The organism is Hyphomicrobium sp. (assembly GCF_003987855.1).
Taxonomy (GTDB): Bacteria; Pseudomonadota; Alphaproteobacteria; order Rhizobiales; family Hyphomicrobiaceae; genus Hyphomicrobium_B.
Genome location: NZ_RXIZ01000022.1, coordinates 3567 through 61065 on the forward strand (window position 1 = coordinate 3567; position 57499 = coordinate 61065).

The 57499-nt window shown below is 61.1% G+C and carries 50 protein-coding genes and 1 tRNA gene; 21 read left to right on the forward strand and 30 right to left on the reverse strand.

Annotation, left to right across the window (positions count from 1 at the left end; genetic code table 11):
* Positions 1-45: 45 nt before the first annotated feature.
* Both EKK30_RS17370 and EKK30_RS17375 read left to right on the forward strand, forming a co-directional pair.
* Complete coding sequence (locus EKK30_RS17370; protein WP_290986908.1) at positions 46-495, forward strand: cupin domain-containing protein; 450 nt, start codon at positions 46-48, stop codon at positions 493-495.
* Between the two features lie 208 nt (positions 496-703).
* The gene (locus tag EKK30_RS17375) at positions 704-2749 is read left to right on the forward strand and encodes an NYN domain-containing protein (RefSeq protein WP_290986910.1); all 2046 of its coding nucleotides are present in this window, start codon (positions 704-706) and stop codon (positions 2747-2749) included.
* Between the two features lie 90 nt (positions 2750-2839).
* On the opposite strand, the gene phbB is transcribed toward EKK30_RS17375, so the two are convergent.
* Both phbB and EKK30_RS17385 read right to left on the reverse strand, forming a co-directional pair.
* The gene (gene phbB, locus EKK30_RS17380) at positions 2840-3568 is read right to left on the reverse strand and encodes an acetoacetyl-CoA reductase (protein ID WP_290986912.1); all 729 of its coding nucleotides are present in this window, start codon (positions 3566-3568) and stop codon (positions 2840-2842) included.
* Between the two features lie 95 nt (positions 3569-3663).
* Entirely contained in the window at positions 3664-4854 is a 1191-nt protein-coding gene (locus EKK30_RS17385) for an acetyl-CoA C-acetyltransferase (protein WP_290986914.1), read from the reverse strand.
* Positions 4855-5132: 278 nt separating this feature from the next.
* Here EKK30_RS17385 and phaR point away from each other — a divergent pair, with 278 nt between their 5' ends.
* Entirely contained in the window at positions 5133-5774 is a 642-nt protein-coding gene (phaR, locus tag EKK30_RS17390) for a polyhydroxyalkanoate synthesis repressor PhaR (protein ID WP_290986917.1), read from the forward strand.
* 22 nt (positions 5775-5796) lie between these two features.
* On the opposite strand, the gene EKK30_RS17395 is transcribed toward phaR, so the two are convergent.
* The 4 genes from EKK30_RS17395 to mtgA all read right to left on the reverse strand — a co-directional run bounded on the left by EKK30_RS17395 (position 5797) and on the right by mtgA (position 10018).
* Positions 5797-7575, reverse strand: coding sequence for a bifunctional diguanylate cyclase/phosphodiesterase (locus tag EKK30_RS17395; protein ID WP_290986919.1), 1779 nt, complete (start codon positions 7573-7575; stop codon positions 5797-5799).
* A gap of 189 nt (positions 7576-7764) precedes the next feature.
* Positions 7765-8169, reverse strand: coding sequence for a hypothetical protein (locus tag EKK30_RS17400; RefSeq protein ID WP_290986921.1), 405 nt, complete (start codon positions 8167-8169; stop codon positions 7765-7767).
* A gap of 210 nt (positions 8170-8379) precedes the next feature.
* Positions 8380-8565: a 50S ribosomal protein L32 gene (gene rpmF, locus EKK30_RS17405; RefSeq protein WP_290986923.1), complete on the reverse strand. Its 186-nt coding sequence runs from the start codon at positions 8563-8565 to the stop codon at positions 8380-8382.
* Positions 8566-8743: 178 nt separating this feature from the next.
* Positions 8744-10018: a monofunctional biosynthetic peptidoglycan transglycosylase gene (gene mtgA, locus EKK30_RS17410; protein WP_290986925.1), complete on the reverse strand. Its 1275-nt coding sequence runs from the start codon at positions 10016-10018 to the stop codon at positions 8744-8746.
* Between the two features lie 61 nt (positions 10019-10079).
* Between mtgA and EKK30_RS17415 the strand changes: the two genes are divergently transcribed.
* Entirely contained in the window at positions 10080-10985 is a 906-nt protein-coding gene (locus tag EKK30_RS17415) for a polyprenyl synthetase family protein (protein ID WP_290986928.1), read from the forward strand.
* Between the two features lie 16 nt (positions 10986-11001).
* Here EKK30_RS17415 and EKK30_RS17420 read toward each other — a convergent pair whose 3' ends face one another.
* The 6 genes from EKK30_RS17420 to EKK30_RS17445 all read right to left on the reverse strand — a co-directional run bounded on the left by EKK30_RS17420 (position 11002) and on the right by EKK30_RS17445 (position 16897).
* On the reverse strand, positions 11002-11667 hold the full coding sequence (locus EKK30_RS17420; RefSeq protein WP_290986930.1) for an outer membrane protein: 666 nt from the start codon (positions 11665-11667) through the stop codon (positions 11002-11004).
* A gap of 193 nt (positions 11668-11860) precedes the next feature.
* On the reverse strand, positions 11861-13183 hold the full coding sequence (locus EKK30_RS17425) for an NAD(P)-binding domain-containing protein (protein ID WP_290986932.1): 1323 nt from the start codon (positions 13181-13183) through the stop codon (positions 11861-11863).
* A gap of 212 nt (positions 13184-13395) precedes the next feature.
* Entirely contained in the window at positions 13396-14661 is a 1266-nt protein-coding gene (gene ispG, locus EKK30_RS17430) for a flavodoxin-dependent (E)-4-hydroxy-3-methylbut-2-enyl-diphosphate synthase (RefSeq protein ID WP_290986935.1), read from the reverse strand.
* Between the two features lie 33 nt (positions 14662-14694).
* Positions 14695-15498, reverse strand: a complete 804-nt coding sequence (locus EKK30_RS17435; protein WP_290986936.1) for a metal ABC transporter permease — start codon at positions 15496-15498, stop codon at positions 14695-14697.
* Positions 15499-16392 carry a zinc ABC transporter ATP-binding protein ZnuC gene (gene znuC, locus EKK30_RS17440; RefSeq protein WP_290986937.1) on the reverse strand — a complete coding sequence of 298 codons (894 nt, stop codon included), beginning with the start codon at positions 16390-16392 and terminating at the stop codon, positions 15499-15501.
* Positions 16393-16405: 13 nt separating this feature from the next.
* The gene (locus EKK30_RS17445; RefSeq protein ID WP_290986938.1) at positions 16406-16897 is read right to left on the reverse strand and encodes a transcriptional repressor; all 492 of its coding nucleotides are present in this window, start codon (positions 16895-16897) and stop codon (positions 16406-16408) included.
* Between the two features lie 311 nt (positions 16898-17208).
* Between EKK30_RS17445 and EKK30_RS17450 the strand changes: the two genes are divergently transcribed.
* Positions 17209-20553 (forward strand): hypothetical protein, encoded by a 3345-nt coding sequence (locus EKK30_RS17450; protein WP_290986939.1) that lies wholly within the window; start codon positions 17209-17211, stop codon positions 20551-20553.
* On the opposite strand, the gene EKK30_RS17455 is transcribed toward EKK30_RS17450, so the two are convergent.
* Positions 20550-21398: a fumarylacetoacetate hydrolase family protein gene (locus tag EKK30_RS17455; protein WP_290986940.1), complete on the reverse strand. Its 849-nt coding sequence runs from the start codon at positions 21396-21398 to the stop codon at positions 20550-20552. The two genes, EKK30_RS17450 and EKK30_RS17455, sit on opposite strands and share 4 nt — an antisense overlap.
* Before the next feature lie 366 nt (positions 21399-21764).
* Here EKK30_RS17455 and EKK30_RS17460 point away from each other — a divergent pair, with 366 nt between their 5' ends.
* Entirely contained in the window at positions 21765-22679 is a 915-nt protein-coding gene (locus EKK30_RS17460) for a MipA/OmpV family protein (protein ID WP_290986942.1), read from the forward strand.
* A gap of 7 nt (positions 22680-22686) precedes the next feature.
* Here EKK30_RS17460 and EKK30_RS17465 read toward each other — a convergent pair whose 3' ends face one another.
* Together EKK30_RS17465 and EKK30_RS17470 are read right to left on the reverse strand one after the other, a co-directional pair.
* Positions 22687-24111 carry a hypothetical protein gene (locus EKK30_RS17465; protein ID WP_290986944.1) on the reverse strand — a complete coding sequence of 475 codons (1425 nt, stop codon included), beginning with the start codon at positions 24109-24111 and terminating at the stop codon, positions 22687-22689.
* A 160-nt stretch (positions 24112-24271) separates the two neighbouring features.
* Positions 24272-24862, reverse strand: coding sequence for an HXXEE domain-containing protein (locus EKK30_RS17470; RefSeq protein WP_290986945.1), 591 nt, complete (start codon positions 24860-24862; stop codon positions 24272-24274).
* Between the two features lie 445 nt (positions 24863-25307).
* Here EKK30_RS17470 and EKK30_RS17475 point away from each other — a divergent pair, with 445 nt between their 5' ends.
* The 6 genes from EKK30_RS17475 to EKK30_RS17500 all read left to right on the forward strand — a co-directional run bounded on the left by EKK30_RS17475 (position 25308) and on the right by EKK30_RS17500 (position 32498).
* On the forward strand, positions 25308-25508 hold the full coding sequence (locus EKK30_RS17475; protein ID WP_290986946.1) for a hypothetical protein: 201 nt from the start codon (positions 25308-25310) through the stop codon (positions 25506-25508).
* Positions 25509-25851: 343 nt separating this feature from the next.
* The gene (locus tag EKK30_RS17480) at positions 25852-26436 is read left to right on the forward strand and encodes a TetR/AcrR family transcriptional regulator (RefSeq protein WP_290986948.1); all 585 of its coding nucleotides are present in this window, start codon (positions 25852-25854) and stop codon (positions 26434-26436) included.
* A 285-nt stretch (positions 26437-26721) separates the two neighbouring features.
* A complete protein-coding gene (locus tag EKK30_RS17485; RefSeq protein ID WP_290986949.1) occupies positions 26722-27858 on the forward strand; it encodes an efflux RND transporter periplasmic adaptor subunit in 1137 nt (378 codons plus the stop codon).
* On the forward strand, positions 27855-30947 hold the full coding sequence (locus EKK30_RS17490) for an efflux RND transporter permease subunit (protein WP_290986951.1): 3093 nt from the start codon (positions 27855-27857) through the stop codon (positions 30945-30947). Before EKK30_RS17485 ends, EKK30_RS17490 begins: the two co-directional genes overlap by 4 nt.
* A 31-nt stretch (positions 30948-30978) precedes the next feature.
* On the forward strand, positions 30979-31563 hold the full coding sequence (locus EKK30_RS17495) for a TetR/AcrR family transcriptional regulator (protein WP_290986954.1): 585 nt from the start codon (positions 30979-30981) through the stop codon (positions 31561-31563).
* A gap of 74 nt (positions 31564-31637) precedes the next feature.
* Positions 31638-32498, forward strand: a complete 861-nt coding sequence (locus EKK30_RS17500; protein ID WP_290986956.1) for an alpha/beta hydrolase — start codon at positions 31638-31640, stop codon at positions 32496-32498.
* Positions 32499-32758: 260 nt separating this feature from the next.
* On the opposite strand, the gene EKK30_RS17505 is transcribed toward EKK30_RS17500, so the two are convergent.
* The 3 genes from EKK30_RS17505 to panE form a co-directional block, all read right to left on the reverse strand.
* Positions 32759-32845, reverse strand: a tRNA-Leu gene (locus EKK30_RS17505).
* Between the two features lie 65 nt (positions 32846-32910).
* Entirely contained in the window at positions 32911-33423 is a 513-nt protein-coding gene (locus EKK30_RS17510; protein WP_290986959.1) for a thioredoxin family protein, read from the reverse strand.
* Positions 33424-33529: 106 nt separating this feature from the next.
* Positions 33530-34468: a 2-dehydropantoate 2-reductase gene (gene panE, locus EKK30_RS17515; RefSeq protein WP_290986960.1), complete on the reverse strand. Its 939-nt coding sequence runs from the start codon at positions 34466-34468 to the stop codon at positions 33530-33532.
* A gap of 196 nt (positions 34469-34664) precedes the next feature.
* Here panE and EKK30_RS17520 point away from each other — a divergent pair, with 196 nt between their 5' ends.
* Together EKK30_RS17520 and EKK30_RS17525 are read left to right on the forward strand one after the other, a co-directional pair.
* Positions 34665-34940, forward strand: coding sequence for a hypothetical protein (locus EKK30_RS17520; RefSeq protein WP_290986961.1), 276 nt, complete (start codon positions 34665-34667; stop codon positions 34938-34940).
* Between the two features lie 147 nt (positions 34941-35087).
* Positions 35088-35249 (forward strand): hypothetical protein, encoded by a 162-nt coding sequence (locus tag EKK30_RS17525; RefSeq protein ID WP_290986962.1) that lies wholly within the window; start codon positions 35088-35090, stop codon positions 35247-35249.
* 39 nt (positions 35250-35288) lie between these two features.
* Here EKK30_RS17525 and aspS read toward each other — a convergent pair whose 3' ends face one another.
* Positions 35289-37091 carry an aspartate--tRNA ligase gene (aspS, locus tag EKK30_RS17530; RefSeq protein WP_290987126.1) on the reverse strand — a complete coding sequence of 601 codons (1803 nt, stop codon included), beginning with the start codon at positions 37089-37091 and terminating at the stop codon, positions 35289-35291.
* A gap of 263 nt (positions 37092-37354) precedes the next feature.
* On the opposite strand from aspS, the gene rnd reads away from it, so the two are divergent.
* Positions 37355-38509 carry a ribonuclease D gene (gene rnd / locus EKK30_RS17535; RefSeq protein ID WP_290986963.1) on the forward strand — a complete coding sequence of 385 codons (1155 nt, stop codon included), beginning with the start codon at positions 37355-37357 and terminating at the stop codon, positions 38507-38509.
* Between the two features lie 46 nt (positions 38510-38555).
* Here the strand turns inward: rnd and EKK30_RS17540 are convergent, their stop codons facing one another.
* The 7 genes from EKK30_RS17540 to EKK30_RS17570 form a co-directional block, all read right to left on the reverse strand.
* Positions 38556-39497 carry a J domain-containing protein gene (locus tag EKK30_RS17540; RefSeq protein WP_290986966.1) on the reverse strand — a complete coding sequence of 314 codons (942 nt, stop codon included), beginning with the start codon at positions 39495-39497 and terminating at the stop codon, positions 38556-38558.
* Between the two features lie 76 nt (positions 39498-39573).
* Complete coding sequence (locus tag EKK30_RS17545; protein ID WP_290986968.1) at positions 39574-41061, reverse strand: Ppx/GppA phosphatase family protein; 1488 nt, start codon at positions 41059-41061, stop codon at positions 39574-39576.
* Between the two features lie 62 nt (positions 41062-41123).
* Entirely contained in the window at positions 41124-43292 is a 2169-nt protein-coding gene (locus EKK30_RS17550; protein WP_290986970.1) for an RNA degradosome polyphosphate kinase, read from the reverse strand.
* Between the two features lie 96 nt (positions 43293-43388).
* Positions 43389-44063, reverse strand: coding sequence for a DnaA/Hda family protein (locus EKK30_RS17555; RefSeq protein ID WP_290986971.1), 675 nt, complete (start codon positions 44061-44063; stop codon positions 43389-43391).
* On the reverse strand, positions 44060-45157 hold the full coding sequence (locus EKK30_RS17560) for an AI-2E family transporter (protein WP_290986973.1): 1098 nt from the start codon (positions 45155-45157) through the stop codon (positions 44060-44062). Before EKK30_RS17560 ends, EKK30_RS17555 begins: the two co-directional genes overlap by 4 nt.
* A gap of 54 nt (positions 45158-45211) precedes the next feature.
* Entirely contained in the window at positions 45212-45766 is a 555-nt protein-coding gene (locus EKK30_RS17565; RefSeq protein WP_290986975.1) for a CDP-alcohol phosphatidyltransferase family protein, read from the reverse strand.
* Between the two features lie 201 nt (positions 45767-45967).
* A complete protein-coding gene (locus EKK30_RS17570) occupies positions 45968-47113 on the reverse strand; it encodes a DUF2066 domain-containing protein (RefSeq protein ID WP_290986976.1) in 1146 nt (381 codons plus the stop codon).
* Positions 47114-47344: 231 nt separating this feature from the next.
* Between EKK30_RS17570 and purM the strand changes: the two genes are divergently transcribed.
* The gene (purM, locus tag EKK30_RS17575; RefSeq protein WP_290986979.1) at positions 47345-48481 is read left to right on the forward strand and encodes a phosphoribosylformylglycinamidine cyclo-ligase; all 1137 of its coding nucleotides are present in this window, start codon (positions 47345-47347) and stop codon (positions 48479-48481) included.
* A 23-nt stretch (positions 48482-48504) separates the two neighbouring features.
* Here the strand turns inward: purM and EKK30_RS17580 are convergent, their stop codons facing one another.
* Positions 48505-50322 carry a methanol/ethanol family PQQ-dependent dehydrogenase gene (locus EKK30_RS17580; protein WP_290986981.1) on the reverse strand — a complete coding sequence of 606 codons (1818 nt, stop codon included), beginning with the start codon at positions 50320-50322 and terminating at the stop codon, positions 48505-48507.
* A 249-nt stretch (positions 50323-50571) separates the two neighbouring features.
* Here EKK30_RS17580 and EKK30_RS17585 point away from each other — a divergent pair, with 249 nt between their 5' ends.
* A complete protein-coding gene (locus EKK30_RS17585) occupies positions 50572-50817 on the forward strand; it encodes a hypothetical protein (protein WP_290986983.1) in 246 nt (81 codons plus the stop codon).
* A gap of 203 nt (positions 50818-51020) precedes the next feature.
* Entirely contained in the window at positions 51021-52109 is a 1089-nt protein-coding gene (locus tag EKK30_RS17590; RefSeq protein ID WP_366927368.1) for a glycosyltransferase family 1 protein, read from the forward strand.
* A gap of 2 nt (positions 52110-52111) precedes the next feature.
* On the opposite strand, the gene EKK30_RS17595 is transcribed toward EKK30_RS17590, so the two are convergent.
* Positions 52112-53413 carry a glycosyltransferase gene (locus tag EKK30_RS17595; RefSeq protein WP_290986984.1) on the reverse strand — a complete coding sequence of 434 codons (1302 nt, stop codon included), beginning with the start codon at positions 53411-53413 and terminating at the stop codon, positions 52112-52114.
* Between the two features lie 225 nt (positions 53414-53638).
* Here EKK30_RS17595 and purN point away from each other — a divergent pair, with 225 nt between their 5' ends.
* The 3 genes from purN to EKK30_RS17610 all read left to right on the forward strand — a co-directional run bounded on the left by purN (position 53639) and on the right by EKK30_RS17610 (position 56358).
* Positions 53639-54292 (forward strand): phosphoribosylglycinamide formyltransferase, encoded by a 654-nt coding sequence (gene purN, locus EKK30_RS17600; RefSeq protein ID WP_290986985.1) that lies wholly within the window; start codon positions 53639-53641, stop codon positions 54290-54292.
* 192 nt (positions 54293-54484) lie between these two features.
* Complete coding sequence (locus EKK30_RS17605; RefSeq protein ID WP_290986986.1) at positions 54485-55846, forward strand: cytochrome P450; 1362 nt, start codon at positions 54485-54487, stop codon at positions 55844-55846.
* 317 nt (positions 55847-56163) lie between these two features.
* Positions 56164-56358, forward strand: coding sequence for a hypothetical protein (locus tag EKK30_RS17610; RefSeq protein ID WP_290986988.1), 195 nt, complete (start codon positions 56164-56166; stop codon positions 56356-56358).
* 105 nt (positions 56359-56463) lie between these two features.
* On the opposite strand, the gene EKK30_RS17615 is transcribed toward EKK30_RS17610, so the two are convergent.
* Both EKK30_RS17615 and ndk read right to left on the reverse strand, forming a co-directional pair.
* A complete protein-coding gene (locus EKK30_RS17615; RefSeq protein WP_290986989.1) occupies positions 56464-56973 on the reverse strand; it encodes a DinB family protein in 510 nt (169 codons plus the stop codon).
* 52 nt (positions 56974-57025) lie between these two features.
* Positions 57026-57448, reverse strand: a complete 423-nt coding sequence (gene ndk / locus EKK30_RS17620; RefSeq protein ID WP_290986990.1) for a nucleoside-diphosphate kinase — start codon at positions 57446-57448, stop codon at positions 57026-57028.
* Positions 57449-57499 lie beyond the last annotated feature (51 nt).

Below are 57499 nucleotides of genomic sequence, written 5' to 3' on the forward strand. Positions count from 1 at the left end.
AGGCAATTGAAGAACAAATCCTAACTCGCTGCCTTTGGAGAGACCATGAGCGACGATCTCTCGGGCGACGATGTGATCGCGATGCTGGAACTGCTGCCCCATCCTGAGGGCGGACATTATCGCGAAACTTTTCGCGACAAAGCGGACCGGGGGCAGCGCGCGGCTTCGACTGCGATCTATTTTCTCTTGAAGGCGGGTGAGCATTCAAACTGGCACGCCGTCGATGCCGCCGAGGGCTGGCACCATTACGCAGGCGCTCCACTTCTGCTCGAAATGTCGCCGTCGGGGGGCCCTATCACGCAGGTCCGTCTCGGCAAGGATCTTGCGAACGGCGAGCGGCCCCAGGCGATCGTTCCAGCCGGGCATTGGCAGCAGGCGAAAAGCCTCGGCAAATGGACACTCGTCGGCTGCACCGTCGCGCCGGCGTTCACATTCGAAGGCTTCACGCTAACGGCGCCGGATTTCTCGCCGGTGTCGCGGCCGTCCGTCGATTGAGGGGCGAGCCCGCAACAGCACAAAGCGATTCAACGCTCATCCACACGCCGTCCCCAGCCGATTTTGTTGCTCACGTGGCGCGGGCGGGCTCCATCCACCGGTTAATTGTCCCTATCCCGTAAGAGCCCTCTGGCGCTCCTTGCTGGCGGCCTTCGACTCGTCAAAAGTGATTGCGAATCAAAGTTCCGATTCACGGGGGTTGCAGTCCATGAAACGCGAGTCCTTAGGACCCGTCCTTACTACGGTGTTCGTCGATTACGACAACATCTACCTGTCGCTGAAGCGCAAGAATGAAGATGCTGCAAAGCGCTTCGCCAAAGACAGCGGCGTATGGCTGCAAGGCATTGCCTCGGGTGAACTCATCACGGCCACGAATGCGTTTTCCCTCCCCGGCGAGCGTCGCATCGTGATGAACCGCTGCTATGGCAACCCAGTTCCAAGGCGGAACACGCACGACAACTCTACCGACATGAACTCCTTCCCGTTCGTGCGTCACCACTTCCTGCGCTCCGGCTTCGAAGTGATCGATTGCCCGCCGCTCACCGCGCAACTCAAGAATTCCGCGGATATCCGCATCGTCATGGACATCCGTGACATCCTCAATCACGACACGCATTTCGACGAGTTCATCATTCTGTCGGGCGACGCCGACTTCACCCCTTTGCTGCATCGTCTGCGGGCACATGCGCGGCGCACCGTCGTGTTCGCGAACGACCATACGGCGCAGCCCTATACCGCGATCAGCGATGGCGAGATCCGCGAGTCGAGCCTGCTAACGCTGCTGACGACCAATCGCGCGATTTCGGGCGAGAGCCCGCGCGAAATTGCAGCGCCTCAGCCGACGATCGACGTTGAAGCCGCGCGCAAGGCCATACTGGCTGAAGTCGTCGACAATGTTCGCAACGCGCCGCAGGCGGTGCCGCTCGAAACGCTTGCGGATCGGGCCGTGCGCGTCATCGGCCGCGACAAGACCATCGGGACGAACTGGGGTGGGTACGGATCATTTCGCGACCTGCTGCTCGCCGATCTTCCCGACGACATCCACCTGAGCGATACGGCTCCCTACACGGTGTTCGACGCGACCCGGCATATCTCGGCGACGGGCCTCATCGCGCCGCAGCTCGCCCCGCCGGCAGCAGAAGCACCCGCCCCGCGGCGGGAATACGCGCCTGAGCCGGCTCGGATCGAGGCGCAGCCTGCCCAGCGCGCCTATGCCCCGGAACCCGTTCGCGCTGAGCCACGGCTGCAGCCGCAGGTCAGCATGCCCCCCGCCCGGCCCGTCGCACCGCAGGCGCCTGTCGCTCCCGCCGCGGCGCAAATCCCCTACCAGCAATCGGCAATTCCCCAGGCGCGGTATGTCGACCGGACTTCAGCACCCCCTGCGCCTCCGGTGCATAGCGCGCCGCTGCAGCCGGCTCCGATGCCATCGCAGAGCATGCCGCTCGGGCCAGCAGCCTCGGCGCCGCAATCGGGGGCGTTGATGCCTCGGCGCCAGCCTTCGATGCCGCAGACGCATGCCGCAGCTTATCCGTCCGAGCCGCGTCGCGAACTGCCTCGCGCGCCGGCGCAGCCCGCTCCGCCACCGCCCGTCGCGCCGACGCAGAGGAACGCCGATCACGCGACGCAAATCCAGCAGTCGATCGCGCGCATCCACGAGGCCTGCCAGGCTCCGGCGCTGGCGCCCGCGGAATATCGCGTGCTGTTCGATGTCATGTCCCAGGAAATCACGACGAACGGCCTGCAAGGTGCGCAGACCCTCGTCAACATCACGCAGCGAGCTCGCGAGTTCGGGCTCGACGTGAAGCGCGATGATCTGCGCTTCATCTACGATGTCGTGAGCGAAAGCGATCCGTGGTTCGAGCACGGCACATCGGCGGGCTTGTTCGCCAGCCGCTTCCGCAACTTCGTCGTTGCGCGCTGCCGCAGCCAGGGGCTCAGCCTCTCGGCCGATGAGCTCGATCTGGTTGAAGCCTGGTTTTCCGCGCCGCAACAGGCGCAGCAGCAGCCTCCTCAGCAGTCGCTGAGACAGCAGCCACAAGCCTACGCGGGCCGCCCCTCGGCGCCGACGCAGACTGCGCCTCAGCCTGGCGTGCCGGCACAGGCCAGCGACCGCTGGTGGGGCGCGGAGGAGACGCGTCAAAGCCCTGCCGACCCTCGCAGCATGGATCCGCGCGGCGCGAACGCCTACGGCCAGCAGCAGAGCGAGGGCGAAGACGAGTTCCCGCGCATCGTGCGGTCGCGGTTCCGCGGCTAATCACGATCCGAGGCCCATCGGAAAATCAAAAGGCTCTGCCGGTGATCCGGCAGAGCCTTTTTCACATTCGAATGAGTAGATTTTTGCAGATCAGCCGGCGAGGTACTGCCCGCCGTTCGCCGTCAGCGTTGAGCCGGTGATGAAGCCCGCATCATCGGAAGCCAAGAAGACCACGCAGCGCGCGATCTCGTTCGGCTCGCCGAGACGGCCGACCGGAATCTGCGGAAGGATGTTCTTCTCGAGCACGTCCTGCGGCACGGCCTTGACCATCTCGGTCGCGATGTAGCCTGGGCAGATGACGTTGACGGTGATGCCGGCGCGTGCGCCTTCCTGCGCCAGGGCCTTCGTGAAGCCGATATCGCCGGCTTTCGAGGCCGAATAGTTCACCTGGCCCATCTGGCCCTTCTGGCCGTTGATCGACGAGATGTTGATGACACGGCCGAACTTGCGCGCGCGCATGCCTTCCCAGACCTGGCGCGTGACGTTGAAGAGGCCGTTCAAATTGGTGCCGATCACTTCATCCCACTGCTGCTTCGTCATCTTGTGAAACATGACGTCGCGCGTGATGCCGGCGTTGTTAACGAGAACATCGATGGGGCCAACGTCCTTGGCGATCTGTGCGACGGCTTTCTCTGTCGCTTCGTAGCTGCCCACGTCGAACTTATAGACGGGAATGCCCGTCTCGATCTGGAATGCCTGCGCGGCTGCATCGTTGCCGGCATAGCTCGCGGCTACGCGATAACCGTTGCTCTTGAGAGCGATCGAAATCGCGTGGCCGATACCGCGCGTGCCTCCCGTGACGAGGGCAACCCGTGCCATAGCAGTCTCTCCCTGGATTTTTTGTTTGGGTCTCTGGGTGGGGTGAAGAACGCAGCCGCTCTAACACGGGCGGCTGCGCGGTGATTTGATCAAGCTCAGTCGCGGGCGACGCACATGGCGACGCCCATCCCGCCGCCGATGCACAGCGTGGCAAGGCCCTTTTTCGCGTCGCGGCGCTGCATCTCATAGACGAGCGTGTTGAGGATGCGCGCGCCGGAAGCGCCGATCGGATGGCCGATCGCGATGGCGCCGCCGTTGACGTTGACCTTGTCGGTGTTCCAGCCAAGGCCCTTGTTGACGGCAATCGCCTGCGCGGCAAAGGCTTCGTTCGCCTCGATCAGATCGAGGTCGTTGACGGACCAGCCGGCCTTCTCCAGCGCCTTTTTCGAAGCGGAAATCGGGCCGGTTCCCATGATCGAAGGATCAACGCCTGTCGTCGCCCACGAGACGATACGGGCGAGAGGCTTGATCCCGCGCTTCTTGGCTTCAGCGGCGGTCATCAGCACGACGACAGCGGCGCCGTCGTTGATGCCCGAGGCATTGGCGGCCGTGACGGTGCCTTCCTTGGGATCGAAGGCGGGACGAAGCTTGGCGATGCCGTCGTAGGTCACGCCATCCTTGATGTACTCGTCCTGCTCGACGACGGTATCGCCCTTCTTGCCCTTGATCGTGACGGGCACGATCTCGTCCTTGAACTTGCCGGCCTTGCGCGCGGCTTCAGCCTTGTTCTGGGACGCGACGGCAAACTTATCCTGCTCTTCGCGTGTGATCTGCCATTGACGGGCGACGTTCTCGGCGGTCGTGCCCATGTGGTAATTGTTGAAGGCATCCCACAGGCCATCCTTCACCATGGTGTCGGTGAACTTGATGTCGCCCATTTTCGTGCCGTCGCGCATGTGTGCAGCGTGCGTCGACTGGCTCATGCTTTCCTGACCGCCGGCAACCACGATGGATGCGGCGCCCGTCTGGATCTGCTGCATGCCGATGGCGACGGCGCGGAGGCCCGAGCCGCAAATCTGATTGATGCTCCAGGCGGGTGAATCGACCGGAATGCCGGCGCCGACGGAAGCTTGGCGCGCGGGGCCTTGTCCCTGGGCAGCGGTCAGGACCTGGCCGAGGATGACCTCCGACACGTCGCCCGCCGGCACATTGGCACGCTGAAGCGCGGCCTTAATAGCGATTTCGCCGAGCTTTGATGCCGGCAGCGAGCCAAGCGCCCCATTGAACGAACCTACCGGCGTGCGCGCGGCACTGGCGATGACAATTGTCGAAGCGTCGTCACTCATTGGGGCCCCTCCCTGGGCATGGAAATCTTTTTTGAGAAGATTTATCGGATGGCTTGCCGAAACGCCAGTTTTTGCGGCGTCAATCGGATGACCCAAACACTTTGCAGTCCGGGGCTATTTTCAGCAATTGCGACCTCTTGGCTAGACTGCCCGATTGCACTGGGTTAGCCCCGCCCAAAAGAGTGACAGAAACGTCTGGCGGGGGACCCCGAGGGTGTGGTACGCTGCCGCAGTGCAGCAACCCGTCTGATAGCCGTCGATAAGAGAACGCGAACGCGATGTTGACCAATCCAGATCCACAAACGCAGGCGCCCAAAAAAGAAGCGGTCGTTATCAAGAAGTACGCCAATAGGCGGCTCTATAACACCGAGACGAGCACCTACGTTACCCTCGAAGATCTCGCCAAGATGGTCCGCGGCGACCGCGATTTCGTGGTTTACGACGCCAAGAACGGCGACGACCTCACGCATGCGGTTCTGACCCAGATTATCGTCGAACAGGAAAGCCGCGAAGGCGGCCAGGCCCTGCTTCCTATTCCGTTCCTTCGCCAGCTCATTCGCTTCTACGACGACAGCATCGCGCGGATGGTCCCGAGCTACCTGCAGTTCAGCCTTGAGCATCTTGTGAAAGAACAATCGCGGTTCCGCGAGCAGTTCGCTTCGGCTTTTTCCAACCCAGCCGCAGCCTTCGATTTCTACCAGCAGCAGGCCCGGCAGAACATGGCGATGTTCGAACAAGCCATTTCAATGTGGGCGTCGTTCGGAGCATCGGGCAACAAGCCCGGCGAAGGTCAGCCCGCGGGATCTCCCGCGGCGTCTTCCGACACATCGTCCGGCGACCGAAACGAACTCAACGAACTGAAGTCGCAACTGTCGGCGATGCAGCAGAAGATCGAGAAGCTGTCGCAGTCGCGGACCTGACCTCGCCAAGCCGCAGATCGGTTCAGGCAGCGTTCGAGTAATCGGCGCTGTCGAACGGGCGACCGAAGTAGAATCCCTGCATGTAGGTAATGCCGGCGTTCCGCAGGAATTGGGCGGTGCGCTCATCGCCCACCCATTCGGCGACCGTCTCCATTCCGAACTGGTTGGCGAGCTCGATCATCGTCTTCACGAAGATCTGGTCACTGGTATCGTCCGCAAGATTTTTGATGAAGGCTCCATCGATCTTGACCATGTCGACGTTGAGCCGCTTCAGATTCTTGAAGGACGTGTAGCCCGCGCCGAAATCGTCGATGGCGACGCGGCAACCCAGCTCATTGAGGGTGTCGACGAAATTCGCGGATTGATCGAGTTCTTCGAGCGCGACGGTCTCCGTGATCTCGACGATCATGCGTTTCAGAACGTCGGGCCGGTCTTTCGTCAGGCGCTGCAACGTCGTCAGCCACTCGCGGTCCGAGCACGTCAGCGCAGAGACGTTGACCGACAGCACGAGCTCGCGGTGCCGCTTTAAAAGTTCAACGGTGAGTTCGAGCGTTCGGCGATCGATCAGGCGCGAAAGGCCGAGCTGCTCGACGATAGGGACGAATTCGCCGGCTGACGCCAGGCTGCCGTCCGGCCTCTCCATGCGCAGAAGGGCTTCGTAAATTTCGGCTTGGTCCGTCTTCGTGGAAACCATGGGCTGAAGAACGAGGCGCATGCGATTGTCGTCGAGCGCCGCGATCACGCTCTCGGCGATCGATTTATTGCGCAGGCGGGCCATGTCGGCGATCGGCGAGGCTTCATAGGCGACGAAGCAATCGAAGCGCTTCGACTTCGCGACATCCAGGGCACGCAGGGCGCAGTTGATGGTCTCCTGGACCGATTTTGCCTGGTCGGGGACGATGACGCCGCCAAGGGAGATCGTCGCCGCCAGCTGTGCTGCCGGCGTGGCGATGGTTTCTTCGGTCACTGCCTTGATAAATCGCTCGGCGGCGGCGCGAAGCGCGCCCTTTCCGCATCCAACCAGGATCAATCCAAACTTGTTGGAGGAGTATCGCCCGATGATGTCACCGGTACGGAGTTTGCCGCGGAGGCGGCGGCCGACCTCAGCGATTACTTTGTCGCCGATCTCGATCCCGAACGTTTCATTGATGACGGCAAGGTTATTGACCGAGATCATGAGAAACGCGTTGGCGCTGTATTCGCGGTCGGCACGGGCGAGCACGGTGCCCAGCGCATCGGTCAAACGGATGCGGTTCAGCTGGCCGGTGAGTTCGTCGAGATCGGTGCCGAGCAGACGTTGCTGCTGCTCAAGATAACGCTCGTCGAGAATGCGGATGACGCCACGGGCGCGCGCCGGATGGCCATCTGCACCCTGCCACCAGCGCCCCTGATCCTCGACGCGTACCTCGCCACCGCCGCGCTCGTCACCGGTGCGCAAGCGGTATTGAATGCGATAGGGAACGCCGTGCTCGCGATCGGCGCCAATGCTGCACGAAAACGCTTGCAGGCGCGCGTTCAGATGTTCCGGGGCGATGCGGGCGTGATAGGCAGAGCCCGTCGCGATCTCGTCGATATCTCTGACGCCGAGAATGGTCGGGGCGTTTGTCTCCCAGTCGATCCGGCCGGATCGAAGATCCCAGACGTATGCCGTCGCATCGACGGACGAAAGGATGCCCACGAGATCGAGGTTCTCGGTCTCGTTCAAACGATCAGACGCGCTTTTCTGCGCTGACGGGGGCCGCAACCGGTTTTTAGGGACGGGCACAGCGGTCACGTCGTCAGCAATCGGCGTGGAAACCACGTTGTCCTCGAGCTGGATCGACTACTGCGCAAAACTCATTGAAGCGCACAATGTGCCGACGCCTGCCGCGAAACTAGTTCGCTAAGCTTAACAAGACTTAAACAATTGTCCCTCGCGCGGCCACGCGCGACGTTGCAGGCGGGGCCAAGCCCCGCCACGCCAATTTTCCGAGAGCGGATTGCGCCGTGCTTACTGATCGGCGCCGATGTTGAGATCGCGACGGGCGACGCGAATGCCGATCGTGTAACCGCCGATGACGTCGATGAGGCTCGCAACCATGATGAGGAAGAAGATCGACGAGGCCGCCTGCGGGACAATCAGGAACTCCGCGCCGATGGCCATGAAGACAACCATCGATAAGGCGTGATCGATCAAGGTCGACGTGGTCGTGAAGGTCGATTTCACGATCTCAACGAAGAGCAGGATGAGGGTAACGAGAAGAATGAAATCGCCCCAGGTGAAAATCCAATCACCGCCGCTCAGGAGATGCAGCTTGAAAATCTCCTTCTGCAGAGCGTCGAGCCCCATCGTCAGCACGACCGCATTGTAGAGAAGGAAGGCAAAAACCAAGAGCGGCAGGGCTCTAATGGACATGAAGCTCTCCTGACATTTCGATCACCCCCGTCGATCGCGCAGTCCGCTAGACCTGATCTTTGCGGCACTGTGGTTAATCACGGAGGCGCGGACCGGGTTTTGGCACGCTCCACCCTATTTGCCAAGCGAGGATGGCTGGCACATGGCAACGGCCGCCGGAACAGACCGTTCCGGCGTTCGAAATGCCAAGAAACTCTACTTAGAGCAGGCTTACTCTTCGACGGTCGGCGGCAGGATCTGACGGCCGCGATACTTGCCCGACTTCAGGTCGATGTGGTGGGGACGGCGACGCTCGCCGCTTTCCTTGTCCTCGACGTAGGCGCGAGCCGTGAGTGCGTCGTGAGACCGGCGCTGTCCCCGCTTCATTGGGGAGGTTTTTTTGCGCGGAACTGCCATCAGTCTTGCTCCAAATGTGACATCCATCCCGACCAATACGGGCGGGCCGCCGAACATGCGGCGGGAATGCCGAACGTCTTAATTGCTGGATGAACCGGCGGCCAATGTCGGCGCTCGGTACCTCGGGCCGGGCTTATACGCAAGTTGGACGAGAAAAGCCAGTCCCCCCGGGCGAGGCTCAATACGGGCTTTTCGAAAGCACACAAGCAAACTGGCTGCTCGGTGCGAGGCGCATCCGGACCTGAATTGCATTGGCAAGCCGCTGAAGCCCCGGACCGGGCCTGCCAGCGTTGCGGACCAACGGGTTAGGCAGCGAAACGGCCAGGCGGGCGGCCTCGCGCGACGAGAGCTCGCGGGCGGATTTGGCGAAATGGTATTCGGCGGCCGCGCCGACGCCGAAGATCCCCGGCCCCCACTCGGCGATGTTGAGGTAGACCTCCATGATCCGTCGTTTTGGCCAGACGAGTTCCATAAAGTATGTGAGCGGCAGCTCGATGGCTTTGCGCACATAGCTCTTGGATGGCCAGAGAAAGAGGTTCTTGACGACCTGCATGGAGATCGTGCTGCCGCCGCGCGTGCGCCCATCGGTATTCTCGATGGCCTCTTCAATGGCGTCGAGATCGATGCCAGCGTGCTGGCAGAAGCGGCCGTCCTCACTGACGAGTACGGCACGGACGACGTTGGGCGATATCTCTTCAATCGGCACCCACGTCTGCGTCATACCCTCGCCCGTGATCCAGTTCTGCAGCATCAGCATCGAGGCGGGCGGATTGACGAAGCGATAGGCGACGATCAACGCCAGCACGACAGCGAGCCACGCGATCACGAGCCAGACAGCAAGCTTTAGGACGCGCTTGGCAATTGATCCCCAATTGCGCGACGGCAGTGGCGGCGGCTGAGCGGGTGAGGCATCCGGCCTCAGCGCGCGTTCAATCTGCATGCCGTCGAAGTCGGGCTGAGATGCCGTTTCGAAGCGCGGCTCGAACATGCGTTGCGGAATGGTATGCCCGAGGTCGCGGGGTGCCGCAGCGGTCGGCACCGGCAGGACAAGTTCGCGGATATCGACGGGGCCGGCCGGCCTGATTTCGGTTGGGGCGCGGGGCGGTTCGGCATCGGAAGATTTTGAACGGGACGATGCTTCCGCATCGATCGCGGCGAACACGTCGTCGGGATTGGAAACCTCGGCGGCAGGCGCTCCAAGCGGCGCGGGCGGCGATAGGTCTGGAGAACTAGGCCGATCGTCTGTGCTCGCGCCATCTGACTGCTGAACGAAGGCGCGGGCGGGCAGGGGTCGCGGCGGCGGGTGATCGAAGCCCCAAAGCAGGGGGGCCCGCCCGAGAGCCGTACTCTCGACCGATTGGGGTGCTGGCGGCGCGGCAGATAACCCAGATGTCTCTTCCGGCCGATCCATGCTTTGCTTCAGTTGCTGGCGTTGTGATACCGCGTCGGCCATACCGCCAAACCATGGCCATGTTGAGCGGCGGTTAGTCACCCTCGGGGGAGAGCATAAGGCAGTGTCACAGTTTCTTGTCCAGCTTGGCAACGCGGCAACAGTCGTCGAAGCCTATTTGACCACCGTTCTGGCCAAGCAGGAGAGCGAAGGAACGCCGCCCCGTCTGGCCGAAGCGATACGCCACGCCGTTCTGGGCGGCGGGAAGCGTTTCCGGCCGTTCCTCGTGTTGCATAGCGCCGCCTTGTTCGGCGCCTCGCCGGAAGCTGCCCTGCCGGCAGCAGCGGCGATCGAATGCATCCATTGCTATTCTCTTGTCCATGACGATCTGCCGTCGATGGACAATGATGAGCTGCGGCGCGGACGGCCGACCGTATGGAAGGCCTACGACGAGTGGACGGCAATCCTCGTCGGCGACGCGCTACAGGCCTTCGCATTCGAACTGGTGGGAGCCCCGGACACCAACAGCGACGCGCGCGTGCGGGCGGATCTGGTTCATGTGCTGGCGGTCGCGTCGGGTGCCGTCGGCATGGTCGGCGGCCAGCAGCTCGATCTTGAAGCTGGCAAGCTTGCCGGTCAGCCGGCGCCGACGATCGCGAGCATCATGCGGCTGCAGGCCATGAAGACAGGCGCGCTCATCCGGGCCGCGTGCGAGATGGGCGCCATCGTTGGCGGCGGCACGCCGGATGAACGGGCAGCGCTCCGGACATACGGCGAGCACCTCGGCGCGGCGTTCCAGATCAGCGACGATTTGTTGGATGCTGAAGGGTCAAGCGCCGAGACCGGCAAGGCGACCGGAAAGGACGCGGCCGCAGGCAAAGCAACGCTGATCGGGATGCTTGGCATCAAAGAGGCGCGTAGCCACCTCGACCATTCGATCGCGGCGGCTATCGCAGCCCTCAACGTGTTCGGTGATAAGGCCGAACCTCTCGCCGATGCCGCGAAGCTCATGGGCCGTCGCGACAGCTAGCGAGAGGCGAAGAGGCTTACCAAAATTTGTAGTTCAGACCGACGCGGACGGTCTGGAAGTCGTCGTTGATGCGATAGCCGCTGGACAGCTTCTCATCGCCGAAGCCCAGATACAGGTATTCGGCCTTCATGCTCCAGTTCGGTGCGAACGCCCATTCGACGCCGCCGCCAGCTGCGTAGCCGACCTTGGTATCGTTGTCGCGGAAGGTCAGCCCGCCGACATCAACCTTGTTGTCGAAGTCGGCCACCGCGAGACCGCCGGTGCCGTAAATGAGGAGCGATCCGGCGGTGAAGCCGAGACGGCCGCGAACGGTCGAGAACCAGTTGACGTTCGAATGCGCCGTCGCATCATCGAAGGGATTGTAAGCGCGGCCGCTGATGTCTGCAGCCTGGATGTCGCCTTCCAAACCGAAGACGAAGCGATCACGCTGCCAGTTGTAGCCGAGCTGACCGCCGCCGAAGCCGCCCTCTGGCTCGGTGAAGGTCGAGTTGGACCAGCCATAGCCGCCGTTGATACCGATGTAGGCGCCCTGCCAAATCGAAGGCGTCCCGTACACGACTTCCGCTGACGGCGGCGGCGAATACGGCTGATACGGACCGAGATCCGCGGCCCAAGCGCTCCCGCTTGCAGTCAACGCGAGCACAGCTCCGCCCAGAAGGGACTTCGTGAATTGAGATGTCATTTTGTGAACCCCGTAACTCTAGGCCAGCGGCCCAATCGTACGCCCTAACGCCAACAACCCAATTGGGGTTCCAGTTGGACAATTTCGATGCGCAAACCGATACGCTGGTATGCATGACAGCCGAACGTGGCTGAGTGGTTTCTGAAATGCCCTAATAAGGGGTGGATACTAATAACGCGTTGATTGAACGCAATCAGACGCGTGCCGCTAATCCACTTTTATCTGAATTGAACTTTAGTTTTCGCGCGATGCGCCGATCACGAAGTTTAAGAAGCGGTAATATCCAGTGCGCGAGTTTAATCTCGCGGCGCGCTTTTTCCGGATCGACGAGATGCGATGTCGGCAGTTTTTGCGTGAACGAGCTTTCCATCAGCGTGCCGAGCGGAAGCTCCAACTCGTCCTGCAACAGGATCATGCGCGCGTAGAGGTCGGACAACGGTGTGATCAGACGGCCGAAGCCATTGCGCGCTTGCGCCCAGCCAACGAGATACAAGCCGCGTGCGCCGGGAGGAAATGCACCGCCATAAACTTGCACGACGTTGTTCTTCACCGACACCAGCCCTTCGGGCAGGAACGGGAATGTCGTTTTGAAGCCCGTTGCCGCGACGATCATTTCGTAGGTGCCGGTGGTGCCGTCCACGAACGTCACTGTTTGACCATCGACGTGATCGATGCCGGGGCGCGGCTTCACGCGGCCTAGCCGAATGGCATTCAACAGCTCGGTTCCGAATGCCGGGTGGCGCTCGAAGATTTTATGATTGGGACGTTGCAAACCGTAGCGGCGGTAATCGCCAATGGTCAGCGCGATGATGGATTTCAAAAGTGCGCGCTGCATGAAGATCGGCAAACGCCACAACGGAATATCGGTCAACGGCCGGCCGAGAAACGTCTTGGGCAAATACCAATAGCCCGATTGCAGGCTGATATCGCAGGAATTGCCGAAGCGTCCCGCATCGCATGCCATGTCGACACCGGAGTTGCCGCCGCCGATGACGAGCACACGCTTGCCTTGGATCTGTTCGGGACCGACGTAATCCTTCGAGTGTAGGATCTCACCGCTGAACGTGCCCTGGAAAGTCGGATAGTTCTTGTCCCAGTGATGGCCGTTGCAGACGACGACCCCTTTGTACGTGCGCTCCTCACCGTCCTCGAATTTCACTGCCCAACGGCCTTGGGCATCCGGCGCGGCAGACACGACCTTCTTGTTGAACTCCGCGGACGCGTAGAGACCGCGGTCGTTGGCGTAGGCGGTCAGATAACTCAACATCTGATCGGCGGACGGGAAATCAGGAAAGTCGTCGGGCATCGGGTAGTCGGTGTATTCCGTCGCCTTCTTCGACGAGACGATATGGGCCGACCGATAGACGCCGTGCAGCCAGTTGCCGCCGACGCCCGGCGCCGAGTCCACGAGATCGAAGGGAATGCCGCGCCGCTTCATCGCTGCGGCCATCGCCAATCCGACCGGACCTGCGCCGATGACGATGTGGCGCTCGAGCGTGCTAATACCTTCGCTCATTCTCAGAAATTCCTTGGTGGCGGATGCTATTGCACCCATCAGCAACGCTTCCCGACTGAGGGGGTTCATCGGGAGCGTATTGGTCAGCCGCTTCGATACATCATTGACGGACCGCAATGCGAGCGCTGGAACGTCGCAAACGCCGCATCGGAACGGCGTGCTTCCATCAAATGCTTAAGAAATATGGTATTCTGCGGCAGCGCGCGGATCAATTATTCCGCCGCTTCCCCGCCAGCCAAAGCGTTCGCGCCGAAACGCCGGGCAATGTAATCCTCGACGATCGCCTTGAAGTCGCCGGCGATGTTGGGCCCACGCAGCGTCATGGCTTTTTTCCCGTCGATGAAAACGGGCGCGGCCGGCGACTCTCCGGTGCCCGGCAGCGAAATGCCGACGTCGGCGTGCTTGCTTTCGCCGGGGCCGTTCACGATGCAGCCCATGACGGCAAAGTTCAGCGTCTCGACGCCAGGATACTGCGTTTTCCAGTCGGGCATGCGATCGCGGATCATGTCCTGGATGTCGCGCGCGAGTTCCTGGAAAACAGTCGATGTCGTGCGTCCGCAGCCGGGGCAGGCGGCGACAACGGGCACGAACGAGCGCAGGCCCATGGTCTGCAAAAGTTCCTGCGCGGCGCGGACTTCCTGCGTGCGGTCGCCGCCCGGTTCCGGCGTCAGCGAATAACGGATCGTGTCACCGATACCTTGCTGCAGCAGAATGCCAAGCGCGGCAGAGGATGCGACAATACCTTTGGAGCCCATGCCCGCTTCGGTCAGGCCCAGGTGGAGCGCGTAGCGGCTGCGATCGGCGAGCATGGCATACACGGCAAGCAGGTCCTGAATCGATGAGACCTTGCCAGAGACGATGATCTTGTTGGCTGGAAGGCCCATCTCTTCGGCACGCTGCGCCGACATCAGGGCCGACTGCACCATCGTCTCGTGCATGACGCTGCGTGCGGGCTTGGGCTCGGCGGCCTTGGCGTTTTCGTCCATCAGGTGCGTGAGGAGTTCGGCGTCGAGCGAGCCCCAGTTCACACCGATGCGGACCGGCTTGTCGTGCTTCATCGCCATGTCGATGATGGCGCCGAACTGCTTGTCCTTCTTGTCCTTGAAGCCGACGTTGCCCGGGTTGATGCGATATTTGTCGAGGGCTTCGGCGCAATCGGGATTTTCGCCGAGCAACTTGTGGCCGATGTAATGAAAGTCACCGATAAGGGGAACGTCGACGCCGCGCTTGCGCAGCTGGTCGCGAATGTGGGGAACGGCTTTGGCCGCTTCATCGCGATCAACCGTGATGCGCACGAGTTCGGACCCTGCGCGCGCGAGATCAGCGACCTGTTTGACGGTAGCGGCGATGTCGGCCGTGTCCGTGTTGGTCATCGATTGAACGACCACCGGCGCGCCGCCGCCAACCTGCACGCTTCCGACGCTCACCGCGATGGTCTGGTGGCGTGGTTTCATCGTGATGCTGTCGCTGTGCAACATCGTATAGCCTTTCCGATCCCAGTGGCCCGAGTTCTAGCGCGCTGTGCGGCTTGCCGCCAGCAGCGATATGGCGGCGATTGTGCACAGCGCTATGACGATGCTGGGGCCGCCGGGCACGTCCGTCGACAAAGACAGCCAAAGGCCGAGAATAACGCCCAGAATGGCCACTGCCGCGGCAAGGACAGCCATCCGCTCGGGGGTTGTGGATAGTGGCCGTGCGGCAACGGCGGGGACGACGAGGAACGCCATCACGAGCAGCACGCCGACGATTTTCATGGCAACCGCGATGACGACCGCGAGCAGGAGATCGAACAGCGCACGCGGGAGACGTGGGTTTATGCCCTCGGCCGTTGCAAGATCCTCGTGCAGCGAAAGGCGGACGAGCGGTTTCCACAGGAAGACCATGGCTGCGAGCACAGCAACGCCGCCGGTATAGATCCAAACGAGGTCGGTGCGCGTCACCGCGAAAACGTCGCCGAAGAGATAGCTCATCAGGTCTATGCCCGGGCCCTTCACGAGCGAGATGGCGGCGATGCCCAGCGCGAGGGTGGCGTGGTGCATCAGGCCCAGGGCGGAGTCGAGCGGCACCGTCGACTGGCGCTGAAGCAAAGTCAGCACTGCTGCCGCGACGATCGCCGCCAGGATCACAGCCAACGTCAGATCGACGCTCGCTGCTAATCCAAGGGCAACTCCCAAGAGCCCGGCCTGCGATAACGTTTCGCCGACATAGGACATGCGCCGCCAGACGACGACGCAGCCGAGCGGCGCGGCGACGATGGCGAGCCCTAGAGCGGCGAAAAATGCGCGCCAGACGAACGGATCGGGCCAGCTCTGCACTCAGGCCTCGCGGTCGGGCAGGGAGGCGCCACCAAGAGGTTTCGCTTCGCCCGTCAGATCGTGCCGATGATCGTGATGGTGGCGATAGACGCCGAGTTTGGTGGCCGCCAGTGGTCCGAAGATGCGGGCGTAGGATTCGTGCTGCGAGACGTCTTCGGGTTTGCCCGAGCAGCAGACATGACCGTTGAGGCAGATGACGCGATCGCTGCGGGCCATGACCACATGAAGGTCGTGAGAAATGAGAAGCACGCCGAGCCTGTGCTTGGCGCGAAGGCGGTCGATGAGATCGTAGAGGTCGGCCTCGCCCGAGAAATCGACGCCGCTCGCCGGTTCATCGAGGATCAGCAGGTTAGGCCGGCGTAGAAGCGCACGGGCGATCAATACGCGCTGCGTTTCGCCGCCTGAGAGTTTCGAGAGTTGCTGATCGAGGGTGCGCGATGCGCCGGTCTCCTCCAATGCCGACTTGATCTCCCTTTGCTTCGCTGCCGCCCCGAGCGCCAGGAAGGAGCCGACTGTCATCGGTATCGTGGAATCGACGTCGAACCGCTGCGGGACGTAGCCGATGCGGGTCGAGGCAGGCTTTACGATCGTCCCCTGCGACGGCGCCTCGATGCCGAGAAGGAGGCGGACAAGCGTCGTCTTGCCCGCGCCGTTCGGGCCGATGAGGGTGACGATCTCACCCGGCAGGACGTCCAGATCGACGTTCGACAGGACCTCGCGATCGCCGCGCTTCATCGCGACGCCACGCGCAGAGATGAGGGTGCCCGCCGGTATCGGCGGCGCGCCCGGCTGCGCATGCGCATGGTCGTGGCGATGCCCGCAGCTGCACGGCGTCGCGTCCGTCGCGACGAGATGACCCGAGGGGGGCTTCAGGTTTGGGTCAAGGGCAGACAATAAACTCTCCGGATCAGGCGGGGCGATGCGCGGCGCAGTCGTGGCAGGTGCCTGAAACTTCGACAAAGCGGACGCGGGTGTTGAACTCCGCGCCCGAGGCCGCGGTGTCGATCGCGCGGAAGATCTCGTCGCCGTCGACTTCCTGGACGGCACCGCACTTTTCGCAACTTAGAAAAATCGGCGGCCGGCCGGTGCGCGGCTTATCCATGCGCCGGCAGGCAAAGTAGGCGTTCTTGCTTTCGAGGCGATGGACCACTCCGGCCTCGAGCAGCGCGTCGAGCGCGCGATAGACTGAGATGGGAGCGAGCCGCGTGCCCTTCTTGGCCAGTCGATCCAGCACCTCGTAGGCGCCGACGCTCGCTCGCGTGGCAGCGATCTCCTCGAAGACCTTGCGGCGGAGCTCGGTGAAGCGGATGTTCTTTTCGGCAAAAATCGCGGTGGCCTGTTCGAGCGACGTCTTGAGACGTTCTTTTGCTCCCAGGTCTTCGGCTGCGTTCGCTACCATGACAGTCCTCTTTCGGCCGACCGGAGGCGAAGTGCGATCGGACCTTGGAACTTCCACCCCGCCGGACGATATAACATGTCGGGTTGGGCGGCTATTCGGTTCAAGGGGCCGCATGCCCAATTTATCCCCGCGCGGTTTTCACACGGTAGAATGCGTCGTTGTTGGCTGGAAGAAGGGCGAACCTCAACAGATCTTCATCGGATGAGCACAATTCGTCTTATTTCCGCCGCCAATTGGCCCGCTGGGCCGCGCAATTTTAACCATAGCGGCCAGCGACTTGCCGGCCGTATTAGGCTGGGATCGACGACACGATGGACGTCAAATTTCTGATCGACAGGCTGGCGGAAAATGCCCGGCCGATCGGTATTGCCGTTTTTGTTGCATGTACCCTTGCCCTTCTCTTGCGCTCACGGGTGGCGCGTCGGCTTCGCGCGGCGATCGAAGAAACGATATTTTCCAACTGGCGTCTGGCTTTGCTCGGTACGACCGGCATCGTGCTGTCGGCCGCCGCCGGTTGGCGGACCTGGGAAGGAATGTACAATTTCACCGGCGAGCCTCTGCTCTCCGGCATGGTGACGTTCGGCATCCAGGGCATCATGCTGATCGTGGCTTGGCTGATCGGCGAAAGTTTCGCCACAGGCATGAACCGGCAATCGCGGCCGGGGCAATCGACGCTCGTCAGTTCCGGGGCGCAGCCCTGGATCGGCACCTTCATCGGCCTGCTCCTATTCTTCACGGTTTTCACGCTGGTCCTGCAGTGGACCGGTACGGAGGGGGGAAATCGCGCAGCCGGGCTTGAAAGCCTCGACTGGTCGGCGGCGGGCAACAAGTTTCTGATGTTCGGCGCGGGGCTGTTACTCGTAGCTCTGTTCGCCCTCTATGCCGCGAGCGACCTCATTCGCCCGTACATTCAGGTCGTGCGCATCATCATTCGAAATTCGATGCTGTGGCTGATGTTCCTCGCCTGCATGGCGACGAGCGTGTTCTTCTCGTTCGACAGTTTCTTCACCTCGATATTCCCGCAGTCGGAGCGCGTGCGCGCGGCCGAGTTGCGCGCGCAGAACCAGGTGTCCGGGATCATCACGGACATCGAGCAGGCCATCGCCCGGCGGCGCGCCAACCTGGCAGAAAGCTTGTTCACGACGGACGCGTGGAAGGCATACGACGGGGAACTTGAAAAGATCACCCAGGCGGCGACGCAATCGCAGAGCGTGATCGAGAAGTACGTCAACGATCAGATCGAAGAGCATCGCCGCGCCGTCAAGGAACAGCAGGAGCGGATCGCGTCGGCCCAGGCGGGTCAAGCCGGGTTGGCCGGGCGGAAGACTTCGCTCACCGATGAGAAGTCGAGCCTCGCGGGGCAACGTCCCGAGCTTGCGGCCGACTACGCGACGAAGAAGGCCGACTACGATCAAAAGCTCAAAGACGTCGACGCCAAGCGGGTCGAGGCTCTCGCTGAAGACAAAGGCGTCGAGGGAAGCGGCAAGGCCGGGCGCGGCCCGCTCTATCGCCAGCGGATGGGCGAACTGGCCCAGCTGCAGGCGGCAGCGCAAATCTCGCAAGAACGCATGAAGGACGCGCAGAAGCGCCTGACGGGCGTGGAGTCGCGGCTCGCGGCCATCGACACCGAGCTGGCGACGCTCGACGGCGATCTGGCAAAATACAAGGGCGAAGCCGAGACAGCGGAGCAGCGGATCAAACTCGCCGAGGACGGCGTGCAAACCGAAGCCGGGCCGAAAATCGATCCCGCGCGCATCCTTCCATTGTTCCAGCGGATCAGATCGGACTTCCGGGCCGATCCGACGGTCGAGCACCTCAACGAGGTGCAGCGGATGTGCAGCGACATTTCCACTGCCATGCAGGCAACGCCCGAGACGAAATCGCTCGTTTCAGGCATCGACTGCGATCCGAAGACGACGGCTGACGCGGCCTCGACCCTCTTCGCGCTGCAGGCGGGTACGAAAGTCTTCGAGAACACTTGCGTCGGCGGCGACAAGCTCAATGCGAACAAATCGACCGACGACCTTTTTGCGTTCGCGCGCCGCTGCCTGTCCGACAGCGCCCTGCCGAGCAACGATACCGACGCGCTTCGGACCGAGATCAACCGCATCGAACTTTCGCGAGATGACAAGGCGCATCGCTTCGTCGTCACGCTCAACGCTTTCCAAGACGGCAACCGGCTGGCCTATCTGGCGCTGGCGATTGCCATCGGGCTCGACGGCCTCATCTTCATGTCGGGTCTTTTTGGCGCCAACGCCGTCCGCTCGCCCCTGTCGGACATCCCGAGCTATCGTTCGCGCTCTGGCTCGCAGCTGGAAGCGACCATCAATGCGGCGCTTGGTGCTCACCCCTATGAGACGGCTTGGCTGACTCTCACATCGTTCCGGCCGATCACGAACCAGGACGGTTTTTCGGCGCTCGCCGATTTGAGCACGATGGAGCGGTCGCAGGCCGATCGCGTGCGCATGGTGCTCACCGCCGGGGCCGATATTGGCGCGGTCGAGACTGTCAGTCACAACCCTGAGCGCTACCGCGTGCGCAGCGAGCTGCGCGAATACCTGTCTTCGATCTGCGATAAGCAGTTCAAGACGGACGCTTCGGCGAAGGATCGCGCGCGGCTCGAACAGCTCGTCTCCGCGGCGCTGGCTCCGCATCCGCGGGAGCATTCCGAACTCGTCCTCAATACGCTCGAGCCTATCCGGGAGACGGAAGGCTTCACGTCGATGGTGACGCTCTCCGATATTTCCAGCGACTATGACTCGCGCCTCGTCCGCCGCGTCATGAATGCCGGGTCGGCGGTGAAGGCGGTGGCGCCCGACGTCAAGATCGACGACCGATACTACATTCGCCCGGCCCTCTATGAGACGCTGCTGATGATCCGGGCAACGGCACCGGAAAGTCCTGCCTACAGCCGGGAACGGGCGCGCTTCGAAGGCGTGCAGGAACGGCCAGCGCTTGAAGCGGGGGAGCTGCGCGAGGTTCAGCCGGAACTGCCGCTGCAGAGAAAACCGAGCTTGCCGGATTTGGAGAACCGGCGGCAGACTCGGGCGCTCCCCGGTTTGCTGCCGCTGTCGATCGAAGAACGGCTCGGCCTAGCGGCGCATTACCGTGAGGCGTTGCTGGATGCTGTGCATCTCACGCCGGATATCGTCGACAAGCGCCTTGGTCAGCCGCAATCGCGTCAAGCCGTTCTAGAGGCTTGGAAGGCGCTCAATGATCACAAAAAGAAAAATGAAAATCTTGGCATCCTTCTCCGCGATTTTCAGAACGAGCAGGATCGCATTTTGAGCGAAGTCTATTCGCGGTTGCGTGGCGAAAGCGATGGCGACGAGCGCAAACTGGCCGTTTTGGACGGCGTTGACGGCCGCCTGCGCAATGACCTGCCGCTTTACATGCTGTTTCCGGAGATGGGGCTCGTCGCGTACCTCATCGACGAACTGGAGGTGGCGGCGCAGCCAGACGATGGCTTGGCGCACGGCGAGCAGGATCTCAAGGACCAGCTCAAATCCGTGCGCGAGGCATTCGGCCGTCTCGACCTGGACAACCCGCGATCGTGGGACGAAATCCGTCAAAAGCTGGCGATGCGGACCGGATCGGATTTTCGGTTCTTCAACAAACCTTCGAGCCGTGACGTCGAGCCAGGCGATGACGCCTAAAGCTTGAACTCGACGACGGTCTGGCGCTGCGAGCCCAGGCCGTCGATTTTCAGTTCCACAACATCGCCGGCCTTGAGGAATTCCTTCGGATTGCGCGCGGTGCCAACGCCGGGGGGCGTGCCGGTGGTAATGATATCGCCGGGCTCGAGCACCATGAACTCGGTGACGTAGGCGAGCAGCTCGGGGATCTTGAAGATCATGGTCGCCGTCGAGCCGGTCTGCTTGCGTACGCCGTTCACGTCGAGCGACATCGCCAGGTTATCGACGTCGGCGATCTCATCGGGCGTCACGAGCCAGGGTCCGATCGGCCCGAAGGTTTCGGCCGACTTGCCCTTGACCCATTGGCCGCCGCGCTTGGACTGAAAGCGGCGCTCCGAGACATCGTTGCAAATGCAGTAACCGGCGATGTACTGCGCCCAGTCCTTGGCTTCGACGTAACGGGCGCGCGCGCCGATCACGAAGGCAATCTCGACCTCCCAATCGAGGTGGCGGGACTCTCGTGGGATCATGACGTCGTCGTTGGGACCGCAGATCGAGGTCGTTGCCTTATTGAACAGGATCGGCTCGGTCGGAATTTCCTGGCCCGTTTCCTTGGCGTGGTCGGCGTAGTTGAGGCCGATGGCGATGAAGTTGTGCGTGCCGGCCACCGGTGGCCCCAGGCGGGCGTCGGCCGGCGCCTTCGGCAGGGTCGTCAGGTCAATGTTGCGCAGCTTGGCGAGGGAAGCGGGCGAGAGGTATTCGCCCGACAGATCAGGAATGACGGAGAAGAGGTTGCGGATTTCGCCGTTGCTGTCGACGACGCCAGGGGTTTCGGCACCCTGGGCGCCAAAGCGAACGAGTTTCATCTCCAATTACCTCCAGGTCCATCGCCAGTCGTCGGGGAGTGGTTCTAAGCAGAAAAAAGCTGGCCTGCCAATCACGTGGGCCTAAGGGGCATGGGATCGGACACCGACCGCCGCCACACTGCGATAAATGGCGCACCACCCGGGCGTGGCAGCCCGGAAACAGCCTCGGCGGATCAAGGGATCGCGCGCGCAAAAACGATCCGGGCCCGGAACTCTTTCACGGCCTCCGGCATTCCGATCGGCAGAATTGATGTGCGTCATCGAGGCTAAGGGGTCGGCGTCGGAACATATTTTTTACGGGTTTGTGGTGCTTTCTCATTAGTGCGCGTACACCATATCCTCGACGGGCGGATGTCTGGAGTTGTCATGGCCCAGGGGGGCAAAATAGATCTGGAGGGGAAGCGTGCCGCGCGCCGTCGAAACATTAGGCGCTATCGCTCTGTAGCCTCGGTCTTTTCCCTTTTTTCGATCGCGATGACATTCGGCGGAGCACTTGCCGCCCGCGCTGACGACTACTCTCCGCGCGAAACCAACTCGACCTTCGCCGCCTATGCTTCGACCTCCGACCTTATCGTGACGATCGGCGGGTGGGGCAACATCTCACCGGAATACTCCGGCTCGAAGCATTACGACTTCGGCGGATCGCCCATCATCGACATTCGTCACGTCGGCTCGCGCGAATGGCTGAGCCTGCCGAGCGACGGCATCGACTACGAATTGTTCGAGACCGATAATTTCCGCGCCGGTCCCGTTGGAACGCTCCGCTGGGATTTCGGCAACAGCAAAGATCGCGGCCTGAAGGAAGTCGGAAACACCGGCATCGATCTCTCGCTCGAACTCGGCGTGTTCCTCGAATATTGGCCGACGGACTTCTGGCGGACACGCCTCGAAGCGCGCAACGCCGTTTATGGCGCCACTGGCTGGGTGTTCGATCTCAGCACGGATCTCGTCTGGCATCCGAGTTCGCAATGGACACTCGCCGCCGGCCCGAGACTCTCGATCGCAGATAGCGACTACATGAATTCCTACTACGGCATCGACGCGCAAGAATCCCAGCAACTGCATCTTCCGAAGTATGACGCGGCGGCGGGCGTGCGTTCGGCGGGGGCCGGCATTTATGCGGAATACAAAGTCACCGAGCAGCTCACGACGATGGCATCGTTCGAGTACGAGCGATTGGTGGGAAGCGCGGCCGACTCGCCCTACGTGCGAGACGACGGATCACCGGATCAATTCACGATCTCGCTCGGCGCCAAGTACCAGTTCCTCTGGCAGCGATGAATTCGGTTTAGCCCGCGCCTCGGCGCACGGGTTCGTCGCGGCTGGATTCCCGCGCGATGAGCAGCAGGCCAAGCGCCCATACCGCCAATATCGGGACAAGGTGAAGGATCGACGGCCGGGGGAGGACGTAATAGCTCAACGTCGACATGAGATTCCCGGACAGGAAGCTCGGCAGGATGTAATTGAGAAGCGGGTTCTTGTCGTTTTCGGGGGCCGCCATATCGACCGATACGGCGGCGAGACTCATGAGCACGCTCAAGCCGATGACAGCTAAGAAGACGGGCTTGATGCGGCTTGGTAGAGACGGCCAAACCAATCCCAAGACCAAACACGGCAGGCCAAACGCTGGCGTCAGGAAGCGAGGCCCCGTCGACCAACCGCCGTCCCAGTAGATGTATCCGGCATTGTAAAACAGATACCACGCAGTAACGAGCGCGGTGACGATGCTAACCTCTCGCAAAGCTCGCTGCCTGACGGCAAAGCACCAGGCGACAATCAGAACGATCAGCGCCGGACAAAACCAAAGTACGCCGCGGTAGCTGCCGACGAGCAATTCCTTGACGACGCCGAGCGACGGCAAACCGATACCGAAGAAACCGGACTTCATGCCGTCGAAACCAACGACGTTGCTATAGCCCAAGTGGAGCGGCGAGCCGAACGCCGCATCGTTGTAGATCAAGGTCGGCGCGAGGCCGATCACACCACCAAGAAGCGCGGCACCGAGAAGTTCAGCTGCAGTCGCCAATTGCTCGCGCGTCAGGAGGCGGATGACCATCGCCACGCCGATTATCGCCGCTGGGATCGCCGTTGGAAATTCCACGCCGGTAGCAACTCCGAGCGCAAGTCCGCCGGCAAAAAATCGCGCGATGCGCAGCCATCTTCCGCCATCGCCGTCCTGCCACGCAATGAACCCGAGCAGAAGGAGCGCTGCCGCAGTCGCGTGGCCGAAAAAAACCGTCGACCAACCGAACATCGGCGTCGCCAGGCCAAAGGTCAGCGATGCGATCAGCGCGGCATCGATGCTGGCCGTCGTGCGACTGACGAATAGGAACATTGCGGCAGCTGCCAGGGCGGAAAAGAATCCTGCCACGCTCAGCGTGCAAAGGTACATGTAAAGCGTCCACCATCGCGTGCCGAACTTGTCCGGTTCGATAGTGAAAAAGCGCGTCACCAGAAGCGACATGGGCACGGCCAATAGGCTCATGCTCGGAGCTTTGTCGCTGTAGTAGCCGCTCGGCGTGGACGCGCGATCCCCCGTGAGCTTCTCATAACCATTGATCGACAACTCGCCATGCTGAGACAATTGCGCGGTCAAAGCGAGCCGGGAGGTACTGTTCCAGTTGGGATGCTGTGCAAAACACGCGTAGCTGGCGAAAAGCACGAAGAACACGATCGCGCTTAGTCGAAAGCGGCTGGCTTCGCCTGAAGTCATGAAAGACCTAAACTAAAATCGAGACGTATGCGCCCTATCATCCGGCGCGGCGCGCAAATAGCAAACCCAGATGGGTGGTAGTGCCGTAATCAATTTGGCGGGGAATAAAGCTTACTTGCGCGCGTATTGAGCGCCGCTCATGCAGCGGGGGGCGGCGGCGTCAGGCCGCCGCCGATACCGGTTGATGTTTTCCGTGGCGCGCCGCTGCGGCGTTCAAGTTCGCGCGGACGGCGATGGCAACGTGGATGGCGATCGCGATCGCCAAACCCACAACGGTTTGCAGATGCGTCGCGGGGACGAGCCAGACGAGAGCCAGACCGAAAGGCGCGAACAACAGGACACCGGTGACGAGGCCTGGGTTGTAGGCACGAAACCGGGCCGCCATGACAACGTGGGCGACGCCGTTGACGAGCATCAGATAGCCTGCAGCCACGCCCCAACCAACATCGACAAAATGCGCAGCGTAAAGAGCAGCGAAATTCAGGCCCCAGACGCCAGGAAGATTGATCCAGAGGACGTCGGCAACGCTGAGCGCCTGCACGCCTCCAAAGACGGTGCCGTTGATGTAGGAGCGGAAGCGGTCGCCCGTGTGTTCCTCAACCTGGTGCAGCATGTAGACGGGAGAAGCGAGGAAGATGAGCGTCAGCGCCAGGCTGCCATCGCCGATGCCCACCGGCAGCAACAACAGCAACGCGAGGCTCATGAAAATCGCGCCGGCAACCCAATGCGCTTGCAGCCAGGATTTTAACATCGTCGACCCCCGATGGTGACACGACATTTTCGCCGACCCGCGTCGGCAAAACGCAGAATCGCACGGAAATTACTAAAACGAGATAAATGCGCTTGCCGCGGCCGGTCGTCGTCCGCAGGGCTGTCGGGAGGGCCGTGTGCGGACGGTGGGAGTCGAACCCACACGACGTTACCGTCTCAGGATTTTAAGTCGACGTCCGTTTGAAGACCTGGAGCGAAGTAGGGACACCTCAAAATCATGAGTCGCCCGTGCTTGCGATTTCACGGCTAACCGTTCCTTTTGAGTTCGATTGAGCTCTAAGATGCGACATAATCCCTATTACTCGAAAAGCGCCGAGCCGGTGCATTGACTTTTAGATGTCGTTTCACATCTATCTTGACAGATGACGATCGTCATCTAATCGCTGCAGACGTTGATTTGCGGCAGAACCGAATGGAGAACGACCATGAAATCTTTGATCCTTGCTGCGGTTGCAGCTGCTGCACTTTCCGCTGGCGCAGTAAGCGCGCAGGCCTTGGAAGAAACCGACCGCGCTTTGGGAGCCGGCTCTTATGTCAACCCGAATGGGTCTGACCAGGGCGCATGGTCCGCAGCGAAGGTAAAAATCAGCCACGCCGGTGCCGCCGTCACCAGCAAGAAGCGCTGAGTGCCGCGCAGGAACCTAACGGAGACCGGGACATTCTCGGTCTCTCCTTGCTCAGGTCAGCTCACACAAATTGCACTTGACAAATTAATTTCGATCAACATCTAACTTCTTACCGGAGTTTCGAATGGATCGCTCTAATCGAAATAGTGTGTGGAACCGGTTTCTAAGGTGGGTTCAGCAGGTCGGAGAAGCTATGGCTTACGAGCCGATCGACGATCTCGAATCCAGGGTTGTGCGATTAGAAAATGAGATCAGAACCTTGCGGGCAAGGTAGCTGACTCGGGATGTATCGACCAACTACGGCAGCCGCCTACCAAGAAGCGGCAAAAAAGAGAGGTGGATCATGCGCGTGTCCCGCGAGGTAATGGCGCAACGGCACGACGAAATCATTTCCGAGACCTCGAAAATGTTGCGTCAGCGGGGCATCGTCGGTACGAGCCTTGCCGATCTGATGGCTGCTGCGGGCCTGACGCATGGCGGCTTCTATAAGCACTTCGACTCGAAGGACGCGCTCGTCGCCGAGGCCACAGAGCGGATTTTCGCCGAGATCAACGCGCGCTTTCAGGAACGAGTCGAGTCGCAGGGATCCATGGCTGCTCTCATCGCCTACGTTACGGATTATCTTACCTTAGGGCATGTCAAAAAGCCCGAACTCGGTTGCCCGATTCCGGCATTCGGACCGGATGTGAGCCGAGAGCACGGCGCCGTCAGAGGCGTTTTCACCAACGGCATCAAGACAAATCTGTCCCTGATTATAGAGGGCTTGTCCGGCCCGATGGCAGAGCGAAAAGAGAAAGCGGTGGAGTTGCTTTCTCTGCTTTCGGGAGCCGTCGCCATGGCCCGTGCCACGGACGACGAAAAATTGTCGAGCGAAATCATCGCTTCAGCTCGCAAGCGCGCCAACCAGATCATCGAATCCCCTAAGTAATCAAAGCTGCTGGTACTCGGCACGGCCCCCTATTCACAACCCTGACCGCCAAGTGGCGTCGCGATAGCAGACCGTTGCGTCGTGACCCTCCGTGAGCTCGAAAGAGCCCTGGGGCGTTGACGCAGCGTTCGCGCTGGCCCTCCATTTCGGGTGAAATCCTCCCCCTTCGAAAGAAAGATGATGCTCAGCATCTTTTTCGCTTGTGCTTTTAAGATGTCGATCATAATCTATATTCAGGAAGTCGATTTATGTCGAAGCGAACCGCCGTCGGACAGTGAGGTTGTCATGAAAACGCTTGAACGAAACGCCGGGCCTCGGCACTTGACCGGCACGTCGCTCTTAAAAGCATCTGTCGCCGTTCTGGCTCTGAGCCTCGTATCGGTGGGCGTTGCAGCCTGCAAGCCGGCTGATGCCGATCCCAGAAACGGGGCGCGGCTTGTGCGCGTGGCAACAGTCCATTGGGCAAGCGCTGCAGAACGCGCCTTTACGGGAGTGATCGCCGCGAAGGTGCAAAGCAACCTCGGCTTCCGGGTCTCCGGCAAGATCATCGAGCGCCTCGTCGACACCGGGCAGACCGTCAAGGCCGGACAGCCGCTGATGAAGCTTGACCCGGTTGACCTGAAGCTCACCATCGTCGCCCAGACCAATGCGATCAACGCCGCGCGCGCGACCGCCATTCAGGCACGCGCGGACGAAGCGCGCTATAAAAACCTGGTCGGGCAAGGCTGGATCTCCCATCAGCGCTACGAGCAAGCGAAGTCAGCATTGGAAAATGCGGAAGCCCAGCTCGCTGCCGCCGAAGCCAATGCCCAACTGGCGCGTAATGCCGAAGATTATTCGGTCCTGACGGCCGATGCTGACGGCGTGGTGATGGAGACGTTGTCCGAGCCTGGACAGGTGGTATCCGCCGGCCAGACTGTGGTGCGCCTGGCGCACGCCGGCGCCCGAGAAGCTTCCGTTGACCTGCCCGAAACCGTGCGGCCAGCGATCGGCTCGGAAGCAACCGCCACGCTCTACGGTGATCTCAAGTCCCGGTCTGGCGCGAAACTCCGTCAGCTGTCCGATGCCGCCAATCCCGCCACGCGTACCTATGAAGCGCGTTACGTGCTGAGCGGTGCGGCAGCCAGCGCTCCCTTAGGCGCGACCGTGACGCTCCATATTCCGGAATTCAAGAACAAGAACATCCTCGAAGTGCCGGTCAGCGCCGTCGTCGATAATGGCTCGTCCTCGGGCGTGTGGCTGATTGACCAACAGAAGATGTCCGTAGCTTTCCGGTCGGTGGCACTCGCGGGCATCGGTGAAGAAACCGCGCTTATCACCGGCGGCGTGCAAGCTGGCGATCAAGTGGTCGCCCTTGGTAGCCGCCTACTGCACAACGGCGACAACATTCGCGTCGAAGGCGAAGAAACGGCATCACGATGACAAACTTCAACCTCTCTGCCCTCGCCGTTCGCGAACGCGCGATCACGCTGTTTCTGATCATCGCCATTACCTTGGCGGGCGCCTATGCGTTCGCCAAGCTGGGACGGGCCGAAGACCCTCCCTTCACCATCAAAGTCCTGACCGTCACTGCCGTGTGGCCGGGCGCGACGGCAAAGGAAATGCAGGACCTGGTCGCCGAACCGCTCGAGAAGCGAATGCAGGAGTTGCGCTGGTACGATCGTGTCGAGACGTTTACGCGTCCCGGCTTGATGCTGATGAAGGTCCAAATGCGGGACCAGACTCCGCCAGCCGACATCCCTGAGCAATTCTATCAAGCCCGAAAAAAACTGGGCGATGAAGCGCTGAAGCTGCCGGCCGGCACTATCGGGCCTTTCATCAACGACGAATACGCCGACGTCACGTTTGCTTTGTACACCGTGCAGGGCGATCGGATGCCGCCGCGACAATTGACGAGAGAAGCGGAAGCGCTTCGTCAGCGGCTCCTCCATGTCGCCGGCGTCAAGAAGGTAGATATCCTGGGAGAGCGCCCGGAGCGCATTTACGTCGAATTCTCTTACGCCAAACTCGCCACGCTCGGGATCAGCGCCCGAACGATCTTTGATGCACTCAACCGGCAGAACGTGGTCACGCCGGCGGGTTCCGTGGATACCAACGGCCCGCAGGTGTTTGTCCGCGTCGAAGGCGCATACGATGATCTGCAAAAAATTGCCGACACTCCGATTGTCGCCGGCGGCCGCGTTTTAAAGCTGTCTGACGTTGCAGAGGTCAAACGCGGCTATGAAGATCCCGCCACGTTCCTCATCAATCATAACGGCGATCCCGCGATGGTCCTAGGCGTCGTCATGCAGGATGGCTGGAACGGCCTAGACCTCGGCAAGGCGCTCGACGAAGAAGAAGCGAAAATTGCCAAGTCGCTGCCCGCCGGGTTGTCGCTCAACAAAATCATCGACCAAGCCGAAAACATCCGCGAGTCCATCGACGAGTTCATGTTGAAATTCGTGGTCGCTTTGGCGGTCGTGATGATCGTCAGCCTTCTAAGCCTTGGATGGCGCGTCGGCATCGTGGTGGCAGCGGCCGTGCCTCTGACTCTCGCAGCAGTGTTCGTGATCATGATGATGACCGGCCGAAACTTCGATCGCATCACGCTCGGAGCGCTGATCCTAGCTCTCGGTCTTCTCGTCGACGACGCGATCATCGCCATTGAAACAATGGTGGTGAAGCTCGAGGAAGGTTACGAGCGCACGAAGGCAGCTGCCTACGCCTGGAGCCACACCGCTGCCCCGATGCTTTCGGGGACACTCGTAACGGTCATCGGCCTCATGCCGGTGGGGTTTGCGATGTCCACGGCAGGCGAGTACGCCGGCAACATCTTCTGGATCGTAGCCTTCGCCCTCATCACTTCGTGGCTCGTGGCGGTAGCCTTCACGCCTTACCTCGGTGTGAAAATGCTGCCAAACATAAAGCCAATCCCTGGCGGCCATGCGGCAATCTATTCAACGCCGAACTACGAGCGGTTCAGGCGCGCCGTCGGATGGGCCGTGCGCCGCAAGTTCATCGTCGCTGGCTTCGTAGTGCTCCTCTTCGTTGCGGCCGGCGTGGGCATGACCGCGGTGAATCAGCAGTTTTTCCCAAGTTCGGATCGTCGCGAGTTGCTGGTGGAAGTGCAGATGCCGGAAGGCTCGAGCATTGAAGTGACGAGCGGTGCCGTTGCGAAAGTAGAAGCGTGGCTAAAGACGCAGCCGGAAACAAAAAATATCGTGTCTTTCATCGGCCAGGGCGCTGCGCGTTTCATCCTCGCCTATAATCCAGAACTGCCCGACCCGTCATTTGCGAAAATTGTCGTTCTGACGCCGAGTTCGGAAGCACGCGACGCGCTTAAGCTGCGCATTCGCCAAGAGATCGCCGCGGGTCTAGCCCCTGAGGCACGTGTTAGGGCGACGCAGTTCGTGTTCGGGCCACCATCTCCCTTCCCCGTCGCCTTTCGCGTTATGGGACCGGATCTCACAAAGCTGAGAGACATTTCGCAAGACGTCGTCAAGATCATGCGTACCAATCCGCACACCCGTGATGTCAACACAGACTGGACGGAAAGAACGCCTTCCATGCGCTTCACGGTTGATCAGGACCGCCTCCGCCTGATCGGCTTGTCGCCTAGTGACGTCGCCCAACAACTGCAGTTCCTGCTGACCGGCGTGACGGTCACAGGGGTTCGCGAGGATATTCGGACCGTGCAAGTCATGGCCCGCAGCGCTGGACCGGACCGGCTCGATCCGATGAAGCTCGGCAATCTGGTGCTGCAGAATGACAGCGGGCAACTGGTGCCGCTCAGCCAGATTGGTCACATCGAGGTGGTGCAAGAAGATCCGATTTTGAAGCGCCGTGACCGCACGCCGACGATAACTGTGCAGAGCGACATCGACGAGTCGATGCAGCCGCCACCGGTTTCTTTGGAGATCCAAAAGGCACTGCAGCCTGTCATCGCTTCCCTTCCTGACGGCTATCGCATCGAGATGGGCGGCAACATCGAAGAGGCAACCAAGGCCAACGACGCGCTCGTTCCAGTGTTTCCAGTCATGATCGCGCTTACGATGATCGTGATCATCTTCCAGGTGAGATCGTTTGCAGCGATGTGGCTGGTGTTGGCGACAGCGCCGCTCGGTCTGATCGGTGTCGTGCCGACGCTGCTGATCTTCAACCAGCCCTTCGGCTTCAACGCGATCCTCGGCTTGATCGGATTGTCCGGCATCTTGATGCGCAACACGTTGATCCTGATCGAGCAGATCAAGACCAACAAGGATGAAGGTCTCGACGACTACCACGCCGTGGTCGAGGCCACCGTGCAGCGATCGCGTCCGGTCGTGCTCACAGCCATGGCTGCCGTGCTCGCCTTCATCCCTCTGACCACATCGGTCTTTTGGGGTTCGATGGCCTACACGCTGATCGGCGGCACCGCGGTGGGAACGTTCCTCATCCTGCTGTTCTTGCCCGCGCTCTACGCCATCTGGTTCCGCGTCCGTCCGACTGAAAGGGCTTTTTCTCCTCCGGCGCGAGTCGAAGCTGTGGCCTGATCAGACAAGCGCAAAAAACAAGGAAGTTGCCATGCGATTGTCGCGGGAAGCCAAGGCCCAACATCACGAAGAGATCACCGCCGCAGCGTCGAAGATGCTGCGCGAACGCGGAATTGAGCGCACCAGCGTCGTCGACCTCATGCAGGCCGCAGGGCTTACTCATGGCGGCTTCTATCGTCACTTCAAATCTAAGGATGAGCTCGTTGCGTCCTCGGCCGCGAAGGCGTTCGAAGAAGTCGTCGATCGCTTCGAAACCCGAACGGAAAGACATGGGCCGAAGGCGGCACTCACCGCGTACGTCCTCGAGTACTTGTCCGACACTCACCGCGACGACCCAACAATCGGCTGCATGGTCTCGGCTTGCGGCGCCGAAGCGTCGAGACAAGCCGATGTGGTGCGCGAAGCTTTCACGGCAGGAATACGCAAACTCCTCGAGCTTGCCGAAGAGGGACTGTCTTGCGCCGTGGACAAGCGAACCGAACGCGCGATTGAACTCGGCGGATTGATGCTCGGTGCGCTCGTGATGGCGCGTGCAAGCATCGATGCGGCACTATCGGAGACCATACTCTCAGACGCCAAACGCCGTGCTCTAGAGATCATCAATCAAGAGGATTGAGGGCCGGGCGGAGCATTTCGACCACTTCGTCCTATCAGTCACTCCACCCCCCATATCCAAACAGGAGTTCAATCATGGCGTCTGACAATGCAGCTAAGCCAAGCTTGCTCAAAATTTCGGATAAGCTCAGCATCAGGTTTCAAAAGACGGGCGAAGGTCCGCCATTGGTTCTCATGCATACGATCCGTACGCAGCTTGAATACTTCCGCGCGCTGCTTCCTGCACTTGCGCGTTCCTATACCGTGTACGCCATTGACTTGCCGGGGCACGGGCGATCGCCGATTGATCCCAACGCGGAACTGGACGAACCCTATATGAGACGCGCGGTCATCAGTTTCATCGAGAAGCTGAACCTCACGGACGTAACGCTCGTCGGAGAGTCTATCGGTGGCGCGCTTGCCCTGACTGTTGCCGCCTCAATTCCGCAGCGGATCAAGCACGTCTATGCGTTGAACCCGTACGATTATGAAACGCGCTACGGTGATGGCATCCGCCGGGGCAACTGGTTCTCTAACTTTATCATCGGCAGTTTGCAAATTCCTGCTTTGGGCGCATTCAATGCGTCGCTGGAGAATAAGGTCGTGCTCAAGAAGATCATGGGCGGCGGCTACCACGATCCGAAGAAACTACCCGACGATTTGCTGACCGAGTTCGATCAAGTCGCCCACCTGCCCGGATACAAGCGCGCTGCGCGCAAGGTGTTGGCTGGCTGGCGATCCTGGAGCAAAGCGCGGGATCTGTATAGCGGAATCAGCGCGCCCGTTACCTTGATCTACGGCGACTCGGATTGGTCTCATCCCAGCGAAAGGGAACGCACCAGGTCACTCATTGCTCAGGCCAGAATGGTGACTCTCAAAAATACTGGCCACTTCTCGGCAGTCGAGAACCCCGGCGAACTGGCGCAAGTCATCCTCGCGGATCAGCCCAGGCAGTGAAAGTATTTCTGTGTCGCTCCGCGAGGCGAGCCAATTGATCCAAGGACCCCATGGCGGGTAACCCTTCGCTGTTGTCCGCCGTGACATGGTTGAGGAACATCGGGACAACGCGGACTTTGAGCTGACCGGACGTCCGCTCTCTCCGCAAAGCGGTAGCCGCTTCGTCACACAGAACGTCCGAACGCGCGTGTCCTGACGCATAATTCGCAGAACGAGATTGTCAGTGCATCAAATCGGCTTTTTTGCACGGCACAGCCGTATGGTGCGGACGGTGGGAGTCGAACCCACACGACGTTACCGTCTCAGGATTTTAAGTCCTGTGTGTCTACCGGTTCCACCACGTCCGCGTTGCTGGCCCTTATGACTGCTCGGGAGCGGAAGCGCAACACGCAGCCCGACCCGCGCTCAGATTTCAGGTCCGGTTGTCCGGCACAGGCGGAGCCGCCGCTGGCGGGGCATCAAATACGCTGCTGGCTTTTTTCATCAGGGCCAGAAGCTCGTCCGGTTTGTCGACATCGACGGAGTGGGGATACTGCGGATCGGAGCCCACGAGCTTATCTGAGACGTTACCCTGTGAGTCGATGAAGAGCGTTCGTGGCACGTAGGAGCCGTCCGGCTGGAACGCGCCGTTGATCTCCTTCTCCTTGTCGGCATCGACCAGGATCATCACGAAGTCGCGCGATGCTTCGACGATGGCGGGATCCTTGAAAACTTGACGGAAGCGCTTGCAGACCGTGCACCACGTGGCGTGAAAAACCATGAGCACCGGGCGTCCGGTTTTCGCGGACTCGTAAATGCCGGACCGCGCATCGCGCCAATTGATCTCCGCGCCGTTCCATTCCTCCGCATGATCTGGCGTCCGCGCCATTACGGAAAAAGGCAGCGCAAGGAGGATGAGCGCGGCAACTGCGAGCGGGCGGATCATGGGCAGATGAGCTCCGAATTAGGCGTCGCGTTTGTTGTTGCGCGCCTATCTACTGAAGACAAGCTTGCTTCTTCACGCGAGTTAACACCTCGTAATCTTCGCCGTTTCACGTGCGATCCGACGTTTGCGAGGCGCGGAGCACATTCTGATAGGCTTGCAAATGGACGTAGGCAGTGCGGAGCAGCGTCGCTTGCACGCCCTTTTCGCTTCCACGGCGGATGATGTCGCCGACGATCTGATCAGCTTCGATCTGGCCGCCCTTGCGAACGTCGCGAAGCATCGAAGCCGTTATGCTCGAGGCGGGATCGGTCATGAAGGTCTGGGCGAATTCGAGCGCGCGGGGCTGCGGCGGGTAACCATTCGCGGTCGCGATGGCGATGCACTCATTCAGAAGCTCGGCCATGAAGCCGGGGCCGCCATCGGTGCGAACGATTTCGCCCACAGAGGCACGCATCAGGCAGGTCGAGGATGCGAGAGCGGCGATGAAAAACCACTTCTCCCATATCGCTGCGAGAATATTCTCGGCATAGATCGCATCGGTTCCCCTCGCGAGCACCTGGTGAAGCTTCTCGGCTGGCGCCTGCTGCTCGGGCAATCGGGCGCCAAGGGTCAGCGTTGCGACATCGCCGAGCTTACGAATGGTGCCATCATCGGCAAGCGTCACGCTGATGTGGCAGAGGCCACCAAGCACACGCGTTGCACCAAAGGCGGCATCCAAGGCATCCAGGTGCTTCATGCCATTGAGCAGAGGCAAGATCACGGTCGCGTCGCCGACGGCAGGCCTGATGGACTCGATCGCGCTTGCCAAATCGTAGGCTTTGGCGCTGACGATGACCGCATCGAAGGGGGACGAAATCTCCTCGCGCGTGATGGCCTTCACGGGCATGGTAAAGCTGCCTTCAGGAGCCTCGATCTTGAGGCCGTGACGGGCGAGCTGCTCCCGTCGTTTGGGGCGCACCAAAAACGTCACGTCGGCGCCGGCGTTTACTACTCGGCCACCGAAATAACCTCCGGTCGCGCCGGCTCCAAGGAAGAGCAATCGCATCAAGGCTGCCTTTCGTAATTGTCACGGATTTCAACTGGTCGTGATCAAAGCGCGTTCCGAAACGCGAATAGATCACATTTTGCTCACGATATCAGGCCGCGGACGCACGGGGAGTTGTGTGGCGGTGAGCGGGTTCAATGTCTATCTCAAGTTCATCAGAGGCGGCACGTGCGCCGCGCATCCTAATGGAGATTACATGACCCGCATAATGTTAATTGGCTTGGCTACGGCTGGCATGGCCCTTCCGGCTTTTGCCGATGAGAGCAGCAATGCGGCCGCATTCAGTGCGGAACTTACGAACGCTGCAAACGCCCAGCAGGCGCGCGTTCAGCTGGCGCATCAGGGTTATACCGGGATTTCGCCGCTTTATCGCGGAGAGCAGGGCCACTGGTACGGCACAGCCGTGAAGGACGGCAAGACGGTCATCGTCGGCGTTCTGCTGCCGCAGGCTCCGAACGGACTGACGAACTAGAAAACCGCTGGTTGACGCCAGCACCTTGTTTCACTGAGCGTCCGGCCCACGTGGCCGGGCGCTCTTTGGTATCTACGGCGAGTTCCGTGAGGAACTACGTAAGATCCTAAGCTGGCGTAGCGCTCGGAGAACCGATGGAGGCTTTCGATGCGCTACGCTGGCATGTTTGTGGGATTGCTGATCTTTGGCGCCAAGCTCGCCTATACGGCGCACGCGATTTACGCGTTGGAGCGAGTGTCCGTCGCCACTTACAAGTATGCGACGGGACATCACGACCATGAGGATCGACGCGAAACGGCGCGCCCGTAAGAACGACAATCGATCCTCGGGCTGAGCCCGAGGATGACATCAAGCTTTCTTCTCCTGCGGGACGACGCGAATTGAAAGTTCCCGAAGCTGCTTCGGCGATGCTTCGCTGGGCGCGCCCATCAGAAGATCAGCGGCTTGCTGGTTCATCGGGAAAAGCGCCACCTCGCGCACGGTCTTGCCGCCGGTCAGCAGCATGACGATGCGTTCGATGCCCGCCGCCATGCCGCCGTGGGGCGGCGCGCCGTACTGGAACGCGCGGTAGAGGCCGCCAAAACGCGCCTCGACATCCGCCTTGGAAAGCCCGGTAATCTCGAAAGCCTTGACCATCGTCTCGGGCACGTGGTTACGCACCGAGCCCGAAGCGATCTCGTAACCGTTGCAGACGATGTCGTATTGGTTTGCCTTGAGCGCGAGCAGTGCGTCGCGGCCTGATGTCTCGGCAGCTTCCAGCGCCTCGCGTCCACCTTTGGGCATCGAGAATGGGTTGTGCGAGAAGTCGATCTTCTTGTCCTCCTCGTTCCATTCATAGAACGGGAAGTCGACGATCCAGGCGAGGGCGAAACGATCCTCGTCGATCAGCTTCAGTTCGTGGCCGACGCGATCGCGCGCGGCGCCCGCAAACTTGTAGAAGTTCGCTGGGTTCCCACCGACGAAGAAAACGGCGTCGCCATCCTTAAGGGCGAGCTGGTTTTTGATCGCGACCGCGCGCTCGGGTCCGATGTTCTTCGCAATCGGGCCTGCTCCGGCCTCCTCGCCATCGCGCCAGAAGATGTAACCAAGTCCGAGCTGGCCTTCACCCTGGGCCCACGAGTTCATGCGATCGCAGAACGCGCGGCTGCCGCCGGTCGGAGCGGGGATGGCCCAGATGCGCGCTTTCGGGTCCTTCTCGATCATGCCGGCGAAGACCTTGAAGCCCGAGCCGCGGAAGTGCTCGGTGACGTCGGCCATTTCAATCGGGTTGCGCAAATCGGGCTTGTCGGAGCCATACTTGGCGATCGCCGTGTCGTAGGGAATGCGCGGCCAGCCCTGAGTGACCGGCTTGCCACCCGCGAATTCCTCGAACAGGCCGGTGATGACCGGCTCCATCGTCGAGAAAATATCCTCCTGTTCGACGAAGCTCATCTCGACGTCGAGCTGATAGAACTCGCCGGGAAGACGGTCCGCACGCGGATCTTCGTCACGGAAGCACGGCGCGATCTGGAAATACCGGTCGAAGCCCGACACCATCAGGAGTTGCTTGTACTGCTGGGGAGCCTGCGGCAACGCGTAGAACTTGCCGGAATGGATGCGGCTGGGCACGAGGAAGTCGCGCGCGCCTTCCGGGCTCGATGCGGTCAGGATCGGGGTCGGGAATTCGTTGAAGCCGGACTCATGCATACGGCGGCGGATCGAGCGCGTGATCTCGAGCCGCTTCATGATGATGCCGTGCAGCGTCTCGCGGCGCAGGTCGAGGAAGCGGTATTGCAGGCGCAAATCTTCAGGATAGTCGGGCTCGCCGAATACCGGCACCGGCAGTTCCTTGGCCGCTGAAAGCACTTCGATTTCAGTCGCGTAAAGCTCAATTTCGCCAGTGGGCAACTCAGCGTTCGTCGTGCCTTCCGGCCGGTTGCGGACCTTGCCATCGATGCGCACGACCCACTCGGAGCGGAGCGTCTCGGCGACCTTGAAGGCGGGGCTGTCGGGGTCTGCTACGACCTGTGTCAGACCGTAGTGATCGCGAAGGTCGATAAAGAGCACGCCGCCATGGTCGCGCACGCGATGGACCCATCCGGACAGGCGCACCGTAGCCCCAACGTCGCTCTTCCGGAGCGCACCGCAGGTGTGCGAGCGATAACGATGCAGCTTAGCCTCGGCCATTGCCGGAAACCCTTTGATCGATGTGGGTGAAAATTGCCGCGGAAAAGCGCATGGGGGCGCGCGAAAGTCAAGGTTACCGGGCGACGGAGACACGAGCGGCGGCGGAGCGAAGATTTTCAGGGCCTTGAGGCGGCCGATCTAGGCACCCTAGCTCGCGCCCCGGGGCAAACCGTCGCCAAAAAAGCCCCAGAATCGCGACGAAGCTGATGGCGACAACGAAGAGGCCATGCGCTATAGGCGTTGCCCTGATGCGAATGATCACGACCACGTCCGACCTGTCGGCACTTTGCGATGTGCTGGCGAAAAGTGAATATGTAGCCGTCGACACCGAATTTCTGCGCGAGCAGACGTTCTGGCCTTTGCTGTGCCTCATCCAGCTTGCGGGCCCCGACGCCGAAGCCGTTGTCGACCCGCTGAGCCCGGGGCTCGACCTCTCGCCATTCTACAAGCTGATGGCGGACCCGGCGATCGTGAAGGTGTTCCACGCGGCGCGGCAGGACATCGAAATCGTCTATCTGAAATCCGAGATCGTCCCCCATCCCGTCTTCGACACCCAGGTGGCGGCGATGGTGTGCGGGTATGGCGACAGCATCAGCTACGTCAACCTCGTCAAAAAAACGGTCGGCGTCGATCTGGATAAAAGCTCTCGGTTCACCGATTGGAGCCGCAGGCCGCTGTCGGACAAGCAGCTCGATTATGCCCTCGCCGATGTCACCCATCTTCGCGACGTTTACGTCCGCCTCAAGCAGACGCTGGAGAAGACCGGGCGGACGCCGTGGCTGCAGGAAGAGATGGGCGTTCTGACGAGCCCCGCAACCTATGATGCAAAGCCTGAGAACGCGTGGCAGCGGCTCAAGCTGCGCGTCAAAGGGCGAAAGTCGCTCGCCGTCCTCATCGAACTAGCGGCCTGGCGTGAGCGGCTGGCGCAACAAATGGATGTGCCGCGCGGGCGCGTGCTGCGCGACGATGCACTGTACGACATCGCTAATCAGCTTCCTGCCAGCGCAGAGGCGCTCGGCCAACTTCGCACGCTGTCGGACGGCTTCGCGCGTTCACAGCGCGCCAAGGAAATCATCGATGTCGTAAAGACAGGCTTGGCGCGCGATCCGAAAACGCTGCCGAAGATCGAACGGAGCGAGGCGCTGTCGGCGGAAGCGAGCGCAACGCTGGAGCTTCTCAAGGTGCTGCTGAAGGCAGCCGCGGCGGAGCACGGGGTTGCGCCGCGTATCATCGCCGACAGCGACGACCTCGAACAACTTGCCACGTCGGACGAAGCGGACATCCTGGCGCTGCAGGGGTGGCGGCGAACTCTGTTCGGGGACGCGGCGCTGAAGCTCAAGCGCGGTGAACTCGCGCTGACGCTCGTGGACGGCGAGGTAAGGGCTGTGCCCGCCGCGCGCTAGTTTTTTGTTGGCGATTGCCCCACCGGGGAGCCGGCCGCCAATCGCGTTACTTCCGTCCCGGATCGTAGCCGTGCTTCTGCCGCCACTCGGAGAAGAAGTAGGACAGGCTGTCGTCGATATCCGGCGGCATGACGATCTTGATGGTGACGAGCTGATCGCCCGGGTTGCCGGACTTGCCCCGCGCGCCCTTGCCCTTCAATCGAAAGGTCTTGCCGGAACTCGTTCCCTTCGGGATCGTCAGCTGCACGCGGCCGGTTGCGGTCGGCACTTCGACGCGACCACCGAGCACGGCTTCATCGAGCGTAATCGGCAGATCCATCAGAATATCATCGCCGTCACGCCGGAAGTCCGGATGCGGGCGCACTTTGATTTCGACGAGAGCGTCGCCGTGTTCGCCCGAGGGGCTGCTCGCAACGCCCTTGCCCTTGAGGCGAAGAACCTGACCGTCCTGCGTGCCCTCGGGAACGTTGAGGTCTAGGATGCCGCCATCCGGCAACGTCACCCGCTTCTTGGCGCCCTGCACGGCTTCCAGGAAGTCGACTTCGAGCGAGTAGCGAACATCCTGGCCGCGCGAGGCAAAGCCCTGCGCGTCGCGGCGGGTCCCCGCGCTTGCGGCGCCGAAAACGTCGGAAAAGATGTCGGAGAAACTGAAATCGTCGAAGCCTGCGCCGGCACCGGCCCGGCCTTCAAAGCCGCGTGCGCCAAAGGGGCTTCGCCGGCCGCCCGCCCCTGCTCCGGCGCGACTCCACTGGGGACGACGCGGGTCGCCCTTGGCATCGATCTCGCCCGAGTCGTACTGACGGCGCTTCTCGGGATCGCTCAGAATGTCGTTGGCGGCAGTGATTTTCTTGAAGCGTTCGGCGGCACCGGCATTACCGGGATTGACGTCGGGATGGCTGGCCTTGGCGAGCTTGCGGAACGCGCTCCGTATTTCATCCTCTGTCGCTGTGCGCGAGACGCCGAGAATGTCATAAAGATCTTCCGCCATGGAGGCTGTCTTCATCCTGGGAAACTTGGTCGAGACTATCAGAAATTGTTGCGTCGCAAGCGAGGCGTACTGCCTCTCAACTGATAAATCGGATCTCCGGGCGCTTGCCAACCAGTTCAGCGAGCAGGCCGAAGCGCCGGCGCAGGCGTTCACCATCGAGCGCGGCGTACGCGGGCGGCAAACTTAACACGAGAGCGCCTGCCTCATAGTTCAGCGGCGTCTGGTCGATGACGCCCGCCATGCCTATCGAGAGCATATGGGCGGCCCGGATCGCGGCGCCAAGGATACGGGCCCGGCGCTGGACCCGTTTGCTAACCAGACTCCGCAGCCGATCGGAAACTCCGGCGCCCCCATCGTCCGAGGTCTCATGGCGGTGGAAAACGGATAGGGCGAGGAAGATGCGGCCCTGATGGTCGACGCCGCCTAGCCCGGCGTTGGCGATTGTGTTGACGCTCTGCTCGCCGCGGTAATCGGGATGGGCACGCCAGCCGACATCCGACAGAAGGCATGCCGCATGACGCAGACGGCGTTCATCAGCGGATTCTTCCATCGCGGGATCGGCAAAAAGCTGGTCGGTCCAGGCGCACAGCTCATACGCGTGCTCGACCGAGCGGGCGCGGAGCCCGGCGTAGTCCTCGCAGAAGCTGATCAGAGGATCGCGCGCCCGTTCGAAAGGCGGCAAGAGGCCATAGATCAGGCCTTCGCGAATGCCATAGACCGAAAACACGACCTGACGCGGTTCCATCTGCCGCAACAGGCGCTCAAGGACCAACGCGCCGAACGGCAGCACTTCCCGCCGCGCCCTCGCCACGCCCGCGATGCCGGGCAGATCGAACGGCTTCTTCACCTTGCGGAACTGCTCGCACAGATCAAGGGCTTCGCGCGTGGTCAAACGGTAGCCCTGCATGACGCGCAGCGGGTAATCGACCCGTTCCATCTGCATGCGCGCAAGGGCACGCCACGTGCCGCCGACCGCGTAGAATGTCCGTCCCGCGCCGTTCCTGAGCCAGGGCAGGCTCGCCAGCGCGCCGTCAATCACATCGACCGCGCGCTCAATCTTGTTGCCAGTGGTATCGATCAGGCGAAGGCCGCCGAGCGGCAGCGTCGCCGCATCATTCAGTCGATCCTGCGCGATGTCGATCAGCTCGAGGCTGCCACCGCCGAGGTCCCCTGCGACCCCGTCGGCGTCGACGAAGCCCATCATGATGCCCTGCGCCGCGAGCCGCGCTTCCGTCTCGCCCGACAGCACATCGATCTTGGTGCCGATGGCCTTCTCGCCGCGCTCGATGAAATCCCGGCCATTCTGGGCATCGCGTACCGCGGCCGTGGCGATGACGCGGATGTTCTTGACGCTGAGGATATGCGCGATCACGCGGAAGCGGGCGAGCGCCGCAAGAGCGCGTTCTACAGCCTCGACACCCAGACTGCCGGTTGTCGCCACCGAGCGGCCGAGGCCGCACAGGATTTTTTCGTTGAAGACCGGGGTAGGCGCCCGAACCGCACCCTCATAAACGACGAGGCGCACCGAATTGGAGCCGATATCGACCACGCCGATAGGTTCCATTTCTGCGGTACGCTCGTTCGCGCCCGAGAGTTCTCTCCACCTCGTCATTCAAGATACCGGGTCTAGCCGGGCTGGCGGAAACGTTGCGGGAAGCTCTCCTTCAGAGATTGCCCGCGACCCGAAAGCGAAGGATTGGTCATGAAATATTTATGGGCATTGAAGGCTTCCTCCCCCGGACCCGGTTCGATCCGGGTGGCGCTGCCGTCGGAATTGATCCGCCAGCTCTGCTGATTGTCTTTCAGGTTCGCAACCATGATCTGATTGAGGACTTGCTCGTGGACGGTCGGGTTCTTCACCGGAGCCATGGCCTCGACCCGGCGGTCGAGATTTCGGGGCATCATATCGGCGGAGCTGATGTAGACGGCGGCTTTGGGTGAAGGCAAGGCCTCTCCGTTGGCAAAACAGTAAATGCGAGAGTGCTCAAGGAAGCGGCCGACAATGCTTTTCACGCGGATGTTGCTCGACAGCCCCGGGATTCCGGGACGCAGGCAGCAGATGCCGCGGACGACGAGGTCGATCGGCACGCCCGCATTGCTCGCCTCATAGAGCGATGCGATGATCTGGGAATCGACCAGCGCATTCATTTTCCACCAGATGCCCGACGGACGGCCGGCCTTGGCATTGCGGATCTCTTCGGCGATGTGCGTCATAATGCGATTGCGGATGCCGTGCGGGCTCGCCGCCATGCATTCGAGCTCAACAGGTTCGCCGTAGCCCGTCACGAAATTCAGGATGCGCGTGACGTCGCGCGCCACCATCGGATCGGTCGTGAAAAGGGACAGGTCGGTGTACACGCGCGCCGTCTGCGGGTGATAGTTGCCGGTACCGATGTGGCAATAGGTCGTGAGATCGGTTCCTTCGCGCCGGACGACGAAGCCGAGCTTGGCGTGCGTTTTCAATTCGGTGAAGCCATAGACGACGTGCACGCCCGCACTTTCGAGATCGCGCGCCCAACGAATGTTTGCGGCTTCGTCGAACCGGGCCTTGAGTTCGACGACAGCGGTGACGGATTTGCCCGCCTCTACCGCTTCTTTCAGCGCTTGAATGATCGGACTGTCGCGTGAGGTGCGATAGAGCGTCCACTTGATCGCCATGACGTTTGGATCGGCAACCGCTTGGCGCAGATACTGCACGACCACGTCGAAGCTTTCGTAGGGATGGTGGACGACGATGTCCTTGTTGCGGATCGCAGCAAAACAGTCGCCGCTGAATTCTCGAATGCGCTCGGGAAAACGGATCGTAAATGGCTTGAAAAGCAGATCTGGGCGATCATTGACGATCAGCTGCGATGTATCGGCGAGGGCGAGAATGCCTTCCTTGACGAAGATGCTTTCCTCGCGGACTTCAAGCTCGTCGATAACGAACTTTCTCAGCTTTTCAGGCATGCGGGAATCGATCTCGAGCCGGATCACGTTCCCGCGACGGCGACGCTTCAGCTGACTCTCGTAGGAGCGGACAAGATCTTCGGCCTCTTCCTGAAACTCGATGTCACTGTCGCGCAGGACGCGGAACGTGCCCTGGCTCTTGACCTCGAAACCGGAGAACAGCTCGGTCAAAAACATGCCGACGACGTTCTCGAGCTGAATGAAGCGGACGGCTTTGGGCTTATCGGGGTTGGCCTCGAGACGAATGAAACGGTCGAGCTGCCCCGGAATCGGGATCAGGCCGTTCATGGTCTTGCCGTCGACGGGACGCACAAGCTCCACGGCGATGGTCATCGCCTTATTCAGGATGAAGGGAAACGGATGGGCCGGGTCGGCGGCGATCGGCGTCAGGATCGGGAAGATGTGCGTGAGGAAGAGCTTCTCCAACGACGCGCGGTCAGCGGCGGTGAGGTCTTCGGGCTGGACCACATGAAGCCCGGCGGCCGCGAGCTCGTCAGTGATAACGCGCCAGTTTACCTGTTCGTCGACGACAATCGTCGTGACAAACTTATTGATGGCCGCAAGCTGCTGCATCGGCGTCATGCCATCTTGCGACAGAGTTGTGACACCGGCACGGATCTGTCCATACACGCCGGCCGCGCGCACCATGTAGAATTCATCGAGGTTGGCGGCAGCTATAGAGAGAAAGCGAAGGCGCTCAAGCAGCGGGTGCTGGGTATTTCCCGCTTCCTCCAGAACGCGGCGGTTGAACTGCAGCCACGACAGCTCGCGATTGTAGAAGCGGTCCGGCCCTTCCGGCACGGATGTGACATCTGCCTTGCCACTTCTGGTCTTCACGGTTGCCATGGTGAATGAGTGCTCCGAACGGGAAATGAGACGTCCATATAATAGCTTTACACCCAAATGACGAATGGGCATGTCAGCCAGGAATCATAAACCGATTCAATAGCCGAGAGCGTCGAGGGTGGCAGCGGCAATCGCACGCGTCACACGGCGTTGCAAGGCGAGCGCCCGCCGATCCGCCGCCGAGACAAAGCGTTCAGCCGCGAGCATCGAGCGCTCCATCCTGACCAGCACGTAATCGACGAGTTGAGGCTCGACGGTCAACTGCCTGTCGGCGAAGAGCTTGACGAGGACGGCTCGAAGCAGCGCGTCATCCGGCGGCTCGATCGTCGCGAGCGGCAGGGCCTTCAAGCGCGAGCGGAAGTCAGGAAGCGTGATCGGCAGATCACCGGGGGCCGTGTCGGTCGTCAGGAGGATCTGCAAGCGCTGCTCGCGGACGAGATTTAAAAGGTGGAACAGGGCGGCTTCGTCGCTCGCGCGTTGAATGTCTTCTATGAGGACCGCACCGGACGCGGCGACCGTGGGCACGGTATCGCGCGAGATGGCAGAGGCCTCGAACGCCTTGCCGTTGGCGCGGCTCAGCCAGACGTTTGCGAGATGAGTTTTGCCACTGCCTTTGGCGCCTGCGATGACAGCTGCGCCAATCGGCCAGTCAGGCCAGCGGTCGACGAGATCCACGGCGGCTTCATTCGACCGCGAGACCAGGAAGTCTTCCAGTCCCATGGCCGTGCGGTGCGGAAGTTCAAAGACAAGCTGCTCGGGCGTCGTGATCATGGAATAGGTGGTTGCTGTTCCTTCGGCGCCGCTTCAACCTCGCCTTGGTAGACGCTCGAGGCGAGATAGCTGCTGACCGCGAAACGTACGAGCACGCCGATTGCGGCAGAAACCGGCACGGCTACGAGAAGTCCCAGAAATCCGAACAGATAGCTGAAGGTCATCAAGGCGAAAATGACCCAGACGGGATGCAGGCCGACCTCTGAACCTATGATGTAGGGGCTCAATATCCCCGACTCCAGAGCCTGACCACCGAGCAGAACACCGACGACGATCAGAATGGACGTCATGTCCGGCCAGTACTGCACGATCGCCAGCAGCACGGCGATGAGGGCGCCGATCGACCAGCCGAACACAGGAATGAAAGAAGCAAGTCCGGTCGCAACGCCGAGCAGCAGCCCATAGTTCAGACCAGCAAGGCTGAAGCCCGCGGCATAGTAGATCGCAAGCAGGATGCAGACCACGCCCTGGCCACGAATGAAAGCGGATATGCGTTCGTCAATCTCGTGTGAGAGCGCGCGGATCTGATCGGCTTCGTCACGCGGCAGCAGCGAGTCGAGCTTCGCGACGATCTTGGGCCAATCGAGCAGAACATAGAAGAACACCACAGGCGTTATGAGAACGACCGTGAAGAAGTTGTAGGCGGCCGAACTCTGGTTCCAGACACTCTGGGCGATGCCGGCAAGCAGGGTCGGCGCCGCGTTCGTCACGCTGTCGAGCACATTTCGCACCGTCGCTTCAGCCTGCGGGTAGCGCGAGCCCAGGTGATCGCGGGCGCTCGTCTCGATCAGCGTCTTCAATCGCTGGAAGGCGGCGGGCGCGGCTTCCATCAAGCCTGCGGCCTGCTGGAACAGGATCGGCATCACGAAGACCAGCGCGAGAACGATGATCAGGGCCGAGCACGTGACCAGCAGAATGGTGGCCAGCCAACGGGGCACGCCGCGCCGGACCATGGCGTCAACGATGGGGCTCAGGAAGTAGGCGAGCGTCAAGCCGATCGCGAACGGCAGCAGGGCCGGAGCGATGAGCTGCACGATGTATGCAAACAGCAACGCCGTCGCTGCCCAGAACAGCGCGTGCCGCTCAAAATGCATGGAATTTCATCCTCACCTAATCGCCAAGCCTCAACGCAGCATGGCCTTAAACGCTCAGGTTTTCGAGCCGGGAGTTTCGTGGACCGTCATATGACGCAGCCACACGCGCAAATAGGCAACGAGTGACGCGACGGTGGTGGCTGCGGCGAGCAGCGTCAGGAGTTGCACAGGCCCTTTGAGCTTCAGCGCGAATGCCTCGTCGGCGAGCACGGTGCCCGCGAGAACGATCTGAGCAACGGTGTTCATCTTACTGATGGCCAGAGGCTTCATCGGCGTTGGATGTTCGAGCAGCCACGACAGCACGACGGCGATGATGATCAGGATGTCGCGGGAGACGACGAGGATCACGAGCCAAGAGGGGAGACGCCCCGTCACCCCCAGGGCGATGAATATGCAAACGATCAGGAGCTTGTCGGCGAGCGGATCGAGATAGGCACCGAGTTCGGTTTCCCAGTTGAACCGCTTGGCAAGGAAGCCGTCGATCGCATCCGAGATGCCGGCCAATACGAAGGCCAGAAATGCCGCTTGCAACTCACCGGTCAGCAAGAGCCAGAAGACCACGGGTACGAGGATGACTCGACCGAGCGTAATGAGGTTAGGAATGCTCACGCCGAAACTGTCCCCGTCTCTCTCCCCTATCGCCCGGCCACATATCACGCTTTGCCAAGCGGCGCGAACCTAGCCTCTCATGCTTCGGCTCGTCGAGGAGAACCTCCCTTGCGGTGCGGCAAAAGCGGCCGCGGGCTGAGTTGCGGCCCGAAAGGCGGCGCGCCCAGAGCCGGAAGTCAGATCTGGATAATTTTTGCTAATTCAATAGCCTGGACGAAGGACCCAGCCTGAACCGGTATTTGAGAGGCTGAAGCCTTTAGGCCCGAGCGCGGTTGCGAGGCTCGTGGCGCCGCCGGGGTATTTCAACGAAATTCCGGCGCTGCGATCGGATACGGATCCGATGTTCAAGGCGTCGACGCCTGGCATGTCGAGAAGCTGGGAGCGGATCAGGTCCCATTGATCGGAGCTGGCGAACTCAGCGGTCAGTGTGACGTCTTCCCCACTCCCGCCCGTGGACGCTGCCCAGACCGGTGCGCCGCCAGCCGGGTTGGACGATGCCGTCGCCTCGCCAATGCCTGCCTTGATCGCTTTCCAACGGCCCTCGATGATGCCAAGCGAGACAACTGCCGCGAGCTGAGAGGCGTAATCGAGGTCGTTATCGTTGATCCGATAGGCGCGTTTCAAAAGAAGGCCACCGACGGCATCGCTGCCGACGAGGGTCACCGTGACCTTTTTGGCCGGTAAATCCGGTTCGGCTATTGCAAGGACGACCAATCCGCTGCCGTACTCCGCTTTCAGCTTTTGCAAAGCGCTGTCCTGGCCGGACATCAGCGCCTGAACCGTGTCGGTCTTGATCGTGGGCTTTAGATCCTTCACAGCGATTGGTGTCAGCGTGTGGGTGAGGTCGAGGCCTGACCACGCGCGCCGCCAGAGGCCGGTGTCACTGGTCGCAGCGGGCGGATTACCTTGCAACAGCACCGTTACGACGGTCAGTTGCGGCGCCTGCTGATCAACGAATGGAATACCTTGGCCGGACAGAAGCGAGCGCACCCCGTTAGAGTCGAAAGAGTAGTCGAGGTTGGCGATATACGCGGTCGACGAGTTGCGCTCGGAGCGCACAGAAAGCCCGGAGACGAGATCGGCGACTTTTGCATTCTCCACGCGGGTGAGCTGCTTATAAGCCGTTACCGGCACGAGGCGCTTCAGAAGCGACTTGAAGGCGGCTTGCTGGCCATCGGCGAGGGCCTGATCTTTCGCCGCAACCGCATTCGCAGCCGTCGCCTCGACGGGGTAATTTGCGACGGTAAATGCGACATCGGGATCAGCCGCCCGCGCGGGCGCGACATCGAGGCCAGCGGCACCCATCCACACCAGAATAGCGATAGCGACGCAGCGGCTCGCGAGCACGTAAATCCCCCATTTCCGCGTTTTGCGACGTTCTCGGGCGAGCGTTCGATCCTTGCCCTGCGGAACCGGCCTTGAGAGCGCTTCGTTGCTCTCCGGTCCAGTCGCTGCTACGACCCCCAATACGGGTTGGCAATGGGGCAAAAGTGAGTTTAACCGAAGCTTTTGCCTCGCCTGGTTGTCTTATCGCGCCGGCCCTTCCGACCTTACTTTTTTGACCGACGACGAGGATCAATGTCCGCGGCTGACGAAAACTCGCAAAAATCCATCACATATGCCGACGCGGGCGTCGATATCGACGCGGGAAATGCGCTTGTCGCGGCGATCAAACCGTTGGCCAAGGCCACCAGCCGGCCCGGAGCCGATGTCGATCTGGGCGGCTTCGGTGGACTGTTCGATCTGAAGCGGACGGGCTTTCGCGATCCCATCCTGGTCGCGGCAAACGACGGCGTCGGCACGAAGCTCAAGATCGCCATCGACACGCAGCGCCATTCCACCATCGGCATCGACCTTGTCGCGATGTGCGTCAACGATCTGATCGTGCAAGGTGCGGAACCGCTTTTCTTCCTCGATTACTTCTCGGTCGGGAAACTCGACGTGCAAGTTGCGCGCGAGGTGATCGCGGGCATTGCCGATGGTTGCCGCGATGCCGGATGCGCGCTGATCGGCGGCGAGACGGCAGAGATGCCGGGCCTTTATCAGAGTGGCGACTACGATCTCGCGGGCTTTGCAGTGGGCGCGGTCGAACGCGACGAGATCCTGCCGCGTGCGAACATCGGCGTCGGCGACATCCTGATCGGCCTTAGATCGAGTGGCGTGCATTCCAATGGGTACAGCCTCGTCCGCAAGCTCGTGGAACACGCCAAACTCGACTGGAATTCGCCTGCGCCATTTGCAAAATCCCAGAACCAGTCGGTCGCCGAGGCGCTGCTGACGCCGACGCGCATCTACGTCAAACCGCTGCTCGCGGCCATTCGTGCAACGGGTGGATCGGGCTTGAACGGCGGCATCAAAGCGCTGTCGCACATCACAGGCGGGGGCCTTTCGGAGAACGTGCCGCGCGTGATGCCGAAGGATGTCGCGGCCCGGATCGACCTGTCGAGTTTCTCGGCACCGCCGGTTTTCGAGTGGCTGGCGAGGACAGGCAACATTCCCGATGCCGAGCTTCTCCGGACCTTCAACTGCGGCATCGGCATGATCGCCGTTGTCTCCAAGGACCGAGCTGACGACGTGGTCTCGGAGCTCAAATCTGCGGGTGAAGATCCAACCGTCATCGGCGACATCATTCCTCCGACCGGCGAAAAGTCGGATGCCAAAGGCAAAGGCGAAGCTTGGGCCGTCAAGTACGACGGCAAGCTCAACTTCGGCTGAGGGTGTACGGCTGTCAGTCCGCATTAGGGCAGCGCGAAAACCGTAAGCGTCCCTCCGAGGCTCGTGTACTCGGAGAGATTTGCAAACCCGCCGACGGCGCCTGATCCATCTTCCGGATTGGTGAGCCCGGCAGCAAGGCCGATACCGGCCCAACCTCCCACTCCCGACAGGATGGCGACGTATTGCTTGCCATCGTGCATGTAGGTCATCGGGGCGCCTACGATCCCGGACGGCGTCTTGAACTTGAAGAGTTCCTTGCCGGTCTTCTGGTCGACGGCTTTCAAATAGCCTTCGAGCGTTCCGTAGAAGACGATCCCTCCGGCCGTCGAAAGCGCGCCGGACCAGACGGCGAAGCGCTCGGGCTTAGACCAGATTATTTTGCCCTGAGCGCCATCCCAGGCGAGAAAGGCACCCGTGTCGCCGTTCGCCGACGGCGCGGGAAACATCGTCAGCGTAGCCCCGACATAGGGCTGCCCCGCTGCGTAAGACACCTTGAAGGCCTCCATATCCATGCAGAGGCGCGTCAAGGGAACATAGAACCAGCCGGTGAGACGAGAAAAGGATGCGGGCTGCTGGTTTTTCGCACCCATTGCCGAAGGGCAGATGCCTTTGGTCACATCATCCGTACCGGTGACGAAGGGTGAGAACTTCTTGTTCACGAGCGGCCGGCCGTACTGCGGATCATTTCTGTCCGTAACGACCTTGGACGCCCAATTGGCGTCGGGATCGAATTTTTCCGCGACGAGAAGCTCGCCGTTGGTGCGATCGAGCGTATAGGCAAAACCGTTGCGGTCGAAGTGAGTCAGGACCTTCCGGGTGACGCCGTCGATCTCAAGATCCGTGAGTATCGGCTCGTTGACGCCGTCGTAATCCCACTGATCGAAAGGGGTCATTTGATAGACCCACTTGGCGATGCCGCTGTCAGCATCGCGCGCAAAGATCGTTTGCGACCATTTCTGATCGATCGGTTTGTGATCGGGCCCCGCGCGCTGGACCGGGTTCCAGGTCGAAGGATTGCCTGAGCCGTAGTAGATCAGGTTCAGCTGGGGGTCGTACGCCATATAGCCCCAGACCGGCCCGCCACCGATCTTCCATTGGTCGCCGTTCCAGGTCTTTAGCGACGAATCCTTCCCAATCGGCTTGCCGAGAGACGTCGTTTTGTCGGGATCGACCAGGATATCCTCGTCCGGCCCCATCGAATATGCGCGCCAGACTTTGCGACCCGAGTTCAGGTCGTAGGCAGTGATGTAACAACGCACGCCGAACTCACCGCCCGATACGCCGACGATGACCTTGTCTTTGACGACCAGAGGTGCGCCGGTGCCCGAGGCGCCATTCTTCGGATCATCATCCTTCACCTTCCAGACTTCGATGCCGGTTTTAGCATCGAGGGCAATGAGCGAGGTGTCGGCGGTGTGCAGCAGAATCTTGCCCTCGGCATACTGGACGCCGCGATCGACGGTATCGCAGCACATGACGGCGGCGGCGAACGGATCCTGCTTCGGCTGATACTTCCATAGAATCTTCTGATCGTGAGCCAAATCGATTGCGATGACGGTATTGGGGAATGGCGTCACCAGATACATGACGTCGCCGATAACCAATGGGCCGCCCTCATGACCGCGGAGCACGCCGGTCGAGAACGTCCAGGCGACTTTCAGTTCCGATACGTTCGAGGCGTTGATCTGATCGAGCCGCGAGTATCGCTGACCCGCGTAGTCGCCGGATTGTATCACCCAGTTCGCCGGGTCGTCGGCGAGCGACTGTACGTCCAGATTCGCTTTCGCATCCGTCGCGCACAGGAGCGCGGTGACGGCGACGAACGCAAGCCATCTCATCATTCATTCACTCCCGCTCGCACGCCAACGACTTGAGCCGCCTTATCAATATCCAAGGGGCGCTCGTACCAGACTTATGGTGGGGGTCGTTGAAAACGCGGCAAGCTGTAGCGCCGACGGTGCGAATGGCCAAAACGCGCTGATGCTCGCGTCACGCATTAACGACTTTCAATGAGAGTACGCGAAGACTGCCACGCAACTGAAAAGTTTGGCGCCTACTCACCGCGCTCGTGAACGATTCGGAGCAGGCACATGGCTGGCCATTCAGCGGACCTTCTGGTGGGCGAAATTATCGAAATCAAGTATCGGGTTCCTCAACCCGCGTTCGACGAACAGCCTGATTCGCGATTGTCGGATCGCTGGATCGCCGCGGAGATCATCCATCGGGACGAAGACGCCTTCCCCATCGCGCGCCTAGCCGACGGGCAAATCACGGATATTCGCGCGTACATGACGTGGCGGCGGGTCTCGCGCTCGGTCGACGCCAATCACGGCTAGAGCAAAAATGATGGTTAAAGTGACGGTTGTCCCTGCATTTGCCGTCAGTTGTCACACAATCGAAAAGTGCTGACGTCAGAAGCGGTCTAAAATACACCGCTAGATAGATTCGGACCTGCTTCTCGTCATGCATTCTGGCCCGACCGGCGATCGCGCGGACCGCGCCCTGGGATCTGGGGACCGCGCCTCAGATGCGAGGTAGCATGATGCGAATCCTCATCGCCACCGACGCCTGGAGGCCTCAGGTCAATGGCGTCGTGCGGACCTACGAGAACCTGAAGCGCGAACTCGAAGCCGCCGGCCATTTCGTCACGATCCTGTCACCTCTGGACTTCGCAACGTTGCCATGCCCCGGTTACCGGGAAATCCGTCTGGCGCTCGCGCGACGGTCGCAAGTTGCGGCCGTGTTGAAACAGGGAAATTACGATCACGTCCACATCGCGACCGAAGGGCCGATCGGCCTTGCGACGCGCGGCGTGTGCTTGCGCCGGGGCATCCGGTTCACGACTTCGTTTCACACCCGCTTCCCTGAATACATCGAAGCCTATACCGGCTTGCCGGCCTGGATCAGCTATGCCTTCCAACGATGGTTCCACCGGCCAGCCATCGGCATGTTCGTGGCGACGCCGTCGCTGAAGGCCGAGCTTGCGCGACGCGGTTTCCGCCGACTGATGCTGTGGTCGCGCGGCGTGGATACGGCACAGTTCAACCCCAGATCCCGGGCGCATGACGGCGAGAGACAATCGGGCCCGACGTTTCTCTATGTCGGGCGCGTTTCGCGCGAGAAGAACGTCGAAGCTTTTCTCAATCTCGATCTCCCGGGTCGCAAAGTCGTGGTCGGTGACGGGCCGATACTCGGCGTGCTTCGCCGACAGTATCCTGACGTGATCTTCAAAGGCGCGAAGTCAGGCGATGATCTCGCGCGTGAATACGCCAACGCGGACGTGTTCGTGTTCCCAAGCCGCACGGACACATTCGGGTTGGTGCTGCTTGAGGCCATGGCATCGGGTCTTGGCGTAGCGGCGTTTCCGGTGACTGGCCCGATCGACGTCGTGACACCCGGCGTTACGGGATGCCTCAGCGAAGATCTGAGGGCTGCCGCGCTGGCCGCACTCGACCTAGGTCGCGAGCAGGTTCGTGTGCAAGCGATGCGGCACGATTGGTCGCGAGTCGCGAACCTCTTTATTGCCAATATCCATCAGGCCCGCCGCGCGGCCGGATTTGGGAAGCGCCTCATCAGGGCGCGTGCGAAGCTTTTGCAGATCAAGGCCGCCGCGCGGCCGATAAGCTGATCTCAGCTGGCAATTTTCGCGCGACGGATGGTGGCTTCGCTCGACGGGGCGCCGATCAACTTTTTGACGACAGCCACGGCGTTTGCGGTACCGTTCTCCTGCTGCATAGCGCGGCCTATTTCAGCGGCCTTGAGCGCGTAGGATGCATTGGTCGCAAGATCGCGAATGCGTTCGGTCAGGAGATCCAGCGTCCAGTCCTGAATGGGCAGCTGATCCGGTCCGGCGCCCAATTCGAAAACGCGGCGGCCCCAGTATTTCTGATCCATCATGAAAGGACCGACGAAGTTCGGGCGGCCAGCGCGCAGCGCCTGGGAGGTCGTGCCCAAGCCGCCATGATGGACGATAGCGGCCACCTCGCGGAAAAGCTTCTCGTGCGGCACGTATTGGTCGATCAGGTGGAAATTGTCCGAGAGCGGCACACGATCGAATTCGCCACGGCCTTTGAAGAGCACCGCGCGTTGGCCCGCTGCCTCACAGGCACGGAGGATCAACTCGGTGCGCTCGAGCCCAAGCGCGGGCATGCTGCCGAAGCCGATGTAGATGGGACGGGGGCCGCTTGTCAGAAATTCCGCCAGCTTTCCTGTCGGCCGCCACGTCGGCGCTTCATCGCGGAACCAGTAGCCGGTGAAATAAATCTCGTCGCCCTCCTCGCTCGCGCGCGGCTGAAGGACGGGGCTCACCGGGTAAATGACTGGAGCGCGCTCGCCATGAACGCGGTGTGGGTGCCTCAGCCAGAACGCGCGACCAAGCCCGAGCGACTTGCGGATCTCACCAATCACACGGCGGTAGGCCAAGCGTTGCAAACCCAGCGTATTGTAGCCGTAACGGTTCCAGGCAGCGATGCCGGTGCCCGGAATGACGGAGAGAAGATTCTCGGCGGAAGGGGAAACGGAACCGAGACCGACCATCACGGCCGGAATGTTTCGCGCTTCCGCGATTTCGCCGGCCACGGAAATAACGGGATGAAAGAGGATGGCGTCGGCGTCTGCGGAGGCGGTAACGGCGTCGCGCAGAATGCCTTCGAACAGCGCGCGCATGTCGGCGCCCGGCCGCAACCACTTCTTGACCGTCACGATCGTATGGGCGCCGGCGATCTCGGCCATCTCTCCGTCCTTCATGAACTTCGAGAAGTCCGTGCCGCAGCGGCGGGCCTCAAGGCCTTTGCTGGCGACGTAGTCCATGAAGTCTTCGGGAGCGGCGAGGCTGACCTCGTAGCCAGCCTCCTTGAGCGCGAGTCCCAGCGCCACCATAGGGCCGACGTCGCCTAGCGTACCAACTGTCAGAAGTGAGATGCGGCGAACCATGGCCATCCGATTTAGCAGTAAGACTGACCATGCCCGCAAAGTGCCGCGGCCGCGCAGTCGCGAAAGCCTGCGATCGTGGCCCCCGATCCCCATCAGCTTGCGTCAGGTGAAACCCAGCCGCAACAATGGTCACCAAGAATGGCTAACAATCTGGCCTATCGTAACTATCGAGCCTCACGCAGGGATGCACTCGCACACCGCGAGCGGGTCTGCTAGATCCGCGCCATGACCAGGAAGAAACGAACTGCCATTCTGATTTCGGGCCGCGGCTCGAACATGCGATCGCTCGTCGAGGCGGCACGCGCACCGGATTATCCGGCGGAAATCGCCCTGGTCGCGTCAAATAGGCCCGACGCCGAGGGCGTGGCCTGGGCCATCGATCAGGGCGTGCCGACCGTCATCATCGATCACAAGGCCTATCCATCGCGCGCCGATTTCGAGCGCGCTCTTCAGTCTGCCTTGGACACCAACGGTATCGAACTCGTTGCGCTTGCGGGTTTCATGCGGCTGATGACGCCGGATTTCGTCGAGTATTGGCGCGACCGCATGCTCAACATCCATCCGTCGCTGCTGCCGAGTTTTAAGGGGCTCAACACCCACGAACGGGCGATTGCGGCGGGTGTGCGGATCGCGGGCTGCACCGTGCACTTCGTCCGTGCCGAGATGGATGAGGGCCCGATTATCGCTCAAGCTGCGGTTCCGGTTCTCTCAGGTGATACCGCAGAGACACTCGCGGCTCGGATCCTCAAAGTGGAACACCGGGTTTACCCGGCTGCTTTAAGACTTGTCGCCGCAGGCGAGGCGCGCTTGGATGGTGAAAAAGTGCTTATTTCCTCGGATGTTAGCGAGCCGGACACCCTTTTCGCGCCGACGATCTGATCCACAGCATTAGATACCGGTTACCTTGCGCTGGCCGTCGCATGGACAGGGCCCCCCCAAAGCATGGTATTTCTATGGCTCCGGAGAGGGAGTCCGGCGACCCGAAGTGCCGAGCGCAGTCCGTGAGGCGCCCGAAGCGCCCGCCAAGCGGAACGATGTGCACGCTACTCCGGTGCCGAATGGAGAATGCTTATGGAAACGACCCCCAGCCACACTCTGGGTCTCGGCGAAGAATCTAGCATCTGGTTCAACCTGACGCCGTTGCTGCGTGGTGATCCGGACAATCCCATGCGCATCCTCATGCAGATGATGGATCGCTATGGGCCCGTTCTTCCGGTCAACATGGCGAACCAGCGCGTCGTGCTCATCTCCGAGCCGGAATATTTCAAGCACGTGCTCGTGACGAAGGCCGACAACTACATCAAATATTTCGACGGGCTGAAGCCGATTTTCGGCAAGTCGATGATCACGAACGACGGCGCGCTCTGGCAGAAGATTCGCATGCCGCAGCAGCCGGCATTCCACCCCGACATGTTCGCCGAATACATCCCGTACTTCCTGCGCGCCATCGACAGCAAGATGGCGATCTGGGGCGAACTGGCTAAGTCGGGTGAATCCGTCGAGATGGTCGAACAGACCTGGACGCTTGCCGCGGACATGATCTGCAAGGCACTGTTTGATCGCGACATGCCGTTCAATCCGCACGTCGTGTTCAAGTGCGTGAAGACGTACACCGACGTCATGAACCACCGCGACATTCGCCTGCGCAAGCAGGCCGGCGAGATCTTCGAGATGACCGACGAAGATCCGGCGAAGGCGATGGAAGTATGGGCGAGTGTGCCTCCCGCCGTCATGGGCGCCGACCCGCGTGAAATGCGCGAACGCACGCTGCTCAAGATGATCGAAGATACGGTGGCCGATCCATCCGTTCCCGAGTTCGATCGCCAGCAGGCGATCGACGAATTGAAGCAATATCTCTGGGCTGGCACGGAAACGACGGCTCTGACACTCGCTTGGGCGCTTTATGAAACGTCGCGGCGGCCAGAGATGGCGGAACGCATCCGACGCGAGGGCGAGCAGGTTTACGGCGATCGCGAGCCGACGGCGGCCGATTACTCAGGTCTCGCCTATACGCGCGCCGTGATCCAGGAGACGATGCGCATCTATCCGCCGGTATGGAGCCTCATCCGGATCGCCGCCGCGGAAGACGAAATTGGCGGCGTGAAGATCAATCCCGGCGACCGCGTCTCGATCTTCAGCTATGGCGCGCACCATAATCCGAAATTCTGGCCGGAGCCTGAGTCGTTCCTGCCGGAGCGTTGGATGGCGGGCAACGCCAAGAAGCAGGTGAAGTACAGCTACATCCCGTTCGGCGCGGGCAAGCGTTCCTGCATCGGCGGCGCGATGAGCCAGGTTGAGAACACGCTGGCGCTGTCGCTTCTGCTTCGCCGCTTCCAGCCCGAGTACGTCGGCAAGGACCCGGCGGGCCTCAACGCGACGGTGACGCTGACGCCAAAGGGCGGACTGCGCTTCAAGATCCGCGAGCTGAACTGAAAATCGCGCGGCGCTCTGGAACTGCGGCCGTAGGCACTCGCAACGATGCGAAACGCAAGTTGATTCGCGTCGTCGCGCTTGGGTCGCGGGACTTTTCCACAGGCAATCTCGCACTGCATCCTGTGCCCTTCCACCCGAATACTGCTCAGGAAAGTGCAAATCGAAGTTGCATAGGTGCTCGCGTTTGCGAGACGGGCGGGTATCCAAAGAGTATCAATGCCGTCATATTCACGGCACGTTAGTAAATTAATAGGATTTCCGAGTGTCACTTCCCCCCCGTGACACTCCTTCGTTCCAACTCCAGGAGGCCCCTCATCATGGAGTCCGTGAGAACAGTTGTGCTTGGAAAGCCTGTATTTCTTCTGACCGGCGCAAAGCCGCGCAGAGTTAAAGAAAATCCTTCGGCGACCTATGAAGTCGAGTCGCCGGAAAAATTGATTGAAGCCGCGCGTCGCAATCCCGACGCGGTTGCCTTCGGGTTCGTCGCCGGAAGCTGGGTCGCATCGGCCTGAGTTGCGCACCGCGCGTCGTTGGCGAGACAACAAAAGATACCAGGGCCATGCCGAAGTGCGCGTGGCCCTTTTTTGTACCTGCTCACCCGGTTCGCATGATCCTGATCAGATATCTGCCGGTGTGAACGGAAGGTCCGTTACGCCTGGGTTGATCCCGAAACCGGTCAGCATCGCGTTCACCTGGCCCCGGTGGTGCGTCTGGTGATTGAAGATGTGCACGATGATTTGCGCTCTCGGTCGCGTCATCTCTCGTGCCGCAGCGGCCGAGAACCACGAGAGATCGCCATCGATGGCGCCGGCGTCGATGCCTCCAGCCCAACGCTCGATGATCTGATCGAAGGCGCGACGCTCAGATTTCAGATCATCCCAGTTATCGAACAGGGAGAGACCTTCGGCGATCGATCCCTTGGCAGGCGGCGTCGCTGCGCCAAATCTCGACAACCAAATCCGGTCGGCCCAGAGGATGTGGTTCAACGTGGCGTGAATGGAGCGAAAGAAAGCGCCGCGATCTTCTTTCCGCTGATCATCGCTGAGCTTGTCGCATGCGTCGTACACACTGGCATTCTGCCAAGCGTTGTAGCGCGCCATGGTGCCGATGTAGGCGGGCGAAATCACGCCTGGTTCCCGCAGAAAAGGCCGGAACGCGCTTGGCGTTCCGGCAGCGTTTTTAGCCGACGATCTCGTCGAGCCGGAAATTCAACGCGATCTCGCGCTCAGCGGCAGCGGCGCTATCGGAGCCATGGGTCGAGTTCGAACCCTTCGACTCGGCGAACAGCTTGCGGATGGTACCGTCGGCGGCTTCCTTGGGGTCGGTCGCGCCCATGACCTCGCGGTATTGCGCGATGGCGTTTTCGCCTTCCAGAACTTGAAGAACGACAGGGCCGGAGGTCATGAAATCGACGAGTTCGCCGTAAAATGGCCGCGCCTTGTGCTCTTCATAGAATTTCTCGGCCTGGGCGCGGGTCCAGCGCACGCGCTTCTGAGCCACGATGCGCAGACCAGCGTCCTCGATCACGGCGTTGATTTTGCCGGTCAGATTGCGGCGGGTCGCGTCAGGCTTGATGATAGAAAACGTGCGTTCGATAGCCATAACTCTGTCTCGCTTTGCGGATTTTATGCGGGTTCCGCGGGCTTATAGCAT

What these genes read in the sequence shown, in the direction of transcription:
- EKK30_RS17545 (WP_290986968.1), bottom strand. Translation starts at nt 41,061, where the DNA reads ATGGAACCTATCGGCGTGGTCGATATCGGCTCCAATTCGGTGCGCCTC.
- ispG (WP_290986935.1), bottom strand. Translation starts at nt 14,661, where the DNA reads ATGTTGCACAGCGACAGCATCACGATGAAACCACGCCACCAGACCATC.
- EKK30_RS17590 (WP_366927368.1), top strand. Translation starts at nt 51,021, where the DNA reads ATGATGCGAATCCTCATCGCCACCGACGCCTGGAGGCCTCAGGTCAAT.
- ndk (WP_290986990.1), bottom strand. Translation starts at nt 57,448, where the DNA reads ATGGCTATCGAACGCACGTTTTCTATCATCAAGCCTGACGCGACCCGC.
- EKK30_RS17385 (WP_290986914.1), bottom strand. Translation starts at nt 4,854, where the DNA reads ATGAGTGACGACGCTTCGACAATTGTCATCGCCAGTGCCGCGCGCACG.
- EKK30_RS17520 (WP_290986961.1), top strand. Translation starts at nt 34,665, where the DNA reads ATGACCCGCATAATGTTAATTGGCTTGGCTACGGCTGGCATGGCCCTT.
- EKK30_RS17455 (WP_290986940.1), bottom strand. Translation starts at nt 21,398, where the DNA reads ATGAAACTCGTTCGCTTTGGCGCCCAGGGTGCCGAAACCCCTGGCGTC.
- phbB (WP_290986912.1), bottom strand. Translation starts at nt 3,568, where the DNA reads ATGGCACGGGTTGCCCTCGTCACGGGAGGCACGCGCGGTATCGGCCAC.
- EKK30_RS17550 (WP_290986970.1), bottom strand. Translation starts at nt 43,292, where the DNA reads ATGGCAACCGTGAAGACCAGAAGTGGCAAGGCAGATGTCACATCCGTG.
- EKK30_RS17510 (WP_290986959.1), bottom strand. Translation starts at nt 33,423, where the DNA reads ATGATCCGCCCGCTCGCAGTTGCCGCGCTCATCCTCCTTGCGCTGCCT.
- EKK30_RS17450 (WP_290986939.1), top strand. Translation starts at nt 17,209, where the DNA reads ATGGACGTCAAATTTCTGATCGACAGGCTGGCGGAAAATGCCCGGCCG.
- EKK30_RS17375 (WP_290986910.1), top strand. Translation starts at nt 704, where the DNA reads ATGAAACGCGAGTCCTTAGGACCCGTCCTTACTACGGTGTTCGTCGAT.
- EKK30_RS17460 (WP_290986942.1), top strand. Translation starts at nt 21,765, where the DNA reads ATGGCCCAGGGGGGCAAAATAGATCTGGAGGGGAAGCGTGCCGCGCGC.
- EKK30_RS17465 (WP_290986944.1), bottom strand. Translation starts at nt 24,111, where the DNA reads ATGACTTCAGGCGAAGCCAGCCGCTTTCGACTAAGCGCGATCGTGTTC.
- rnd (WP_290986963.1), top strand. Translation starts at nt 37,355, where the DNA reads ATGCGAATGATCACGACCACGTCCGACCTGTCGGCACTTTGCGATGTG.
- EKK30_RS17560 (WP_290986973.1), bottom strand. Translation starts at nt 45,157, where the DNA reads ATGCATTTTGAGCGGCACGCGCTGTTCTGGGCAGCGACGGCGTTGCTG.
- panE (WP_290986960.1), bottom strand. Translation starts at nt 34,468, where the DNA reads ATGCGATTGCTCTTCCTTGGAGCCGGCGCGACCGGAGGTTATTTCGGT.
- rpmF (WP_290986923.1), bottom strand. Translation starts at nt 8,565, where the DNA reads ATGGCAGTTCCGCGCAAAAAAACCTCCCCAATGAAGCGGGGACAGCGC.
- EKK30_RS17525 (WP_290986962.1), top strand. Translation starts at nt 35,088, where the DNA reads ATGCGCTACGCTGGCATGTTTGTGGGATTGCTGATCTTTGGCGCCAAG.
- EKK30_RS17555 (WP_290986971.1), bottom strand. Translation starts at nt 44,063, where the DNA reads ATGATCACGACGCCCGAGCAGCTTGTCTTTGAACTTCCGCACCGCACG.
- EKK30_RS17370 (WP_290986908.1), top strand. Translation starts at nt 46, where the DNA reads ATGAGCGACGATCTCTCGGGCGACGATGTGATCGCGATGCTGGAACTG.
- EKK30_RS17610 (WP_290986988.1), top strand. Translation starts at nt 56,164, where the DNA reads ATGGAGTCCGTGAGAACAGTTGTGCTTGGAAAGCCTGTATTTCTTCTG.
- EKK30_RS17580 (WP_290986981.1), bottom strand. Translation starts at nt 50,322, where the DNA reads ATGATGAGATGGCTTGCGTTCGTCGCCGTCACCGCGCTCCTGTGCGCG.
- EKK30_RS17585 (WP_290986983.1), top strand. Translation starts at nt 50,572, where the DNA reads ATGGCTGGCCATTCAGCGGACCTTCTGGTGGGCGAAATTATCGAAATC.
- EKK30_RS17490 (WP_290986951.1), top strand. Translation starts at nt 27,855, where the DNA reads ATGACAAACTTCAACCTCTCTGCCCTCGCCGTTCGCGAACGCGCGATC.
- mtgA (WP_290986925.1), bottom strand. Translation starts at nt 10,018, where the DNA reads ATGGCCGACGCGGTATCACAACGCCAGCAACTGAAGCAAAGCATGGAT.
- purM (WP_290986979.1), top strand. Translation starts at nt 47,345, where the DNA reads ATGTCCGCGGCTGACGAAAACTCGCAAAAATCCATCACATATGCCGAC.
- EKK30_RS17420 (WP_290986930.1), bottom strand. Translation starts at nt 11,667, where the DNA reads ATGACATCTCAATTCACGAAGTCCCTTCTGGGCGGAGCTGTGCTCGCG.
- EKK30_RS17475 (WP_290986946.1), top strand. Translation starts at nt 25,308, where the DNA reads ATGAAATCTTTGATCCTTGCTGCGGTTGCAGCTGCTGCACTTTCCGCT.
- EKK30_RS17605 (WP_290986986.1), top strand. Translation starts at nt 54,485, where the DNA reads ATGGAAACGACCCCCAGCCACACTCTGGGTCTCGGCGAAGAATCTAGC.
- EKK30_RS17595 (WP_290986984.1), bottom strand. Translation starts at nt 53,413, where the DNA reads ATGGTTCGCCGCATCTCACTTCTGACAGTTGGTACGCTAGGCGACGTC.
- purN (WP_290986985.1), top strand. Translation starts at nt 53,639, where the DNA reads ATGACCAGGAAGAAACGAACTGCCATTCTGATTTCGGGCCGCGGCTCG.
- EKK30_RS17480 (WP_290986948.1), top strand. Translation starts at nt 25,852, where the DNA reads ATGCGCGTGTCCCGCGAGGTAATGGCGCAACGGCACGACGAAATCATT.
- EKK30_RS17470 (WP_290986945.1), bottom strand. Translation starts at nt 24,862, where the DNA reads ATGTTAAAATCCTGGCTGCAAGCGCATTGGGTTGCCGGCGCGATTTTC.
- EKK30_RS17540 (WP_290986966.1), bottom strand. Translation starts at nt 39,497, where the DNA reads ATGGCGGAAGATCTTTATGACATTCTCGGCGTCTCGCGCACAGCGACA.
- EKK30_RS17425 (WP_290986932.1), bottom strand. Translation starts at nt 13,183, where the DNA reads ATGAGCGAAGGTATTAGCACGCTCGAGCGCCACATCGTCATCGGCGCA.
- EKK30_RS17400 (WP_290986921.1), bottom strand. Translation starts at nt 8,169, where the DNA reads ATGTCCATTAGAGCCCTGCCGCTCTTGGTTTTTGCCTTCCTTCTCTAC.
- EKK30_RS17445 (WP_290986938.1), bottom strand. Translation starts at nt 16,897, where the DNA reads ATGGTAGCGAACGCAGCCGAAGACCTGGGAGCAAAAGAACGTCTCAAG.
- EKK30_RS17500 (WP_290986956.1), top strand. Translation starts at nt 31,638, where the DNA reads ATGGCGTCTGACAATGCAGCTAAGCCAAGCTTGCTCAAAATTTCGGAT.
- phaR (WP_290986917.1), top strand. Translation starts at nt 5,133, where the DNA reads ATGTTGACCAATCCAGATCCACAAACGCAGGCGCCCAAAAAAGAAGCG.
- EKK30_RS17485 (WP_290986949.1), top strand. Translation starts at nt 26,722, where the DNA reads ATGAAAACGCTTGAACGAAACGCCGGGCCTCGGCACTTGACCGGCACG.
- EKK30_RS17495 (WP_290986954.1), top strand. Translation starts at nt 30,979, where the DNA reads ATGCGATTGTCGCGGGAAGCCAAGGCCCAACATCACGAAGAGATCACC.